Here is a 53,078-nt window from a genome sequence, read left to right on the forward strand (position 1 = left end):
CCGCGATCCGCCGCGCCGATGGCCTCGACTATGTCGCGACCGACCGTACCGTCCTGTTCGGCCATCATTTCGCGGCGATCGCCGGCGCGGGGCCGCTGGTCGGGCCGGTGCTGGCGGCGCAGATGGGCTATCTGCCCGGCACGCTGTGGATCATCGCCGGCGTCGTATTGGCGGGCGCGGTGCAGGATTTCATGGTCCTCTTCATCTCCATGCGCCGCGACGGCAAGTCGCTGGGCGAGCTCATCCGCATGGAAATGGGCCAGGTCGCGGGCACGATCGCGCTGTTCGGCGCCTTCATGATTATGGTGATCATCCTCGCCGTGCTGGCGCTGATCGTGGTGAAGGCACTGGCGGAAAGCCCCTGGGGCATGTTCACCGTCGCCGCCACCGTGCCGCTGGCCATGGCGATGGGCGCCTATACACGCTGGATCCGCCCCGGCCGGATCGGCGAAGTGTCGATCCTGGGGCTGATCGGCCTGCTCGCGGCGATCGTCTATGGCCAGGCGATCGCGCAATCGCCGGTCTGGGGGCCGATCTTCACCTTCACGCCCGTGCAGCTCTGCTGGATATTGATCGGCTATGGCGCGGTCGCGTCGGTACTGCCGGTGTGGCTGCTGCTGGCGCCGCGCGATTATCTGTCGACCTTCCTCAAGATCGGGGCGATCGCCGCGCTGGCGATCGGCATCGTCATCATGGCCCCGCCGCTCAGGATGCACGCCGTCACCCAGTTCGCTGCCGGCGGCGGGCCGGTCTGGTCGGGCGGCCTCTTCCCCTTCCTGTTCATCACCATTGCCTGTGGCGCGGTGTCCGGCTTCCACGCACTGATCGCCAGCGGCACCACGCCCAAGCTGATCGCGACCGAGAGCGACGCGCCGCTGATCGGCTATGGCGCGATGCTGATGGAGGCGTTCGTGGCGATCATGGCGCTGGTCGGCGCGTCGATCCTGGACCCCGGCATCTATTTCACGATGAACAGCCCGGCGGCGGTGATCGGCACCGACCCCGCCAGCGTCTCCGCCGCCGTCACCGCCATGGGCTTCCCGATCAGCGCCGACCTGATCGTCCAGACGGCGAAGGATGTCGGCGAACATACGATCATCAGCCGCGCGGGCGGCGCACCGACGCTGGCCGTGGCGATGGCAGAAATCTTCAGCCATGTGTTCGGCGGCCCGGCGATGAAGGCCTTCTGGTATCATTTCGCCATATTGTTCGAGGCACTGTTCATCCTGACCGCCGTGGATGCCGGCACCCGCGCCGGCCGCTTCATGCTGCAGGATCTGATCGCGCTGGCGGTGCCCAGCTTCAAGGACAGCAAGAGCCAGTTGCCTGGCTTCATCGCCACCGGCCTGTGCGTCGCGGCCTGGGGCTTTTTCCTCTATCAGGGCGTCACCGATCCGTTGGGCGGGGTGAACACGCTGTGGCCGGTGTTCGGCATTTCCAACCAGATGCTGGCGGCAATCGCGCTGATGCTGGGGACCGCCGTGCTGTTCCGCATGAAGCGCGACCGCTTCGCCTGGGTGACGATGGTGCCGGCGGCCTGGCTGCTGATCTGCACCTTGTCGGCCGGCTTCCTGAAACTGTTCTCGACCGATGCGAAGGTCGGCTTCCTGGCCCATGCCGCCAAATATAGCGCGGCGCTGGACAAGGGCGAGGTGCTGGCGCCGGCCAAGTCGGTGGCGGAAATGCGCCAGATCCTGTTCAACGATTATGTCGACGCCGGGCTGGTCGCGATCTTCCTGGCGGTGGTGCTGGCATTGCTGGTCTTCACCATCCGCACCTGTCTCGCTGCCCGGCGCTTTGGCGCGCCGACCGCGCGCGAGATTCCGGCGCAACTGGTCACGACACCATGAGTCCGTTCTTCCAGACGTTGCGGCGCATGGCGCATCTGATGGTCGGCCAGCCCGACTATGACGCCTATCTGCGCCATATGCGCGACCATCATCCCGGCCATGCGCCGATGGATCGCACCGCCTTTTTCCGGAATCGGCAGGAGGCGCGCTATGGCGGGAAAAATGGCGGGAAATGCTGCTGAGCGATTGCGCCTGATCAGCGACGGGCGTTGAAGCCGGCGACCATGCCGGCGGTGATCGACAGGGCGATTTCCGCCGCACCGATCGCGCCGATGTCCAGCCCCGCCGGCCCGTCGATCCGGACGAGGTCGTCCGTGCCGAAGCCCTGCGCCGCCAGCCGCTCGAGCCGTGCGGCATGGCTGCGCCGCGATCCCAGCGCCGCGACATAGCCGGTCGGCGCGGCGAGCGCCGCGATCAGCGCGGGGTCATCGATCTTGATGTCATGGCTCAAGGTCACGACGGCGGTGGATTCGCCGGGATGGCGTGCAGCGATCGCTGCATCGGGCCAACGATCGTCCAGTTCGATGCCGGGGAAACGCTCCGCCGTCAGGAAACGGCCGCGCGGGTCGATCACCACCGGGGTGACGTCGATCGCCTGTGCCAGCGCGGCCAGCGACTGGGCGATCTGCACCGCGCCGACGATCAGCAACCGGCGAGGCGGATCATAGCGGTTGAGGAACTGTCCCTCGACCACGCCCTCGCGGGTGACGCCGCTGTCCAGATCGGTCGATAAAGTGAGCGCCCGGCCGCGCGCGCTGTCCGACGCGATCCGGTCGAACAGGTCGGGGGCAAAGCCACCCTGGCCCACCGGCTGCACCAGTACGCTGATCTCCCCGCCACAGGGCAGGCCGACCTCCCATGCATCGCCATCGGCCACGCCATAGCGCGCAACATGGCCGGGCCGGCCGGCGATCACTTCGGCAGCGCGCTGCAATACATCGGTTTCGACGCAACCGCCCGATATGCTGCCCTCCAGCCGGCCATCCTGATGCACGATCATGTGGCTGCCTCGCGGACGCGGCGCCGATCCCCAGGTGGACACGACGGTTGCCAGCGCCATCGGTGCGCCACGCCACTCGATCGCCTTGCGGATCACCGCGCCATTATCGTTCATGATCCAGCCTTCCCCTGTTTTCCTGGACATAGGAAAGGCACGGCGCCTTTCAAAGACGGATCAGGCTTCTCAGACCAGCCGCCTGCCTGTCCAGACGACCCGGCCGACGATCGCCACCATCGCCGGATCGATATCGGTCCAGTCGGGATAATGGGGATTGTCGCTCAAGACGCTGAACCGGCCGCGCAACGGCCCCATCGCCACCCGCTTGACCATCAGCACGCCGTCGAGCCGCAGCACATAGACGCCATCACGCAGGCGATCGGCGTCATCCTCATGATCGACCATGATGTCGTCGCCATCGTTGAGCGTGGGCGCCATCGATTCGCCATCGACCCGGATGATCGACACGCGCTGCGGCCGCACGCCCAGATGCCGCAGCCATTGCGCATCGAACGCCATCACGCCGGCCGTGCGCTCATCCTCATCCAGCGAGCCCGCGCCAGCGGAGGCGCCAAGCGACAGGCGCGGCACCACCACCACCGCCGGCAGGCCGCGCACACGCGGGATCGGTGCGCCGGCCTGCACAGGACTGCCCAGCATCGTTTCCGCCACGCCGAAATAGCGCGCCAGGATACGGCGATCCGCCTCGTCCAGCTTGCGCGGCGTGCCGCGCTTGATGAACTGCTGGATATAGGCGGGATTGCGCCCGATCAGCCGCGACAGATCGGCATAATTTTCCCCGCGTTCGACGATCAGCCGATCGAGGGCAGTCCGGGCGTCCTGCGCTTCATCCATGTTGCATCCATAATGATAGGAATTTTCCTAGACAAGTAGGAAAATGAATATGAGATAGGAAATTGCCTATCGATTCGCAGGGGGCGAATCGGCTCGAAAGAGGAGAGTTCCGTCCATGCTGTTGCGCACGATCGAGAAATTCCTGCGGGATCATCAGATAGCGCCGACCAGATTTGGCCGCGATGCCGTGCGCGATCCGCGCCTGGTCTTCGACCTGCGCATGGGGCGCGATCCGGGCGATCGGGTAAAGAGACGAATAGAACATTTCATGAACGAATATCGCAGGAGCGTGAGCCAATGACAAGCGCCGACATGCTGCGCACGAGCGCGAATCTGGTCCGTAATCGAGCAGGAGAACGGCGCGAGGCCGATCCACTGGCGCAGTTGCTGGTTGTAGCGCGAAAAAAAGGCGCGAAAAAAAGTCCGCGAAAAAAAGTCGGCGTAGCGCGTCAGAAATTCGCGCAAATAATTACCCGGAAGCGGGGTCGTTGAAGAGGGTTTGCACAGGCGCTTCAGGCGCCTTTTTTAGTGCCTTGTCGGAAGATGCCAGAAAGGCTTCCATCTGTGCTCGGCCGACGCCGGCAGTAGAGAGCGCGCCGTTCTCCAGAGCTTCCATGACCGCCTCCCGGACAGCGTCATCTTGCGACTGACGCGCGACGGGTTGACCAGTCGGTTCAGCCTTCGCGCGAGGCCGCGTCAGTCGATCTACCACGGCCTGAGCAGCGGCGGCGAGGATGACGTTGCCGACCCATTTCGCGATTGGCCCCAAGGGAAGTTTGATACGCATCATTTGCTCCTGCGATGCTTGCGCCGCGTGCGACGGCTGATGTGGTTGCGGTTGACTTTCTTCGGCCGACTGGCCTGAGGCCGCTTCGATCGCACCGGGCGGTTGGCGTAGCCGGCGCGAACGGAGAAGATCGGCATCGACGCTATGGCGTCGAAGACAGGGCCCAGCCCAACGAAGGCCATCGCCGCCGCTATGCGTACACCAAGTCCGATCTGACGCCGCTTCACTGGCAGCGCTCCAACGGTACATTGCCGATGCGGTTGATCACCCATCCGGGCATGAAGGTTTCGAGGCTGCCGTTGCCGTCAGTGAGCTTGAGGTAATAGGACGCCTGCTGGGCATCCATCAGCTTGATCAGCATCCGGCACGCCTCGGGCTTGCCACGCAGTTTCTGCAGACTGGCATAAGCCGCCATCGTCTTGGCGCCAGCCTTTCCGTCCACGACCAGTTCGGGGTAGTCCTTGCCCTGCCGATTGAGGCTGTTCAGCGCGATCTGGAGCCAGCGCGACGGCTGAGCCGGCCCGGTATTGACGCCGCTGTCTACAGCCTCCTCACCGACCGGCGCCGATAGCTCGATCAGCTTATCGAAGCCGGGTGCCTGGACGTAATCGACGAAGACGACGCTCTGCGCGAATTCCTTCGGCAGGTCCTTCATGGCGCCCTTGTAGCCATGCTCCCGAGCGACCCGCTCAGTGATCCCATGATTGGTAGCGCCGCCCGGATCGGCGGGGTTGTTGACGTACCCACCCTCGACATTGAGAATGGACGCGATGATCGCGAGAACCGCTGCGGTCAGACCGCCGCCGACGAGACGGGTAGATAGCTGTGCCATGCCACCGGCATGACCGAGGAGGATATCAAGGCCGGGTATCCGGCGCGGGACACCCGCCCTGCTATTTAGCCTTTAACGATGACAGCGAAGGGATCGGATGCATCCAGAAACAGTATCTGCCCGCCCGCGATCTGAGCGCCTATGATGCAAGACTTGTCATTCCAACTCAGGTCCGTGACCTCGAATTTCTGGCCTTGCACGACAAACACGGCGCTGCCTGATTCCCCAATGCTCTTTTCGGCCCGCTGGACCAGCTTCACCTTTTCGTATGTCATGTCCATCGCCCTTCTCCTTCGCTGCCACGCTATCGCGTCCGCAGTAGCGTCGTCAAAGGCATGTCCAACAATGAGAAAGAGCCAGCCTCTTGGCGCTGGCGGTCCCTGTGCTATCAGCCGGTCAGCCCAAGCGTGACGACGCGCGGGTTGCTGGCTGCTCAGCGGTTGCCAGCGATCCCGGCGCCTGCCCTCACTTGCAACCAGGCGCCGGGATCATTGGGTCAGGCGAATGCGCCTCGCGCCATCACCCGCTCATAGTCAGCATTCAGCGCGGGGATCGGGTCGCGGCCCGCCTTGAGATGGGGGCATGTTAAATGCCCATATGGGTTTTCCACGCCGCGATCAGCGCCGCGAACTTTGCATCACTCGTCCCGCCCGCACCGTAGGCGGTGTTGAAGATCGCCCAGCCCGAATGCTTGACCTTTGCCATGTTTGCTCCGCTCGTAAATGCGAACGGCCGAAAGCGGTCAGTCGGGAGAAGCTCTTTTCTCGTCGCCACCCCAGCGAGGGTGCCCGCGGCAGTCGCACTGTTGATGCCGTAGCGCCACGTTTTGCTTGGCGAATCGTAGCTGATCCAAAAGATTGCCTTGGTATTGAGCGCCAGACCGGGGTTAGGCCAATTGCCGTCGGCCGTGTTCCAGTTCGCCGACACGACCAGACGCGCGAAACTCGTCTCGCCATCGACGTATGCAACCACGCCGCCGGATGATCCAAACAGGTTCGAGCTTGTCCCCGCAGCCGTGTAGCCCACTGGAAGGATTGGCGTCACAAAGGTAAAACTGGCGGACTCGGCAATATCCGGGACTTGGGGGCTGGTGGCCGCCGCTAGATTGAGCGAATTTTTGTCATTCATCGCTGGATCAGCCGCCGTGAACGCAGCCCCCGCGCCGGCGCTCACCGACACACCCACCCTGTCCTTGAAGGCGACGTTAGCCGCCGAAAGGCGCTTGCCACGCACATACGAAAGTAGCGTCGCCTGCATGTTATAGATGGCCATGTCCACCGCATCGACATTGAGAGCGGGGTTTCCAGCGGGAGCGGTGATACCGGGCTGGATCGTGGCAAGAGGAATGGTGACCATAAGTGACTCCTTAGATTACTGGATTTGGAATTGCTGAACCGATGCCCAATTAAAGAGGGGGGCACCGTCCGAACCAACATCGGTCGAGCTGTCCCGGAAGCAGGATCGCGGCCCTGTCGTCGGACCAGCCTTGGCGCCCACTGCCCCCTTGTCGGCTACGCCGAGCCAATAACTGACGCCTGCCGTCAGCGGCGATGCCAGCGTTGCTGCGATCTGTGACGAGCCAGAGATGGCGATGGCGGACAACGTGATCTCGTTGCCCGACGCATCAAAAACACGCGGACCGTATTGGCCGGGATCGGCGACCGCAGTGGTGTCGATTACCAGCTGTGATGCGGCGGATGTCGAGATCGTAAGAGCGGCCCCTTCGGCGACTACTCCGGTGACAATGAGCGCGCCACCAGTGATTGCTGTGAGCGGCGTAGCAGCCTGTTGGGCAGCCCGAATTTTGCCCAGCGCACGTCCCTCATACTCGCCGCGCTTACGGATCGAAACGTTATCTGTGTGAATACCATCAGTGCGGTAGCTCAAGATATACTGTGGCATCACAACCTGAAATTTGGTCGGATTGGCGATGGCTTCCGCCAATTGGGCCGCTGGCAGATCACCGGTTGCCCGGCTCTGTGTCCAAGAGGCGTTCTGATCGAACACGATCACCACTTCACCGACCCCGCCGGTGATTGCGTTGATGTCCGTGGTCAGCGCAGCCTGAAGCGCGCGCCAGTTAGTGCGATAAGTCTCCGTGTTACCATTGCGGTCTGCCTCGCCTTGGTTCCAGAGGACCGCAGGGACTTCAAGGACGATACCCGCCATATCGCACAGCGCTTTGGCTCGCTCGACGGCACGAATGACGTTCTTGTACATCGCGCTGCCGGGCATCTGTTGAGACAGCGATGCGCCGCCGATGGCGAAGGTAGCCATCAGCAGCCCGATGTTCGACGCCAGTGTTGGCGTCATCGACCATGCAGCGCCAGACAATGACGTTTCGCCATACCAATTGCTCTGTGCGCTGACCAACACGTCAGCCTCAAAGAGATCGGTGAGCGTCAGAATTTGACGGTCAAGGATACTGCGCAACTGACCATTATTGTTGGCCGAACCTTGCTCCCAGTTGTTGAGCGTAGCATCGCCTTGCACGACCCGCGCGCCGCCATTGAACATGAAGGCGCGGCCGGGGCGCACCGGCGTGCGTGTTACGCTAGGGCAGCCGCCCGATCCGATCCCATTCGACTGGCCCATCTGGGGGATCATGACCAATCGGGTGATGGCGGACGGCACCGAGGCGAATCCGGAAACATTGAACTTGCGCAACTCTGGCCGCGCGCCGCCTTGATCGTCCGCCCAAGAAACGATGCCACCGGCTGAAATGGCGGCGGCGGAACGCAACGTGCCTTGAGGCTTCGCCACGCGAACCGACCTCGTTTCACTGAGAACTGCCACATTACCGGCCGCGTCAATGTAAGGCATCCAGACTTGTTCGGGGATAGCGGCCCGAGGATAGGGCGTGCCGTCCTTCATGACGCCGGAGATAACACCCATGGCGGCATCGACATCAGCGACCAGCCACGGCTCGTCCAGAAAGATCGGCGCAATAGTCACGACCGCCAGCTGAGTTATCAGGGTTCCATCGATGGCCACGCCGAAAATCACGCGATAGGTGCCATCGACCTGCTCCGCCGAGAGGACATTTTCGTCAGCGAATACCGGAATCTTTCCAGCAGGCAAATTGATGTTCGGATCGGTGGGAGGGGCAATCAAGTCGCCCTTTAAATCCGAGCCGAGAACAGGTTTCAGCGAAGCATCGACTGCGGCAACAAATGCGAACGGCTCATCCCGGAATACAGGGACGAAGCCTACGTCGGGTCTAACCGCAGAAACTGCTATACCCGCCAAGCTCTCCCGTTCCTCCACCGTCATGCTGACCTTGGTTTCGCCGTCCGCAATCTGGTCGGCGGTGCCGATCGCCGCGACGGTCGGGTCGACCGCAGGGAACGCCCCCAACGTCTTAATCGGACTCGCAATATCAGCCATTATTTGACCTCCACCGGCACGGTGCCGGTCAGCTTGTTGGTGGATCGGATGACGATGTAGTCGGCGGTGTGGCCGGCGGCGGTGGTGACGCTGACCACCGTCTTGACGTAGCTTTCGGCAAAGCCGCCGATCGCGTAGCCGGTCGGATCGCCCAGGCTCGCGAGATAGGCGAAATAGACATATTGGTCCGCCGCCGTGACGCTGAACGTCTTGCCCCGAGGAGCCGAAAGCTCGCTGCCCGCCAGCGCAATCACCTGTGCCCCGGTCAGCGCGGCATTGGCACTGACACCCCAGAAGCGGCGCGGCAGCTTGGCAAAGGTCAGCTGACGCAACCGCCCATTGGCGTTGAGGGTGATGACCGTCCCGTCCGCGATGCTGGCGGGGGGCGCGGTCTGGCCGGTGCGGAAAGCCTGCGCCAGCGTAGCCCAGATGCCATAGCCGGTAGAATTGAGGTGCAGGTCATCGGCCGCCACGCGCAAGCTGCGCGGGATCACCTCATTGTTGCGGTCAGTCAGATCGTTGCCGCTGCTCCCGCCGCTCGCCAGCAGCGCCTGGCGCAGATCGCGGCCACTGCCGTCGACCGCATAATATTGCGGCCAGGTCGACCGCATCCAGTCGTTCAGCCCCTTGATGGTGGCGAGATTGGCCGATCCGGTCGGCTCATCGGGCGCATTGATGATCCCGAACAGGATAATGCGCTGGCCGCGTGCCATGCGGATCATGGCGGTGATGTCTGTCTTGATCCGCGCCGGATCGGCAACATTGTTCCTACCCACGCAAATCCAAAGCTCATGGGTGCGCGTCGCCGTCGCCCAGTCGGGCACGAACAGCGAGCCTACCGGCACGGTGACCGGCGCGCCGCCCGCCTGCGTCATCTTGTATGCGTTGGGCGCAGTCGCCGGATAATGGGACATAGTCACAGCCGTACCGGCGATCGTGCCGCTGATATGGTGACCCGGCCCCGTGTCGCCCGCAGCCGTAGTCAACAGCGAGGCGGGATTTGAAAGGTCGGGCGCCGCGCCGTTGAGCAGGGTGACGGTCGCCTCGGTCCCCGACGCCGGCAGTGTGTTGCCGGACAGCGTGACATAGAGCGGCTCCGCGCCGACCCGCAGAGCCTGCTTGTAGCTGGTCTGAGCGCCCAGCGCCGTGCGGGTAACGGCCAGTCCGGTCGCCGCCGCCAGCGCATCCGAATAGCCCGGAGAGGACAGGCTGTCGCCGATCACCAGCACCTGCGTTTGCGCAGCCCAGGCGGGCGGCGGGATGGTCAGCGACCGGGCGCCGCCGTCCAGATGGACGATCTGGCTGCCCCAACTGACGGCCTGGGCCAGCGGCGTGCCATCCGCGATCAGGATCGACCAGGCGAGGGCCACAGACGATGTCGTGGCGCCAAGCTCGCCATAGGCCGGCGCGGCGGTCAGCGCCGCGATGTCGGCCGGCTGGATATCGTCTATCAGCCCATAAAGCTCATCATCGCGCGCATGACCGGCGGCCAATTCGCTGTCGAGTTCGGAGCGGCTGATATAGCCCAGCCACGCGTCCTGGCCGGGGCCGTTGCCGTCCTTCGTGTAGACAAACTCCCGCAGCGCCTCGACCACGTACACATGGCGACCATAATAGAGATAGTCGCCGGTCATCGCGCCAAGCTGGGCCATCGTCTCGACCACATGCTGGCGCTTCACTAGCTCGACATTGAAGTTGGCGATATTCGCGTCGATGTCCGCGAAGGCCGCATCCAGTATGGCGTCCTGCTCGGCGTCGGTCTGCTGGCCGACCCATGCATCCGCGCCGCCGGTGCCCGCCCCCTGCGTGTAGACAAAGTCCCGGCTGGGCGGGCCGAACACACCCGGCGCGGTCTCGGTGGCGTTGACGACGCGGCAGCGGTCGCCATAGGCCGGGTCGATCTCGCCGCGCTCGGCATAGCTATCGACACGCCAATAGCCGATGGCCGCGATCTGCGCGTCCAGTGTGGCTTCGAACATGGGATCGAGCACCGCCTTGAGCGCCGCCTTATCCGCCGGTGAGAGGCTCTCTATCGCCTTGCTCATGGGTCAGTCTCCAAGGGTCAGAAATTCGCCGCCCAGCGTCAGCGGCTCGCCGCCAAGCGTGAGGACGGGGATGGTGCGTGATTGATGGACGGGATCAGGCTCGATCGCCCAACCGTCGATCGCCAGCTGCCAGCTGGTCTGAACCGCGTTGCGACGATCATAGGAACGCAGGCCAGTAAGCGTCCCATAATGGATACGGTTGCGCAGCCCCGCCGTGCGATCCGGGTTCTCGACCACCAGCAGCGGCCGGGACTCGCCCACCGCCAGTTGCAGTTCGAAAAGGCGATCCGTCTCTTCCTCGGACAGGTCGCCCAGCGTCCAGCTGTAGCTGGCATAGCGCCCGCCCTCGACCACGGCGACGCCGCCCGAGGCAAGGCGGGTGACGGTGGACATGTCCTTGACGGCCCGGCCCGATCCCCATTCCTTGTTGTACTTGGGCTGAAACCCATCGCCCACGATCAGCGCGCCGATCGCCAGCGGCTCGGCCCCGGCCGGCTGCTCGACGCCGATGCGGATATAGCGCAGCAGCTGCTCGGGGCCGAACCAGAGCGCATGGCTCATGGTGCGGCGGCGCCAGTCGCGTTCAGGCACGCGCAGGGCGCTGGTGTCGAGGATGGTCTGTTCCTCATAGGCGGCGAGGCCACCCTTGATCCACCAGGTGGCCGCGTCGGCCGCGCCGAACAGACAGCCCAGAAAGACGGTGTCGATGATCCGCTCGACGCCAAGATCGATGTCGATCACCGCCACGCTGCCAACCTCGCTGTCGAGCCAGATCTCGCGCGGATCGCCGGTCAGCAGATTGGCGGCGCCGGTGCCGCGCGACGTGGCGATCGCGGCGATCGGCGTCGGCTCCGTGATGAGGATATTGGCCATGGCCTACAGCCTCCTCAGCACGGAAACGCGGCTGGTGCCGGCCGCCAGCGCATCTTCCGCGCCCAGGACGAACACGTCGACGCCCGCCTCATAGCCAAGCTTGCTGCCGGTGATGGTGATGACCTGGCCGCGATATTGCTCCCAGCGGCCCAGCAGCAAATGGCTGTCGATCACCAGCGGCCCGCCCATGAAGGCCAACTGCCGCGCGGCTTCTTCCTCCGCGTCCGCCTTGGTGGCGATCGTGGTCTGCCGTTCCTTGGTCAGCGCGCTCTCGCCCCAGCGCGCATCGAGCACGTCATCCTTGGCGAGGGTCCAGAGGCAATCGGCCATCAGCCACTGCGCATAGACGGGATCGACCATGGTCATGGGGCCACCTCGATCCACGCGTCGCCGCGATATTGTCCGACCAGGGAAATGCGCGCGCGGCCGGCGGGCGCGGCGATGTCGCGGTCCTTGGCGATCGAGCCGTCCGGCAGGGACAGCCAGGCGTCGGCCGGCGCGTCGATCGACACGCGGTCACCGGCAAGCGACGCCGCGATCGGCGCGTCCGCGCGCGGCGCGAAGGACCAGCCATTCCACCAGTGCAGGCCGGGATCGACGCCCACGGGCGCGGGCCGGCGATCGAGATGGGCGGGCGGCATCGATGCCGGCGACGTGGTCACCATGACAAGCGCGCCCGAGGCGGGATGGATGAAAGCCCAGCGCTTCATTTACTGAGCCGCACGGGGATGACGATTCCCCGCTCCCAAGTCGGGTGGCCCACGACATTCTTGGACTGGACGGTGTAGCTGTTGGTCCCGTCGAGCGGCGCGGGATCGAAGAAGGGCACGGTATAGGCGGTGTTGCCGCCGCCCTCGAACAGCAGATAGCCATGCTCGGCCGGCAGCAGCGCGGTGCCGTCGCCGCGCATCATGCGCAGCGAAACACGGTCATTGTCGCCGCCGGTGCGGGTGCCGACCACCGTGACCAGGAAGACGGCCGTGGTATCGGTCGCGCCTTCCGGCCGGGTGAAGGTGGTGGACAGCGAGACGCCCATATAGGCGAAATCGCGCCAGACATTATCGTCGTCGCTGCCGACCGACGCGCCGAACAGGTCGAGCAGCGCGAAGTTGGACTCGGTCACCGCATTGTCCAGGATCGCCGAGGTATTGACCTGATTCTCCGCGACACCGCCGCCGGCATTGATCGTGCTGTCCACGTCATCGGCCGTGATGCTGCCCACCGGCGTGCCGGACGGCGCGCCAAGGGTCGATCCGGCTTCAGCGGGCTGGAGGTCCTGGGCGGGCGTGCCGTCGAGATAGGCGACCTCATTGGCCAGCACGATCGCGGCCAGGTCGCCGCGCGCCATGCGGCTTTCGTTGCGCCGATAGCCCAGCTTGCGGGTGGCGACCGGGCGGATGACCTTGGTGCGCGACACGTCCTCGCTGACCGCGCTGGCGACGCTCGCGCCCCAGGCCCAGGGGCGGATGAGTATCTCGCCGGTCGGCGACAGCAGCCAGAGCAGCGAGACGTTCGCCATGAGCTCGTCGAGCATCGCGGCGACCGTGGTGGTCTCGTCCTTCACTACCCAGCCCACCGGCGCCGGGCGCAGGCTGTCGGCCGAGCCGACGATGCCGGGCGCGAACGCCGGGCCGCCCAGTTCCTGGACCAGACGCTCCGCGATCGCGGCCGTGGTCTCGACATAGCCCGCGCCGATCTCGCCCAGGACATCGGCATGCAAGTCGCCCGAGGGTTCGGTCCACCATTTGATGGAGGCGATCGACGGGCAGACGATGCCGCCGCCCGCTGGCGCGACCGCCGCCTGGAGCGCGGCCAGCGTATCTTCGGCGGTTCCCGCCCAGGCCTGGAAGGTCAGTTCGCCGGCCGGCGATCCACGATCACGCACCGCGCTGATCGCTTGCAGGGGACGGCGCGGATCGGCGAGGCAGTAGATATTGTTGGCCGGGTCCATCGGCTCGGCCTGACGGTTCCACACCCGACCGAACAGCCGGTGCTTGAGCTTGTCTTCCCAGTCTTCTGGGCCTTCCAGGCCGCCGGTGCCGAGGTAGCGGGCCAGCGGGAAAGGCTTCATGATGTCGGCCGCCGGATCGGCCAGCACGATCGACAGCTTGCCGTCCGCAACCGCGATCTCGAGCACCTTGCCCTGGACCAGAACGGAGGGAAGGCTCCCCTCTGGACCGACACGCACGGTGCAGGGCGCATCAGGCCAGAAATGCGCCGCGAGATCGGCCAGCATTGCCTGCGCGCCCGGCGCATAGGTCAGGGTCACCGCCTGCGTAACGCCACCGCCGACAATCTCTTCGTCATAATCGAGCGACGCGATGACAACTGGCAGCGCCTCGATCCCAGCCCGCCAATGTGCATCGGCATAATGATAAGGGCGGGCGCCACCGCCGCCCGCAAGGCGCACGATCTGGTCGGCGCCGTCATCGGGCCGACGAGGCGTCGCCTCGAAAAGGATGAGTTGGGCTGAATTTGCCATGCCTGCATGGCATGGAGCGCGAGATCGCCCGTAATCGCTATCCGGCGGCGGACAACCGCCGGCCTGAAATCAATGATGAGAAAGAGCCGTGGCCCTAGCTCGTCCTCGCCAGCGAGGCGGCGCTAAGGCCGTTGGCGGCAGCGGTCGCAACCTGCTGCCCTTGGGCAATCAGGTCGCCCAGCAACGAGATGACGCGCGCATTCTGCTCGTTATTCTCGTCGAAATACTGATTGGTCGCGGCAAGTGCCGGATCACTGGTCGTGGCCGTCGAAGTGGAAGATGCAGCCTTCGACGCATCCTCGATCCGCTTGTAGGCAGCGTCGATCGCGGCCTGCGACTGCTTGAGCACCATGTCACGGTCGGCGGCATATTGAGCGGTCGACCCGAAGGCGTCTTCCGACACCTCCAGAAATTTCTGGAATAGCGAGGCCAGCGTATCGGCGGCGCCATCCTTGCCGGCGTCTACATCGGCCTGTGCCTGGGCGATCTCCTTCAGCAGGGCGTCGCGCTGCTCGATCGCGGACCCTTCGAACAGGGACCCATAGGTCATTTCCTCGATCAGGCGCTGCAGACTGCCCACCTGCTCTTCCAGCATGCTCTCGATCAGCGCCGCGCGATCCTCGGCATTTTTCTTCTCGATCGCCAGCACGTCGAAGCCATATTGGGTGGCAATGCGAACACGCTCTTTCGCCTGGGCCTCGAACGATTTGAACTGGGCTTCCAGATTATAGCCCAGGCCGCCAAGGATTTCCTCGACCTCTTTAACCTTGAGCGCTTCCTCCAGCGCATCGTCCAGATCGCTGCTGGAGCGCAGGGCCTTCTGGATCGCTGCGCTAATACCGGTGATCCCGCCGTCCGTGATCGCGTCCATCACCGCATAGGCGATGGCGCCGGCTTCATCATCGTCGAAGTCAATGGCCCCGCTCTTCTTCTTCGTCTTGCCGCTGCCCGACGTATCGACGCGATAATCACCATGGCGGATGCCGATCGACACGGCGAACTTGCCGATCTCGCCGCCGAACTGGTCGGCGATCTGCTGGAGCGTCTCCTGCACCGAACTGGCGAGGCCCACCGACGCCTTCTTGAGGCTATCCTTGTTGCCCGACACAGACACATCGTCGTCACTGCCACCAGTAATGGTCGCGCTGGCCTTGGGCGTGGATTTAGTCAGGCCGCCCAGGACGGAACCGAGCGTGCCACCCACCACAGAGCCTAGCGGGCCGGCAATGGCCGTGCCAATGGCGCCGCCCAGCGCGCCGCCGGTGGAACTGCCCTTGATGCCCAGCAGGCCAGTGACCAGGCTACCGGCAGTAGCGCCAGTGCCTGCGCCCGCCGCCAGCCCGCCGAGCGTCTTACCCAGAGACTCGCTGAACACGCCCTTGTCGCCGAAAATATCGGTGAAGATGTCACTGAAGTCCGTCTTGAGGTCTTTGAAGAAGCCCTCAAATCCAGACTGGAAACTCCCCTTGAACATCTTGAGGGGATCGCCGTTGACGACGATGTCACCTTCCTTGGCGGCCTCTTCCTTGATCCCGGACATATCCAGATCGAGACCGGAAGATGCGGCCCCACCGCCCTGCATACGCCCTGCGGCCGTCGCGGCGGCTTTGCCCAGGGTGACAATGTGATCCGCCGCTTCGCCGACAGCTTCGGCCATCTTGTCGCCGGCCTTGCTGACCTTGTCAGCGCCGGTGGCCTGATCCTCCAACTTGCGAAAGAAGCTGCCGAACAGCTTCTCTGTCGCCACTTCCGAAAACAGCCGGTCAAACACATCCACGCTGCGCTTTGCGAAATCGGCGACCGCCTTCGGCCCTTCGCTACGCAAATCCTGCAGGGTCAGGCGGACATTCTCGCGCATGTCGCCGAGCGCCGACAGGAACATTTCCTGCTGCTGTTGCTGGACGCGCATTTCCCGCGTCTGTTCGCGCATCACATCCAGATTGGCGTAGAGCGACCGAACCTGATCTTCCGTCACGCCGCGCTGGGCGAGAGCGGTCGCAAGCTGATCCTCGCTCTCGACACCCATCTTGTCCATAAGGGTGTAGGTCAGTTGCAACGCCTGTGCATCGGCCTGACGGCCAGCAATCTGCAGCTTGCCCAGCGCCACCTGACGCTCCTGCCCTTCGATCATGTCGAGGATCGGGCGAACGAGGCTTTCCTGGATGATCGGCTTGAGGCGCTGGGCTTCAGCCCGGATCTCGATAAACTTATCGCGCTGCTCGGCCGTCAGATTTTTTGCGGTGCCCAACCGCTTGTTGATATCGGCGACCAATGCATCCAGCGAGCGCGTGGCTTCCCCGGCCCGGTCGATGTCGCGCGGCGCCAGATCATATTCGGATCGCAACCGGGCCACCGCCTCGGCAGACCGCTCACCAAAGGCCGCAAGGCGCTCAGCCTCTCTTGCGGCCTTGTCGGCACTGTTGTCCTTCTTGGGTTTACCCGTCTGCCGCAAGCCTGGAGCAAGCTCATTATCTGCAAGCGATTTGTCGATGAGCGCACTGGTCGCCTCCTTCGCGGTCGAAGACGCGAGGTCGACGATATACTGTCGAAATTCGTCAGCTGTCGTGTTGGAACCGGAAAAATCGATCCGTTCGGTTTTCGCGAGTATGTCCATAAGCGCGTCGCTGCGCTTGGACTCATCCGCGTTCCGCATAGCTGCCTGCGCCTGTTTCGCCAGCGCGCTGATCGCACTGCTTTCGAAACTGGCGCCAACCTGACCGCCGCCATAGCCTATGCCCGCGACCGGAGCAGCACGCACAGTCCGGATGTCCCGCGAGGCGACCTCAAGCCCCTGGACCGCCTCCGACCGCTCCTTCTGGGCTTCCGCTCGCAGGTTGATCGCCATAAGGCGTGCATTGATCAGTAGCAGTTCATTCTGCTTTTTGATCTTGCCCGTGGTCAGATCGAACATTTGACCAAGGAGGCCTTGCGCATCCGAGAGGCCATCAGCACCGATCTTGGCGGCGTCAGCTGCATCTGCGGCCTTGCCCAAGACCGACACCAGCGCCGCGACAACAGATACGCCAGCGGTAAGCGCAATGCCCCAGGGGCCGCCGATAAAGCTGGCGAACGCCGCCATTTTGCCTTTGCCGCCTTCGGACGCCTGGCCGATGAGCGTCAGCGCCGATCCGAACTGCCCGATCTGCTGGGCCGCGATAACAGACAGACGTGCGCCGCTTGCATAGCTGGCGAACACGTCCTGCACCTGAAAGCCCAGCTGCTGATAGCCAGCGCGCTGCAGGGCAAGGTTCTTGGTCAACTGGCCAGCCGCTTCGGCTTCACGGCGCGCCGCCCTGGTCTGCGCCTCCGAACGCTCGGACAGGTCGCTAAGCTGGAAGCCGGCCCGGCGAGCTTCGGTCGCCCGAGTGGCAAAGGAAACGGCGGCCTGCTCATTGGCGCTGGTGAGCAAGCGGATGGCTTCCGTCGCTGCTCTGTCCGTTGCCGAAAGACTTGCGGTCGCCGTCGTGACATCACGCGCCGAGGTGGCAGCACTGCGATGCGCGGCGGCGGCGCCAGTTGCGGCCGATGCAGCTTCGCGCGATGAGGTAGCCGCACCCTGTTGGGCGGCAGAGACGCCAGTGGTTGCCTGGGTCAGGTCACGCGCAGACTGGGCGGCATCCTTCTGCGAATTGCGAAGCGCGTCCATCTGCGCCTTCGACAAGCGCAACTGCCCAACCAGCCCCGACCCGTCCGCATTGAGGCGGACGCCAACGACGATATCGCTCATCGACGCGCCGCCTTTGCATATTCACCCAACGCCGCGCCTTCCATGATGCGGATATCGATCAACAGCGAAGGTGTCATGGCAATGTCCATCATTTGGGCGACGGCGGGGATGCGGGAATAGTCGATACCCAGACGCACACCGGTCATCGCGTGCCGGTCCCATTGCGTGTCGAGCGCGACGAAGAGGGAAAAGGCCTTGGCCTCGTCCGGCGCCAGTTCCAGCACCTTGCTGTCGGACTTGATCCGCTCTTCCATCCAGACCGGGTATTGAGCAGATCGGGTCATGGCATCATCAGCTTTAGGCTTCACGCCGCCGCGCCCGCTGGCCCAGGCGCGCGCGGCGGCTTTCAGTTTCCCGCGCGCGCATCCTCACGGCCGGCACGACAAGCGCCATAGGCACCGAGGATGGCGGGAAAGACGTTGGGAACGCGCAGCAGCGCCTGGAAATTCGCTTCGCCAAAGGGCATCGGCTCGCCATTGGCACCGGCGACCAGGCGCCAGTCCCGCACGACCGGCTCAAGCACCCTCTGCATGCGCACGCTGTTCTTCTCGCTGACGCCACCGCCCTTGGCGCCCGCGACCGCCCGCGCAGCAGCGGCGCCGAATTCGTCGATCTCGTCTTCGTCCAGGATACGAAAGCGCAGTTCGATCTTGTTCTCGACGACCGCGCCTTCCTCGGTGACGCCCGCGAAGATCACAGGCCACCAGGCCAGGGTTTCCGAAACAACTTTGAACATGCTCTGATCCTTGGGTTCTGGTTGGGCGGGCGGGTGTCGCGGCCCCGCCCGCCCCATATCCGGCTCCTCCCCTGCCAGCCCGGACGCCGGCAGAGGCATCACAGCCTCTCGGTTGTCAGGTTGCAGTGATGATGAGGTCCGCCGCGCCGTCATCGACCGTGTGCGTCAGGGCGAGGGTCCACATGAGGATATCATCCTCCTCGCTCTCGGTGATGTCGGTAATCTGTGCCTTGGCCGACGCGAAGTTGATGATGCCGCCCGCCTCGACGCCATGAGTCAGGTCGAATGCCAGTAGATCATCCTGGCGCAGGCTGGTGATGAAATCCTTGGTCGCGATATCGGGCGCCTCGATCAGCAGAGTCGAGGTCAGCGCATGATTACCGCGCCGGACATAGCGCGAACCGACGAGGTTGCGCAGCGCGACGGTGACGCCGGCCTGCGCCTGCCACGACCGCACACGCGGCGAATAGCCGTCGAGCGAGAGGGTCGTGTTGTCGATATTGACCTCAAGGGGCTTCTTCCAGCGCGCCAATGTCGTGGCCGGGGCCGGCGACTTGTCAAAGGCGGTTCCGGGCGGGACCAGACCCGTCCAGTTGAAGCTGAAGAAGGGATAGGCGCCCGCCGTCAGGTCGATATTGAAGGTGCCGACACTGCCCACCGTCTTGCGGCGCTGATCCGAGATATAGTCATATTGGGTCAGTGCCGAAGCGTCCGCACCGGGAGGCGCGAACTGCTGAACGGCGCTGACGCCCGCCGTCAGGACGGGCGGCACCATGCCGCAGGCCTCCAGCAATTCCATCCAGGCCGGAGCCGTGCCGGCCGCACCCGATCCGGCAATCTCCACCTCATAGGCGATGGTGCGCCGCTCATTGGACGTGGCCGACGAGGACGCACCAAAGACGCGCTGATCGAGGTTGCGCTCAAGCCGGTCGGTATCGATCGGCTTGGAGCTATAGTTTCTGGTCAAAATGGCATTGGCCGCGCCGGTGGGCGTAGCATCGGTGCCGTAGGTGGTTTCTTTCTTGGCCAGGATGACCTTGATCGCGTCGACCATGATTTACTCCTCTGTGCCCGACGCGGCCGGGTCGGCATCATCCGCCCCGGCGTCGGCGGAGGACCATGCCCCCGGCTCTACATTGGGATCAGGCTTTCCGAGCTCTGCCAGCCGCACGGCGCGCAGCGGGCCGGCAAGTGGCAGCCCCCATGCGTCCATCTCGTTGCCGGTAGCGTCGCGCGCGCGGGGGCGCGTTGGATCGGCCTGAACCGGCCGCGTCTCGGCCGCTGACCTGGCCTCGGGCTTAGACGAACTGACCGTCCGACGGGTCATTGACTTTCCTTCCTGATGTGCCGAGATGTCGTAAATCGGACCATCCACGCGACCCGGTATCCGTCTGCGGACAACAATCTGCCACCGCCATATTCGGTAGGCCGCCCAGCCTCCGGGTGGGTCCAGAGGATCAGCGCGTCCATCACGCGATCGACTTCCACCTTGAGGCGATCGTCGATCATCTCGCTGCCGTGCGCACGCCCCTCTACCACCACGATCACGCCGAACTGTTCGGTGAGCTTTTGGTCCAGGACGCGAGTACCCATGCTGTTGGGCGCCGCGCTATCGGCCTCGGGCGCGACGAAAAAGGCTGGCGAGGCGCGGGGCGCCTCCGTGAGGCCGGCCCATTCGAGTATGCCCTCGACGTTCCGCAGGCCGACGCTTTTCAGCCGGGCCACTATAGGCTTCTGCGAAATCATCCCGCCACCTTCGAGAACAGCCCGGCCAGAAATGCGCGCAGGACCTGAATGACGATGCGCTCCTCATCCGGCCCAAACCCGACATATTGACGCTTGGGCATTACGATCTGCGACACGACCCGATTGCCGAATTTGAGCGCCTTCTTGTTGCGAGGCTTAATGGTGCCGCCCTCGTTGTGAATGCGCGCATATTTGGCTGGCCCGGCCGTCTGCAGCACCCCGATCTGCGCGAAATCCGAACCAAAGTCGGGCACTAACGCGCGCTCCAGCGCACCTTTTTTGTGCAGGACCTTGCGGCTAGCATCCTTGACGTTGATGGGCTGATCAGGATCGATACGGCGCTTCATCCACGGAACCCCGAAAGGGTCGCGTTCTTGCGCAAACCGCCCGCGCGCATGCACCATCCAGTCTTCAGCGATATGGCCCATCGGCTCGCGAAGATTGCTGCCGGCGAGAATGGCGCGCCCCACCGCCTCGTTGAGCATGGCGTCATCCACGCGGATGCTGAGATCAAAGCCCGCGCCCATCAGTAGCCCGCCAATCCATCGGGATAGGCCCGGCGACCAGGCGAGATGAGAATATCGTCCTGGGCGGGCGCGGCCACAGGCGCTGTTGCCGCCGGCACGGGCAGCGCGCCGGACTGGATGCGCTCCAGCATCTTCATCGACACCTTCGCCGCGGCAGCTACCCCATCAGGCGCACCGCGCGGATAAAGATCGGCTCGCGCCAGATCGCCCACGATCTTCTTGATGATGAGCGGCGCTTCCACGAGCGGAACGGTGTAGCGCGCAGCCAGATGCGTATCGGCGACAGCCTGCGCATTGACCAGCGCGCCAACCAGCAGCCCCCGATCGATCCAGCCCTTGCCCGTGTCGGTCATGACCAGCACCTCTTCCAAGGTGAAGCGGTCGATGAATTCAGCAATGGTCAGATAGGGCGCGCCACCATCGGGCATGGACCAGGCCATGTCGATGACCGCGATCTCCAGCTCGGTCTCAGCGCGCTGTCCGTCCGCATCGTCGGCGATCACCGTAACGAGGTAACGCTCGCCATCCGTTCCCCCGGAGATGGCGAGCGTTACAGCGTCGGCGAAAAGCTGGGGCACGACTCCCAGTTCCGCCACGCTCGCGACCAGCCCCCTGGCCGCGACATCCACCGAATGCAGCACAGTCACGGTCGAAATACCATTGAAGGTGACCGGACGGTGCAGCATCTCGGAAGGCTGTTTCAGGATAGTTTCAGGACGCATGGGCCTGCGCAAGCTCGAAAAAGCCGCTGATGCCGCCCACGAACAGGCAGGCCCCACCGATGAACAGCATGACCAGTGCAACCATGAAGGTCAGGCCGGAAACAGGCGCATCCCAATAGTCCAGCGCGAAGGAGACCACAGCCAGCAACATGCTGAGTGCAACCAGCACGAGCGCCATCCAGAGCAGGGCCGTCATGTCGATCAGCCCCTCTTGCGGGGGGGCTTGGCGGCCGAAGGTTCAGCCCCAGCTTCAGACGACGCGGTTTCACTTGCCGGCTCCGTCTCCTCGGCCTGCGCAACACCGCCAACAGGATCGGCACCATCGGTCGCGGCATCGAGGGCTTCGCCGTCCTCGCCCCCGGTCGCGAGCGCCAGCATCTTGGCAACCGACTCCATCACCGCTGGAGCCAGACGGCCTTCGCCGATCCGAACGCTCAGTTCATCCAGCAGCGCATCGTTGGAAAAGTCGGCCAGTACCTGTCCGGCATCATCCGGCAGGCCTTCACCGACAAAAAACACGATGCCACCCAGATCCGCGATAGCATCGACCAGGGCATAGCGATCCGTCACTGCCACGACCGCGATCGGCGAGGACACGGGTACGGGCGCCGTGGTTTCCCAGGACAGCGCGCAGGTGACTTGCGCGCGCGTTTCCTCGACCGCATCAAGGGCAAGCAGTTCGATCGCAAGATCGAACGGCAACGCGATGACCGCGCCGATCTCCACCGGCTTCTTCTGGCCGTCCGCGCGACGCAGACCGCGCAGCGCCGTTTTTACTTCATAATTCCGCATGGGAAACTCCGAGGTCAGGAAGGTTACTGGCGGGGACAGTGCAGCGCCCCCGCCAGCCAGGGCCGCGAAGGATCAGCGCGCGCCCTGGAACAGGAAGCCGGCGTCGGCGCCGACGAGCTCGGCCGAGAATTCGTCGATGACGTCGCTCTGCCAGCTTTGGATACCCGCCTCCCAGCGCGTGGGGGTAACAAGCGGTCGCCCCTTCAGCTGATAGGTGTAGCCGTAGCTGGGAAGCGCCAGATTACGGCCCCGGCCGCTACCGCCAGTCTTGGGAGCGACATAAGCCAGGATGGCTTCAGTGCCCCAGATGTCAGAGGTGGTTCCGTCCGCATTGTCGAAGATGCCGTCGCCCCCCACGAGGTTATCGACCTCGAAATAGGACTTCAGCTTCGCCAGCGAGATCGGCTCATCCGAGGTCTGGGAAAAATGCGCCAGGATCATGGGATGAACGCTGAGGCTGGTGATGAGCGAACCAGTAACCAGCAGCGTGTTCGGCCGCCGGCCGATGCGGCTGCGGATCACCTCTTTGGCGTCCGCGACCTGCACTTTCGGATTGCTGTCCGGACTGGACCATTTGTCGTTGCCGGTTAGCGCCATCTTGTTGGAGGCGGCATAGGAGGCGGCATTACGGGCAACGTCAGCCCGCTGGCACTCCTTTTCCAGGGCAATCACCTCCTGCACGAGATCGACAGCATCGGTCAGCAGATCGATACCGGGAGTCTGCTGCGCATCTTCCTGATGCTCGATCGCAACGACAGCGCCGAGCGCTTCCTGATGCAAGGAAACCGGCCGGCCCTCATGGCCGAACTCCATGGTGCGGATGGGCGTGCCGGGTGCACGGCGGGTCTGGCGGCGGCGGAAACTGTCCCGGCCGAACTCGATACGCTTGAAACCACGGATCGGCACATCAACCGTGGGAAAAAGAGCTTCACCGACATAACCGGCATTGGAATAGCCGCGCGCGTGGTCGGTAAGAATGGGATCGACGACGCGCACCTGCGAGGCATTCATGGACATAAACAGGCCTTTCAGCGTGGAAACAGGGTGGAAGGCCGTTGCGCCGCCTGGGACATGATCAGGCCGCCTTCCTGGGCAGTATCCGGGCGGCCGTCAGCGCCGCCCGACCTCTAGAGCTTGAGCAGAACTTCGATTTTCTGCCCCGCAGCAGACGCGCCAGTGACAGCCCAGCCATTGATTTCGCCCGTCGTCCGGGTGATGGCGCGCGCCTGGGCGTCGGCTTCCACTGCGGCACCGGCGGCGACAGCGCCACCAGCCTCGACGATCGTGGTGCCCAGGACATCGACCGCGAAGGCCTCCCCGGTGCTGGCTGCATACTGAGATACGCCCTGAGCCTTCGCGCCGGCCGCACAATGCGCGCCCGTCAACATGCCTACAAAGCGCGCGGCCGACACGGCGGCAGCGGCAATGACGCTCATGGGAAAGAGGGAAGTTTTCTGCATGTGTCGCTCCTGTTGGACTTTACTGGGAGGAAAGGATCAGCCCGCGCCCTGGGCGCGCTTGACCGCATCGGCCCAACCAAGGCCGGGATTTTCCTGCCGAATGATGGAAGCGCGGCGATGCAGATCAGCCTTTTCGGGGTCGACATCGTAGCCCTCGGGCGCGGCGAAGCTGGTGTAGGACTTATCGTTCTTCGGCTTTTTGCCGTGCTCGCCGAACGAGACGAGCGGCACAGCACTGTCAAAAAGCTTCTTCAGCGCATCGGCGGGCGCCATATCGCCGGCCTCGCCGAAGCTGACGACCGCCGTGGTGTCGAGATGATCGAGCACGCCGATGAGCAGCCCCTTGCCCACCGGGGCCAGCTTGCCTGCCTGCATCAACCCTTCGGCGAAGCTGACATTGCCGTCATGGATCGCCTTCATGGCGGCGGTCTTTGCCGCTTTCTCCTGCTCGGCCACAGCAGCTTCGCGCTGGGCAAGCGACTGTTCACGCGTGGTGAGCGCGGTTTCGCGCTCGGCAAAACTTGCCTCTTTCGACATGTCGTCCTCTTTGGTGGATGGGAAATCGATGGTGGCGACGCCCTGGTCATCGCCTTCGGAAAACTGGACCGTGCCCAACCCCTTGATGCCGGGCGCATGGGCGCCCAGAAATCCGATATGCTTGAGGTACCAGCTACCCGGCTTGGGATTTGCCGGATGCTCGGGCGGATAGAAACGCGCCGAAACCTTGGGGAAGCGCCGCGCCCTGACCATCTCAGCAAAGGCCGGCTCGATGTCGGCACCGGGACGCGCCAGCAACTCACCACCCTCGACGGCCAGACTATCGACCCAGCCATAGGCGGGATCGTCCAGGCGGGGATGGCCGACGACCAGCGGCGCGGGATCGGCCGCCGGATCATAGGCGTCGGCGATCTGCGCCAACATCTCTTCGCTGAACGAAACCTCAACACCTTCGTTCGAGGTGAACTTGCCGACACGGGCAAGGCGGATAGTGGGGGGCGTCTGATCCATGACCCATGGGATAGGCGAGTCGGACCAGGAGAGTGGTTATCCGCTGTCGGATACCAGCCCGATCAATGCCGGACAGCAATCAAATTGCAGCAGCAGACTGAGATTGCAAGGGGATAGGCGAGGCTCAATCTCAAATAGCCTCTATTTGCCCGTGGGCATCATGCCCATGGGGGTTGAGGGGCGTTTTGGTAGTCAGGTAGCCAAAACACACCCTCAACGTTCTACGGGGCTTAAATCGGCTCGCCGTCCGCCACCAGCATATGGGGAGACGGGATAGACGCAATAACGTCATCGCGCTGGACGCCCCAAACCGATGCCAGCGCGATTATTTCATCGCACGAAACCGGCTGGCCACCCGACAAACCGTGCAGCCGCTGGACGACTATGCCGGACTGCTTAGCCAGCTGGTCATAGCTGCGACCATATTGCGCGTGCCACGCGTCAAACCATCGCGATCCGGTGGCGATCGAGCGCGCCACCGGATGCGTTTCATCATAGGGCCGGTAAAACTGCGACATGTCTACCTGCCTCTCTCCTTTCCGTCGCCTGGACATCAGTAAGCAAGCCATTCAAGTTCGGCGTCATCCAGAGCGCAGTGCATGTCCGGATCGGCGTCGAGCTTGTTAAGGCGGCTGGCGACATCCTTGACCGCGCCATTGATAGGGAATTTCGGATCGCGGCGAGCGGCTTTCGCAAGCTCTCCAATAGCATCTTCGCGTTTCATCTGGCTCAGCAACCAGCGACCAAATTCGGGGCGGGAAGACGCTTCGGGGACAAAATGCTTCATGATGTTCCTCCATCGACTCGGTGGAGGAACATCATAGAACAAAAGGGGAACAAAAAGGAGGCTCTTATGGATTTGCGTTTTCTATTACAGTGCCTGAACTGTACGCGTCGCTTGCGGAAAGTGGGACATCCTTATGATATTGGTTGTAAATCGCGAGCGCAGCAAACACGCATAACACGCCTCCCACAGTGAGATAAAACCAACGGTTATCAGCCGGCTCGCCCTGGAATTCATTCAGATCGACGGTCGGCCTATAATTTCCTTCTTGCTCTGCGGCGGGCAAGGCCGCCTCTCGTCCAGGCAAAAAGTAAATCGCACGAATGATCCATCCCGCGATAAAGAGAAAAAAAGAGACCGTTAAAGTGGCCCCTCCTAAATAAATCGCGCACCATTTTGCAGCCAGATCGTCCAAGTTCAAAGAGGGATAGGTTCGCACGTCCCAAAATACGCCAACCATGAAGACCACTATTCCAGCAGCCAACATTACGCGCCCGCCCTTAATTTGTGCGGAACCATCTGGCCTTAAATCCTGCATCAAGCCCTCCCAGTTACATAGATCTACCGGCCCAAACGACCCGCCCGATCAGATGCAATCCATCTTCACGTTCAAGATCGACTAAACGGTCAAATCTATCGTAATCCCTGTTGTCGCTCGTTACCAAAACTCTGCGAGCCGACGGGAAAAGTACGCGCTTCACCATAAGTTGATCATCCAGACGGAGGACAAAAATTCCGTCAACAGGATCACGTCGGTCAGTATTAATCATTACCAGGTCGCCATCGCCTAGTGTTGGCGCCATGCTGTCGCCTCTGACATGCACGATACGCAGTTTGGCCGGATCGCCGAATTGCCTTCTCAACCACCCAGTTGGAAATCCCAAGCTTTCAGCGGACTCCCCCGCTTCTACCGCCGACGCCCCATGGCCTGCCGATACTACAACATCGTGCAATGGCACGAAGGCCATATCCCCCGGCTCACCAGGACTAGGGACGCGAGTATAAAGTGGACCCTCGGTGGCCGTGTAGCCACCAGCAATTTCTGACGCCCCCACGCCGAGCACCCTGCATAAATTCGCAAACGTGCCGTTCGTAGGCGTAGCCCTTCCCGCCAAAATTTCCACCAGGGATGGCCTGGATATGCCGGCATTTTCCGCCGCCTTACCCTGGCTTCCGTAGCGTTTCACCGCCGCCTTCAGACGAGCAGCAGCCTCAGGTGACCATCCAATCACCCTAGACCTATCATTTTTTTCTTGACCTGTCATTTTACCTGTCATTATGCATGTCAACAGACAGGCAAGGAAAGATTTGACGTGCAACCAGACGACATGCATCCGGAAGACATCAAGGCTGCTGTGCGTAAAGCAGGCTCCACTCTGTCGGCGCTTGCGCGGCAGAATGGGCTTTCTCGCCAACAGATGTCTCTAACCCTGCATGCCCGTGTTTCGGCGAAAGCTGAAAAGATCATTGCGGACTTCCTCGGCCTGCATCCCAAGAAAATATGGCCGTCGCGCTATGACAAGACAGGCAATCGCCTGTCACTGACAGCTGCGCGGAGCGACGCTGCATGAACGCCGCCTATCACAAACAATCAGGGGAGTCTTGTTTACTCTCCGTTCACCCCCAAGAAAATGAGACGAAGCGCGCTTCGGTGTCTGGACGGGGGGCATATTGCACCTCCCATCTGAGCGCCCAGGAGATCGCCGAGCTTCGTCTCGCAGGCCTGCCGACCACGAAAACCGGCGTCCGTGTTCGCGCCAGCACCGAGGGCTGGCCGTTCGAGGCCCGCACCGTGCGCGGTGGCGAAGCCCGGTTCTATGATGTCATGGGCTTGCCCGAGGCTGCTCGCCAAGATTTGCTCTCTCGCCAGTCAGATGCCAGCGCAGGCCCGCGCACGATGGGCCGCCCTAAAGGTTCCGACTTCTTCACCCGAAATCCCGCCATCGCCGCCGCCGTCCTCGTCATTCTGGCCGACCAGAAGGTTTCGGCCAACAACGTCAGAAAGATGCTGGCCGCAGAGTTCAACGAGCTCCCGTCCCTGCGAGTACTGCAATTCTTCATCCGCAAGGTCGAAGACGAACAGCGTGTCCTCCTGACATCGATGCGCGATCCCGACACTTTCAAGTCCAAGTACCGAATGGCACTGGGCCGAATGGATGCGACGGTCTCCTACGCTCACGAGATGTGGGAGATCGACACGACCAAGGCGGACGTGATGTGCAGGGATGGTCGCAAGAACATCCTGGGCATCATTGATCGCTGGTCGCGACGCGCCCGGTTTCTGGTTGTCGAGAGCGAGAGCGCCCAGTCGGTGCGCCGGATGCTGGTCAGCACCATCATGGCTTGGGGCGTCATGCCGGCAATCCTGAAGGTGGATAACGGCTCCGGCTTTATCAACGCATCCATTACGACCGCCCTTGAGACACTGGGCATAACGCTGGACGTCTGCCTTCCGGGTCACCCGGAAGACAAGCCGCACGTCGAGCGCCTGTTTGGCACCTTCAACCGCGAACGCGCCTCCCTGCTCAAGGGCTTCCTCGGACACAATGTCGCGCAGGCACAGAAGCTGCGCGCCCGTGCGAAGAAGGAAAAGGGGCGCGCCGTCATAGAGGCGGCAATCGACAGCGCCGAACTGCAGCGCATTCTCGATGCATGGGTCGACGGCGAATATCACCAGCGCGTTCATAGCTCGCTGGGCATATCGCCCATGGCGAAGTGGCAGCGCTCGCCGCAGCCCGCTTGCGCGGCCCCCAGCGAAAGCCTGCTGAAGATTGCGCTCAGCGCCTACGTCGGGACCGCCACGATCGGCAAGCGGGGCATCCGTTGGAAGAAGGGCCGTTACTGGTCACCTTCGCTGGTCGCCCTGATGGACCGACAGGTCACCCTTCGCCGCGATGAAGATGATCTGGGCGCCCTCTTCGTCTTTGATGAGGCGGGCAATTATGTAGACACGGCGGTCAATGCCGAACGGTCGGGCATGAGCGAGCAGCAATATGCACTCGCAGCGCGGCGCCAGTTCAACGCCTGGATGAACGAGCAGAAGGCAGACCTGCGCAAAAAGCAGGGTGGCTTCTCGATCGAGAAGGCGAAGCACTCCCTTCTCCGCGACGAAGCCGAGCGCGCTGGCAAGCTGACGCACTTCCCGCGCCCGACCGAGGCGCGCACGACTCCGGCGATGGACAGCATCACCAACGCCCCGGCTCCGCCGGTGCCCGATACGTCCATGCTGGAGGAACTGGTCGCCAGGGCGCCCGCGCCACGACAGGCCGCCCGGTCGGCGGCCGACAAAATGGCCGAAGCCGACGCGATCATCGCGGCGGCAGCACGGGGCGAAACGGTCGATGCCGACGCCCTGCGCCGCGCCCAGCTCTACGCCACCACTACCGAATATCGCGCCGAGAAAATGATGGTGGTCGCCTTCGGCGCGGCCGTCCCGGCCGAACGGCGCCAGGGCGCCGCATGACATCCCCCCTTCAACTCCATTGCACGACCGGAGAAGAACCGATGAACAGCCTAGCTTCCCAACCGCGCCTCGATCTGGGCGACGGCCCGCGCGGTAACGCGCCCTTGTCCAATATGAGCCTTGCCCTGCAGACCATCATGGAATGCGAACAGGCAGGCCCTGAAAGCTCCACCCGCATCGGCCTGCTCTATGGCTTCTCGGGCTACGGCAAGACGGTTTCCGCCGGCTTCGTCGCCGCCCGCACCGGCGCGGCCTACATCGCGGCCCGCTCCGTCTGGTCGCAGCGCTCGCTGCTGGAAGCCATCGCCGAGGAACTGGGCATCACGCGCCCCGGCCGCACCGCACCGGTGCTGATGGGCCAGATCATCGACCAGCTGAACCACGAGCCGCGCCACCTGATCATCGACGAAACCGACCATCTGGTGAACAAGAAGTCGGTCGAGATCATCCGCGACATTCATGACAGCGCGCCGATTGCCATCATGCTGATCGGCGAAGAGGCGCTGCCCTCCAAGCTCAAGGAATGGGAGCGGTTCGACAATCGCATCCTGATCGCCACGCCCGCCCAGCCCGCGTCGATTGCCGACGCCTATAAGCTGCGCGACCATTATTGCACGCGGGTCCATGTCGCCGACGACCTGGCCGAACTGTTCCAGCACCGCTGCAAGGGCATCACCCGCCGTATCGTGACCAACCTGCGCGCTGCCCAGCGCGCGGCGGCCGAAGAAGGCGTCGGCGAGATCAACGCCGGTTGGTGGGGCAGTCGCCCAATCCTCAACGGCGATGTGCCCGTCCGTCGGAAGGAGTTGGTGTGATGCGCAGCTTCCCCAACCCTTATAGGCCGCAGATCAAGAGCAAGGCCGAACGCCGCGCCAGCCGCGTGACCCGCGTGATCGTGCCGTCGGCCCGCTTCGAGGCAGACCTGTGCCCTGACACCCACGCGCCGCGCCTGCGCTTCAACTTCGCCAATGGCTGGACCGCTTCGCTGGTGCTGCGCATGGGCCGGCCCAATGGCTGCGACTTCATGATGGCTACGGTCGCGGCCTGGCCCACCGGCATGCACGGTCAGGGGCTATCGGATCTCGGTCCTACCGAGGCATGCGCCGACGAAGCCCTGCTGTTTCTGGATGAAGTCCAGCGCCGGGAGGCAAGGTGATGAAGCCAGCGCCGACGCCGCAGGGCTGCGCCTTCCACCCGGTCATGTTCCTGATCGCCTGCCTTGGCTGCGCCATGGTCTGGACGCTCAGCTTCGAAACGCTGGTCTGGCTGGTGCTGGTCATCACCGAGGTCGCGGGAGACCTGTTCGCATGAGCCGCGATGCCCGCCCTCTTTGCGAGACGCGGCCATGATCACCGGCGTCATCCTCCTTTCTGTCGGCAGCTTCGCCCTGGGCTTTGGCCTTGGCGGCGGCCTGCGCATCCCTGGAGCACGTAAATGACCTTCGTTGCAGCGGCGCGCATGCGCGATCCCGCACTGGCGGCCTGGACGGTCCTGCGCTTCGCCCAGAAGCCAGTGAGTCTGGCGGACATTCTCTTTGCCAATGACGATGTGGCCCAAAGCGCCCGTCCGACACTGGCCGATACCATTCATCTGCTCGATCGCTGGCGCGGGGCCGGTCTGATCCAGCGGATCGAAAAGCCGGAGTGCTACATCATGCAAGCAGAGGCGCGGGCGTTCCGCGACCCGCCCGCCGTTGGGGAGACGGCGCGCGAACCCAAGCCGCGATCGACGCGCCAGCGCATCTGGTCGGCGGTGCGGGTCATGCGGTCGTTTGACCTGGTCGAAATCTGTTTCGCCGCCACCGTCGAGGCGCGCGCGGCGCGGCGCATCCTCAACGAGCTTACCCGCGCCGGCTTCCTGACCCGGACAGATCGCGCCGGTGACGACCATCCGCGCTGGCGACTGACGCGCCCGTCCGGGCCGCTACATCCGCGTATCGAATATGCGGGGCGCACCATGGTCGCGATGGTCGACCGCAACAGCGGTGCGCGCTTCCCCCTGGCTCCGAGCCAAAAAATTTTAGCCGGGGAAATTAACCATGTCTCTTAACCCCTCCAGTACAAATGTGGAACGCGCGACGGCGGCGTGGGGCGACGAGATGCCCGCATGGGTCCGCCTGCTGGCCGGCGCGTGCGACACCGACAATCAGCGCATCGTCGGCGACAGGCTCGGCAAATCGAGCGGCTACATCAGCCGCCTGATCAACCGCAGCTATGCCGGTAGCTATGCCGAGGCCGAGCGCCTGGTGCGCGCTGCCTATGGCGGTGAAGATGTCAGTTGCCCGCTGTTCGGGCCGATCCCGCTCGCCAGTTGCATGCGCGCGCGGAGGCGCAAGGGACCGCCGCGCAATCAGCTGCACCATCAATATGCCGCCGCATGCCCGGCTTGCCCGAACAATAGCGATGGAGAGGCCGCATGATCGCGCGCCTCTTCGCCGCCGCCCACCGGCTGCTGTCCGACAGCGATGTCCGCGAAGGCCATGTGGAAGTGCGCATCGCCCTTGCTCAGGCCTTACTGATCGCCGTGCCGCTGATCCTCATTGCCTTGGGCTTCATGGCGGCGATGCCATGAGAGCGCCCAGGACCGACTACGCAGCGTTCGCCGCCGGACGCGGGCACGTGGTGCTCTATCGCCCCGGCCAGCCCAACCACTGCCCTGGCTGTGGCGCCAGCCAATGGCTGGTCGGCCGCGCGACGGCCGAATGCGGCCGCTGCGCCACCGCCATTCCCATCATTTCGCCGGCAGTTCCCGGCATCTTCACGGAAGGACAGAATTGATGTCACGACGCAAGGCACCCAAGCAGGAGGCGCCACAGACGATCGAAACGGCGATCGCGTTGATCGCGGAATATCGCGATCTGCTCGACAAGAGCGACGAGCTCAAGCTCGACGCCGACAGTTCGATCGCCAAGATACAGGCGGCGCGTGACGAATTTGTCGCGCCGCTCGACCAGCGGGCCAAGGACATCTTCCGGCAGCTTAGGGCCTGGTGGGCCGTCTCGGCTCCCTCGCTCACCGAAGGCAAGCGTAAGTCCGTCATACTGGCCGGCTGCAAGATCGGCGAGCGCACCACCACGCCCGCGCTCAAGCATGACGGTCTCAAGGTCGATACGCTGATCGACCAACTGGCCGACCTTGGCCTGTCCGAACTGCTGCGCATCACCACCAAGCTGGACAAGCAGGCCTGCATTGCCGCGATCACCGACAATACGGAATTGGGGCAGGTGCTCTTGTGGCTGGGCGCCCGCAATCACCAGGCGGACGAATTCTTCATCGACCGGGCCGAGCGGAAGGAAACCACGCCGCAGCCTGTCGAGGTCCAGGAGGAAGCCGCATGACGCCGGTTATGCTCGCCCGTCTGTGCGCGGCCTCGGACTTTGTCCTGGACGAGATCAGGAAGGCCACGCCGGCCGAGGAGATCATCGCCGCCCTCGTCGCAGACCACCGCGCCACTTTCCGGCGCGGTGACCCGACCGTCCTGCGCGTCGCCGGCGTAAGCGCCAGCTGCACCCACGATGCCGGCAGCTACCTGCTCGATCGCTGGCGCGCCAACGCCGTCAACAAGATCGTGATGGAGAAGGCCAATGGCTAGGCTCAACCGTTGCACATGCGGCCGTATGCCGCACCTGCGCGCACGCAAGACGCGCGAGGGCATGGTGATCACCAGTGCGGCCTGCCCCAATCTGCGCTGTGGCGCACAGGGCCTGCCTGTCGAGGATTTCGAGCGGAACGACGCCGCAGCAGCGGCCAAGTGGAACCGCCATGGCGGGAGGAAGGCCGCATGAGTCTGCGCACCGAAATCCAGAACTTCCTTCGCCGGTCGGGCATGTCCCCGACCGCCTTCGGGCAGGCGGCGCTGGGAGACCCATGCTTCCTGGGTAAGCTTAGTCGTGGAGAAATCCGCGTAGGGCCGGCCAGGCGCGCCACCATCCGCATCTGGCTCAACAATAACCGCGACCTCAAGGTGGCGAACCCCCAGCGCAGCTTTGAGCCGTCGGGCACTGGCCTCAACGTGGCGCTGAACGGTGACCTTTGGGACCGGGACGCAATGATCGCGTCGGCCATGCTGCTGGACGCGCTGAAGCTCCACCATCCCGAAAGGTGCGCGGCATGAGCTTCTTCTACGACATCGCGACCGGCACGATCGTCGATGCGCAGGACGGTGGGCTGATCGCCGACCTGGTCGAAACTGTCGACCCCGAAGACGGATTGAAGATGGCAGGGGCGATCGACCTCTACGACGCCCTGTGCGCGATCATCTACGCGCATGAGATTGGCGAACTGCCCCTGCCGACTGCCCTAGCCGATGCCGGACGAGAAGCGCTGGTGCGCTCGTCAGTCCCGGAGCGCGGGCCGCGATGATCCGCGTCTACATCATCGTGGCCAACAGCCCCGAGCGCCTGAGCTTCGCCCTAGAGCGCAGGCGCGGTGGACGCACCCATTCCGTCGAGGCGCTGCAGGAAGTCGTCGAAATTCCCGACCTCGCCGACCCGGCCCGCATGCGCGCCCTGGCAACCCAATTTCACCAGCACTTCAAGGAGAAGAGCCGTGGCTGATATCGTCCATCATGCTGCACATGCTGCTGTCGCCACCAATTTCGCCAACGATGGTGAGGGCATCTATTTCACCGCGCAGAACGGCACTCTTTACATTTCACTCGCCCCACATGGCGGCGGCGATGGCCTTACCGTGATCTTGCGCGGCGACGACATCGACCATGTCGCTGGCCTCTTTGCCGACACGGTATCGGAAGCCACTCGCCAATCCCACCCGAGCATGGGGGGCATGCAGTGAGCGATTATTGCCACATCTTGTTCGAACGGAAGGCCGGGAAGGTCAAATCATTCTCCACTGCCTCAGGACCCAAGTCGACGCGCCTGACGATCGTGCTGGAGATCACTGACTCCTATGCCCTCAGCCATCTGCTGCGCGAGCTTCACGAAGCCCAGCATCCGCCCAAGGAAGAGCCTGCGACCGCGCCTGCCGCAAAGCCGAAGGCAAAGACGAGGCGCCCGGCGCTGCCTGCGCCGCCGCTGCAACTGCCCTATTTCGGAGATGACGCATGACACAGGAACAGCGTCGCACGCTCATCAATATCCATGATCATCATGCACGCTACGGCGTGGTGCCCACCATCCGCGAACTGGCCGCGATGGAGAACCTCAAATCCACCTCGGCAGTCTGGCGCCGTGTCCAGGCACTGCTGGAGATGGGCGAACTGGTCAGTGATCACCGGCCTGGCCATCGCTCCTACCGGATCGCCGGACAGGTTGATCTCGCCAAGGTTTCGACTGACCGGCTGCGCGCCGAACTGGACCGCAGGGAGGCTCATAATGGCTGAAACACGTCGTAGCGTCTCCATATCGGGCCGGAGGAGCGGCAAGACCGAATATGGCCGCACTCGCCTGATCATCGCGATCCGCGCCGCCTGCAAGCGGCAGGCTATCGACGATGACATGCGCAAGTCCATCCAGGGCGATCTGGTCGGCAAGGCCAGCATGTCGGATATGAGCATCGGTGAGCTCGGCCGCCTGCTCGACCATTTCAACAAGGGCTGGAAAGGGCCGATGGGCCATCGTGCCCATATCGGCAAGATCAAGGCGCTATGGTGGTCGCTCTACTGGCTGGGCGCCATCAATGAGCCGGATGACCGCGCGATTTCCGCCTTCGTCGAACGGCAGACCGGCGTGTCGGCACTCAAATTCCTCGACCACCGCAAGGCGGCCAAGGTGATTGAAGGGCTCAAGGGCTGGCTGGAACGGGTCGGCGTCAACTGGCCCGACCCCGATCAGGTGGCGGACCTTGCAGAGCGGTCGCCAGTCTATTCCGACCAGCATGCTGATCGCCATGCCATATTGGGCGCGATCGGGGCCAAGCTGCAGGCCGCCGGTGCGCTTCGCCACCATTATCTCGCCTATCTGGAAAGCGCGCTCAATCTGTGCGCCAACCACCATGTCTGGTCCACCGCCGAACTGGATGCAGGCATCCGCCTGCTCGGCCGCAAACTGCGCCGCCTTGAGGGCAAGGAGGTCCTCGACTGATGGCCGCCACAGACAGTCCCCAGCCGTTGCCGCGACTAGACGACATCCCTATTCCTGAGGACATCCAGCCCTCGAAAGGTTGGACAGAACAGATGGTCGAGATGGCCGACCATATTGGCGCTTACGCAACGATGCAGATCGTCGCGAACTTCGGCGGCCAGTTGAAGTACATCCCGATCGACGCCAGCCGCAATCCGTTTCGAGAGGTCATCGGCCCTGCCAAAGCAGAGATTGTCAGCCACGTTTATGGCCCAACCAAATTTCAGGTACCGACTGCGCGGTACGCGTTGCGAGTTGCCCGTCGTGGTGGGGTATTGCGTCTTGTGAGGAGAAGAGAGATGACAGCCCGCGATGCTGCTATTATCCTAGGCACATCGCGCACATACCTGACCTATCTGCTCAACCATGCAGATGAGGATGCCGAGCCTCCCGCGATCCTGCCGCGACGCGTGCCCAAAATCGATCCCAGGCAAATCGATATCTTCACCATTTTGAACGATAGTCCGCCAGTGGATATCAGCTGACGGACTACGCTTCACCCCCAATGCCAAAGGCATTGTGAACCGGCTTTTCAACGCCGTTTCAATCAGGGGGCATCGTGTCCATTCGACATATCCACCAGTCGGAGGCCTTCGGTGCCTGACTGGGTTTCTCTCATCATCAAGCTGTGGCCGATCGCTTCCACGATCACGCCCATCATCCTTCTCGCGGGCTTCCTGTGGCTGCGCCAGAAATTCCCGTCGAAGGAAGACTTCGACTCGCTCAAGAGGACTGTCGATGCACTCCAGATCGATCAGGTCGCTACCAAGAACTCTTTGGAGGCGACCAATAGCGCCATAAAGGAGCTAAAGGCCGACCGGGACGATCCGCCGACGCGGGTGCAGCTAATGGCTGAAATGGCAGTCCTGGCCGGCCGCGTCAGCGGCATCGAGGCCGAAGTGAAGGGCGTTGGCAAGCAGGTCGAAACGTCCAACGACTATCTGCAAATTCTGATCGAACGCGGGGTGAGTAAATGATCCCCGACGCGATCCTTCCGCTTATCCGCCGCGCGATCCTCGACCTCATCCATGATGTAGGCGGCGAGGAAAACGACGACGTGCTGACCATCATGCTGACCGGCCTCGGGCATCGCTTTCCGCGCCCGGCCGTGACCGAGCAGATGCGCTGGCTCGCCGACCATAATATGCGCCTGCTCGAAATCACCGAATGCGGCCCGTACACCGTCGCCTCGATCCTGCCCAACGGGATCGAAGTGGCTGATGGTCGCCTCAAGCTGGACGGCATCTGGCGCCACAAGACGGGCAAGCGCTGATATGGGGCGCAAGTCGTCTATCAAGACCCTGCCGCCGCAGGTGCAGGCCGCTGTCGTCCAGGCGCTCGAAAGCAGCGCCACCATTGACGATATCGTCGCCAAGCTCGCCGAGCTCGGGCATACGCGCTCCCGCTCGGCAGTAGGCCGGTACGCCAAGGACTATGCCGAGGTGGCCAAGCACCAGCGCGATATCCGCGTGGTGGCCGAAGCCTTCGCGTCCGAATTCGGCAGCGCCGACAATGCCGAGGGCAAGTTCATGGTGCAGATGCTCACCAGCATCGGTGCCCGCATGATCCTGCCCATGGCAACGGGCGATGGCGAGGAACTGGGCTCGCTCGATTTCCAGCGCCTGGCGAAGGCCACCAAGGATTTGCTGTCATCGGCAAAGCTTGACGCGGAACGCGACGCGCGCCTTCGCGACGAGGCGAAGCGGGAAGCCCAGGAAGAAATGCGCCGGAAACTCGATGTGGCGGGTAAGGAAGGCCGTATCGATCCCGGAGCGCTGCAGGAGGCTCGCCGCTATCTGGGCTTCGGCGACTAATGGCCGACCGCGCCTTCGGAGATGAGCTTGAGCGGCTCATCCACTTCCATTCCTATCAGCGCGCCTGGCTGGAGGATAAAAGCCGGTTCAAGGCGGGGATGTTCTCGCGTCAGACCGGCAAGACCTTCACCACCTGCGCCGAATTGGTCGATGACTGCATTGAAGCAGAACTGACCGGCAAGCGCACGCGCTGGGTCATCCTGTCGCGCGGTGAGCGGCAGGCGATGGAGGCGATGACGGAGAACGTCAAGCCGATGACGCGGGCCTTCTGGGCGCTCTACAATGGCCTCAAAGGGGCGCCCCCGGAAATCACCCAGGGTGAGTTTCGCGGCGAGACCACAGAAGCCACCTATCGCACTTATGAGGTGACGTTTCCCGGCGGCTCGCGCATCACGGCGCTGCCCGCCAACCCCGATACCGCGCGCGGCTTCTCAGCCAACGCCGTGCTCGACGAGTTCGCCTTCCATCAGAACAGCAAGGCTATCTGGGGCGCACTCTTCCCGGTCATATCCAAGGGCTGGAAGCTGCGCGTCATTTCGACGCCAAACGGGAAGAGCAACAAGTTCTACGAGATCATGACCGCGACCAACTCGATCTGGTCGCGGCATACGGTCGATATCTATCAGGCCGTTGCGGCGGGGCTGGAACGCAATATCGACGAACTGCGTGCCGGTATGAGCGACCCGGACCTGTGGGCGCAGGAATTCGAGCTCAAATGGCTCGACGAGGCTTCGGCCTGGCTGGACTTCGACCTCATCAACAAGGCCGAAACGCCCGGCTATGGTCGTGTGCGCGTCATCGAATACACCGATGGCATCAAGACCAGGGACGATATCACCGGCGAGCCGATCGGGCCGACCAACGCCGAAGTCTTCGTCGGCATGGATATTGCCCGCAAGAAGGACCTTACCTGCATCTGGGTCGCCGAAAAGCTGGGCGACACCCTGTATCCGCGCGAGATCATCACGATGCGGCGCGCGCCGTTCCAGGCGCAGATGCAGATGCTGGCGGATGTCGTGCAGCGTGACCGCGTCTCGCGCGCGGCGATCGACGAGACCGGCATGGGGGGGCCGTTCGTCGAACAGGCCAAGGGATTGCTGGGCAAGTTCCGCATCGAAGGCGTCACCTTCACCTTGCCGGCAAAATTTGCCCTGGCGACCATGCTCAAGGATCGGATGGAGGATCGCAAGTTCCGCATTCCCGCAGGGGACATCTATTTGCGGGACGATCTGCACTCCATCACCAAGGCCGTTACCTCCACCGGCGCCGTCCGCCTTGTCCACGACGGCGAGAGCGACGGCCATGGCGACCGTTTCTGGGCAGCAGCGCTGTGCGTCAATGCCGCAGGCGAATTCGCCGGCCCGATCGAAGTCCAGCCCCTCCACCAAATCCGCAGCACTGCTGACGAGACGATGATCACCTCCACCGGCTTCGGCACCGTCCGTCGCCGGCCCAGCGGACTTTACTTCTGATGGCCCAGCGACCCGCCCCCTATCGTTCCCCTGGCCGCGTGGCATCCGTCCCGCGTCCGACGCCTGAACTCTTCACCGAGATCGCGACCACGCGCGATGGCCGCGACATCACCCAGCCATGGGTTCGCGGTCTGCGCGAAGCGAAGGACCCCAAGCTATCCACCGCCGTCGATTGGGGCGCCTATGACATCGTCTTCAACGACGATCAGGTCAAATCGACGATGCAACAGCGCATCGGCGCCGTCGTCTCGCGAGACTGGAACGTCCTGGCGGGCGACGATGAAGACCCGCGTGCGGCAAAGGCCGCGGAGGCCTTTGACCGAACCATGAAGCGCCTGGCGTGGGACCGGGTGACGCGGATGATGCTGATGGCCAGCTTTTACGGCTATAGCGTTGGCGAATTGATGTGGGGCTATCGTGATGGCCTGCTCGACATCACCGGCATCAAAGTGCGCCATGCGCGGCGTTTCCGCTATGATGACGAAGACCGCCTGCGCATGCTCACGCCCACGAACATGCAGGGCGAAATCCTGCCCGAGCGTAAGTTCTGGGTCCATTCGGTCGGCGCGGCCGATGATGATCAACCTTATGGGCAGGGCCTGGCCCACTGGCTCTACTGGCCCACGTTGTTCAAGCGGAATGGTATCCGCTTCTGGAACATCTTCCTCGACAAATTCGGCACGCCCACGGCCATCGGCAAATATCCTCGTGGGGCAACGCGCGAAGAGCAGGTCAAGCTGCTGTCCGCCCTCCAGGCCATCGCAACGGACAGCGGCTTCATTGTCCCGGACGATGTAACCGTTGAACTGCTCAAGGGCGCGCAGTCGGGCATCACCGATTTTCACACGCTGTGCCTCTACATGGACGGCGCGATCAGCAAGATCGTGCTGTCCCAGACCATGACCACGGACAATGGCTCTTCGCGCTCCCAGGGCGAGGTCCATGCAGATGTAAAATTGGAAGTGGTCAAAACCGACGCCGACGATCTGACCGACAGCTTCACCCAGCAGGCGGCGCGCTGGTGGACCGATTGGAACTTCGGATCGGATGTCGCCGCGCCGATCGTTCGCCGCATTGTCGAGGAGCCGCAGGACACCAAGGCCCAGGCGGAAACCGACAAGATGCTTGCCGATCTGGGCTGGGTCCGCACGAAGGATAGCTACGAAGATACCTATGGCGAAGGCTTTGTGCGTCGCGATGATCCCGATGCGCCGTCCGGTTCGCAGCCGAAACCCAATCCTCCCGAGCAATTGGGCCATAATGGTGGCACGCCGCTTGATGATGCCGATGTGGCACCACAGCCCGCAAAGATAGTCAGTTTTGCGGCCGACGATCCGCGCCCGCTCTACGTGTATCGGCAGTTGCTCAATACTAGCGAGGTGCTGGACCATTTCCGCGCCCAGGGGTTCCGTACGACGCTGCCGGCAGAAGAACTGCACGTCACGGTGACCTATTCCAAGCGACCGGTGAACTGGTTCGGCATGGGGCAATTTGGCTCCAATACCGGAGAGGTGATCGTTGGTCCTGGCGGGCCGCGTTTGGTCGAGCCTATGGGCGATGGCAGCGCCGTTGCATTGCTGTTTCAGTCGCCCGATTTGCAATGGCGCCATCGCGAAATGCGCGATGCGGGGGCGAGTTGGGATTACCCCTCTTATCTCCCGCACGTCACCCTGACATACGAGGCCGGCGACATCGATCTGTCCAGGGTCGAGCCCTATCAGGGCCGCCTCGTTTTCGGGCCGGAACGCTTCGAGGCGATCCAGGACGACTGGCATGAGTTGGTGGACGAAGAGCCGGCCGCCAGCTTTGCGGAGGTATCCGCCAGCGATCATGATGACACCGAAAGCGTCGTCGATCGCATGATCGCCGAGGACGGCTATCGCGTCGCCAACAGCATCACCGGCACGCTGGTCGATCGTCTCATGGCGTCGGACAGCGCGACGGAAGCCCGAGCGATCCTGGCCGATGCGCTTGGCCTGATGGAAGATACGCCGCTCATCCAGGCGTTGGAGCGCGCCGGCTTTGCTGCCCAAATTGATGCCGCCACCCAGCCGGCCACCGAGGTGACGGCATGACATGGCTGTCCAACGCCGGCCAAGCGCCAGTCTTTTATCCGAGCTTCCACGAGGAGGAATGCCCGCCGCACCTCTTCGCGGAAAGCGAAGCCGCAGGGGCACGGGTCCGCGTACGCCTGCGCAATGGGCGTGAGCCAGACGACAGTTGGCCCGTCATCGGCCGCCCCGTGCCGACACGGTGGACGCTGACCGGCGGTGAATTCGACATCATCGCATGGAGGCGTGCATGAATACCGCGAAGGACGCGTTACTGGCCAAAATCAGGAAATGCCTCGCCCTGGCGAAGTCATCCAATGAGCATGAGGCCGCCGCCGCTCTGGCGAAGGCAAGCGCGCTTATGGATGAGCATGGTGTTTCCATGGACGATATCGCCATGTCGGAAATCGGCGAGGCCACAGCAAAGGGCTCCACCACGCAGCGCCCGCCCCTGTGGGAAGAAGCATTGTGCATGACAGTGCGCCACGCCTTTGGCTGCAAGGTAGCGATCGGTGCCAATCTGCATCGGATCTACATCGGCCCCGGCCCGACGCCGGAAATCGCTAGCTATGCGTTCTTGGTCCTGTTCCGCCAACTGAAGGCGGCAAGGCAAGAATATATCTGCACACATCTCAAGCGCTGCCGCCCTGGCCGTAAGCGCCAGCGGGCGGACATCTTTTGCGAAGCATGGGCGTCCGCCGTGTATAGCAAGGTCAAGGCGCTGATGCCGGCTGTCCCGCCGCATGCAGCAACGGATCGCTATATCGAGCGCCGGTTTAGCAACTTGGTCGAAATCGGCAGCCGCCACGCCTCGGAAAAAGGTGGTCGCCTGGCGGCCGACTATTGGCGCGGTTATGATGCCGGCCACGCTGCCAATCTGTCTCAGGGCGTCGGCGCCAGCGCTGACCGCGTGCGGATCGCATAATGGCCGACAGCCTGGGCTATTCCATTTTCCTGAAACCGGATGATGTGGTCCGCGCGTTCGAAGCGCGCGGTACGCTCCAGCCGACTGTGCGCTGGTCGGAGATGATGCATGAAAATCATGCTGTCGCTTTCACTGTGGCCAAGATCACGAAGCTCGACCTCCTGCGGTCGGTGCAAATATCGATCGACGATATCTTGCGCAACGGCGGCACCTTTGAGGACTGGAAGGGCGCGATCCTCCCGGAGATGAAAAAAGCAGGCTGGTGGGGCGCGGTCGCGAATGCCGACCTCACGGGCACGCCGGACACCATCATCGTCAATGATCGGCGGCTGCGCACCATCTACAATACCAACGTCGCGATGAGCATGGCGTCAGGGCATTGGGCGCGCATCCAGCGGCAGAAGGATGTCTATCCATATCTGCGCTATTTGCCGTCGACCTCGGAACATAAGCGCCCGCTCCACAAGACATGGTACGGCATCCTGCTGCCGGTCGACCATCCCTTCTGGCAGACGCATTTCCCGCCCAACGGTTGGGGCTGCAAGTGTCACTTCGAGCAGGTCAGCGAGCGCAAGATGAAGCGCATGGGCTGGACCATCACACCCGACAGTGAATTGCCTCAAAACTCTCGCACTTTCACGGATGCCACGGGGCGCCAGTTTGCTGTGCCGGATGGTATCGACCCCGGCTTCAGCTACAATCCGGGCACCGCCCATCTCCGCGCAGTCGCAGCCAAGGCCGTCGCCTCACTGCGCGCGGCGACCGATGCCGGCATGGACGCGTCAGCCGACAGAACGCTGCGGGAGATCATCGCTGATGCCGCCTTTGACCAGTTCCTTGGCGCCCCGCACGGGGCGTTCCCCGTGGCCATCCTCGATCCCGCCCAGCAAGAGGCGATGCAGGCTCGCAGCCGTGTCATAATCATGCCCGATGGCGTCTACCGCAAACAGCGCGGCGACATGCAGGACATCTCCGCCGGTCATCCAGAACTGACGACAGCGGACTATCGCCTGCTACCTGACATTGTGTCCCGCGCCCTCGTCATCGCACAGCAGGGCGACAATAAGCTCATCTTCTTTGCCGACGAGGCCGGGAATATCTGGAAGGCCGTGGTCCGTCAGGATGCGGGCGACGAGTTGCCCGTGCTGGTCAGCTTCCATCGAAGTCGGCCGCGCAACATTGCCGCCGAAACCCGCAACCTCACCATCCTCATGGATCGCCGCCAATGATGGAGAGGACGATGCGCGGCAGGGACTTCCTGTCCCCTGCAAAGCAGTCAACGGCCGGTAGCCTCGCGCTACGGAGGGAAGAATTCACCGCGTCGCGCGCATCGCAGGCTGAAGATAGTCCGAGCCGCACCGGTTTTCAATTCACCGCCTTTGGGCGGGGGATGGGGCGCACCAACGCCCCAAACCGACGGAAGAGACCCGTCACGATCCGGCTGGCCAAAGCCGAAACCATCCCGCCATCCAACGCTGGACGGCGCGATCAAATAGAGAACATCGTGAAAGAGTCGAGTCCATTTTCAGCGTCGCTGCACGCGACCTGCAATCACCCTGCATACCCACTTCAGGCCGTCGCGCCTGTTCGGCCGGTCGCCCCCTATATCGGCGGCAAACGCAATCTGGCAAAGCGGGTCATAACCCGCATCAACGACGTGCCTCACGACACCTACGCAGAGGTGTTTGTCGGCATGGGCGGCATTTTCCTCCGCCGCGATCTGCGCCCCGCCGCCGAGGTCATCAATGACTGGTCGGAAGATGTTTCCACCTTCTTCCGCATTCTCCAGCACCACTACGTCGCCTTCCTCGACATGATCCGTTTCCAGATCGCCTCGCGAGCCGGCTTCGAGAAACTGCTAGCAACGGACCCGCGTTCGCTTACCGATCTGCAACGGGCCGCCCGCTTCCTCTATCTTCAGCGTCTCGCGTTCGGCGGCAAAGTGGATAGCCGCACGTTCGGCGTCGCACCGACACGGCCGAGCCGGTTCGATGTGACCAAGTTGGCGCCCATGCTCGAGGCGCTTCATGAACGGCTGGCCGGCGTCACCATTGAGCGGCTGCGCTGGCAGGATTTCGTGGCGCGCTACGACCGTCCAGGCACGCTCTTCTATCTCGACCCTCCCTATTTCGATTGTGAGGGAGACTATGGTGCGGGGATGTTCGGCCAAGCCGAGTTCGCCGAGATGGCAGAGCAGCTGGCTAGGTTGAAAGGGCAGTTCATGCTCAGCCTGAATGACCATCCAACGGTGCGCGAGTTGTTCGGCCGCTTCACCCTGGAAGAGGTCCAGACGACCTATCAGGTAAGCGGCAATGGCAAGGCTCAGCCCGCTCGCGAATTGATCATCACCGGCCCAGCCAGATGACCGATTTCACTTCCCACTTCGCTTTCCACTTAGGTCTCCGCGCACGGATCACCGAATGCGGCCAAAAGCCCGAGAAAATGGGGCCTATCGCGAAGTGGGAAGTGATTTTTCCAATAAGTGGGAAGTGGCCGCGGATTTCCGCCGAGTATCAGCGATCAGGAAAGCCCGCTTGCCGACGAAACCGCCAAACGCGCCAAAAACTATCCACTTGCCTTCAAAGCGGCGCGCGACCCGCGAAAAGCCCATTTTTCCGGGTATCTCATCCCGTTATCGTCCGAAAAAGTTCCTCAATATCCCGCTTCCCCGAGGTGGGTAATTATTGGCGCGGCACACTGGTCCAGCTGATCGCCCGAATCGGCGAGCCGGCGACGGTCGAGCGCGCGGTCAGCCGCCCCTGGGCCAGCGCCCTGTTCGAGGGACGCCGCCATGTCATCCTGTTGCGGGTGGCGGGCGGCAGCCTGCGCGCCCGCCGCGAGGCGCTGGCCAGCGAATTGCAGGATGCGGAATGGACTTTGCCGGGCCATTTCGTCGCCGACATGGTGATCGACGACCTGCGCGGCGACGCGGAAGGCGAATGGATCGAGCTGTCCGCCCTCACCATCCGCGACTGGTAGCCTGATCGTTTAGCGCGGGCGCCCGGTCATGGTGCGCAGCGTGCCGAGCGCGGCACGCAGCGCATCCTCGACATCCTCCGACACCGCCTCGCGCACCGGCACCGCCGAAGCGATCGGCATGTCGGCGATGACGCGCGGCGCGGTTGCCGGCCGGCCACGCTGGACCAGCGCCCGCTCCAGCCGCTCCGTCAGTTCGGTGATCGACAGGCTGTCGATGCTGCGCGGGGTCGGAGCGGACGATGCCTCCGCCCTCGGAACAAAAGGTGCGGGTTCGGGCGCTGGATCGAACGCCTGGATCGGTTCTTCGATCACCGGTTCCGGGACGAAGGCAGGGGCCTGCTCAACAATCGGCTCCGGTGCGATATCGGTCGGCTCTTCATCGAAGGCGGCAAATTCCGCCGCTGCCTCTTCTTCCCAGGGCTCGAATATAGCGTCTTCCGGCGGCGCGAACGGTGCGCGGCCGAGCGGGATCGGATTGGCCGACAGGGTCGGCATGGCATCGAACGGACGCGAGAAGGCGGGCGCCGGTGCGATGGCCATATCCTCGACCGGTGCCTCTTCATGCGGGGTCGGCATGGCAAAGGCGGCTGGCGTCTCCATGCGCACCACCGTCGCCGTCGCCGGCTCTACCGGATCGCTATCGACCACCAGACGACGACGCCCCGATTCCGGGCGCGCGAAGATATCGGCGCCGCCAAAGTCGCGGCTGGCAAAGATCGGAGGACGGGGCGGCGCATCGGGATGCGCGTCGGCACGGCGCTGGCTAGGCGCAGCCTCTTCGGCAGCGGGCACATTGCGTCCGCGGGCAAGCGCGGTCAGCTTTGCAAATGCGAAACCCATTTTTCTTGCTCCTTGGGCGTCTGGATGACGCCTTCCGCTTATTCTCAAGCGCCTGTGCGGCGCATCCGATCCATCTCGCCGCACCGCGGCCACAATTCCTACACTCATCAGCGCGGCAAAACCGGCCAGCAGCAATCTTGCCTTCATGCCCAGCGGCGGACCGGCCGCCGGGATCGTCTCGCTCAGGCCGCTCGACGCGACCAGCATTTCCATCCAGCCGACCGGCAGGGTCAGCACCACCAGGGCGCCGCCGCCTGCCGCGGCCAATGCCATGATGGCCAGCCCCCGCATGGACGGTGTGAACTTTGGCATCGCCGCCGTTCCTCAGGCCGCCTTTGCGGTCGAGTCGCGTCCCAGAAGTCGCTGGTAAACAGGCTCATAACGCAAAATGTTTGACGACCAGTTACGCTCCCTCTCGACGAAATCGCGCGCCACGATGCGGCGTTCATCCCAGAATCCGCGATCCGCGAACATGCCTGCCAGCGCCTGCGCGATCGCGGCCGGATCGTCCGGCGCGAACAGGGTGCCGGTCACGCCATCCTCGATCAGTTCGCGATGACCGCCGACGCTCGACGCAGCGACGAGTCGGCCCTGCGCCATCGCCTCCAGCGGCTTCAATGGCGTCACCAGATCGGTGAGGCGCATCGCCTTGCGCGGATAGGCGAGGACATCGACCTGGGCATAATAATGTTCGACCTGATCGTGCGACACCCGGCCGACAAAGACGATATGGTCGGTGAAGGGTGATGCCAGCGCCTGATCGCGCAGCGCCTGTTCCATCGGCCCGCCGCCGACCAGCAGCAGTTTCGCCCTGGGCCGCGCCCGCACGAGTCGCGGCATGGCGGCGATCAGATCGTCCAGCCCCTCATAATCATAGAAGCTGCCGATGAAGCCGACGACATCGGCGCCTTCCAGCCCCAGCTTCGCGGTCAGGGCCGGATCACGCGGCACCGGTGCACCGAACTGATCGAGATCGACGCCATTGGGCGAGACGGTGATCTTGTTCGAATCGATTCCGCGCGCGACCAGGTCGGACCGCAGCCCTTCACAGATGACGGCAACCGCGTCGGCGGCACGGACAGCATGGGTTTCGAGCTGGCGGGTCAGCCAGTAGCGCGGGCTGCCTTCGGTCCCGGTGCCGTTGCCGACCGCCGCATCCTCCCAGAAGGCGCGTATCTCGTAGATCAGCGGAATGCCGTGCCGGCGCGCGACTCGCTGCGCGGCCATGGCATTGAGCACCGGCGAATGGGCATGGATGATGTCGGGCCGCCACTGGCGCACCAGCGACTCGATCGCATCGGCATGGGCGGATATGTCGCGCCACTCGCGCAGCAGCGCATTGCCGCCGGCCGCTTCGCCCGGTGTGCGGTGGAAATGCAGGCCGTCGACCAGTTCCTCCTGCGGCCCCGCCGCGACGTGACGCCGGCCGGTCAGCCCGCGCACATCCCAGCCCTTGGCCAGCTGCGCCCGCAGGATAGCCCGCGTGCGGAACGTGTAGCCGCTGTGCATCGGCAGGCTGTGATCGAGAACATGAAGGATACGAGTCATAGCGGTAACTTTTTGCCGAAAAAGGTTTAACGCCCCGTCAACTCTGTCACGCTAGGGATTTTACGGGGCAAGAGTCCAGAACCGGCAGATCAAAACACGCAATGATTGATACCCTATCCCTGCTGATCAGCCATGGCGTCATCCTGCTGGCCGCCTGGCGGCTGCTGTCGCGCCCGGACCTGGATCGCGACATCGACACCCCGCCGGCATCGCCGGACGGAGACGCCGCCGATGCGTGACCTTTTCTTCATCGCCTTCCTGGGCGCCTTCTTCCTGATGGGATTCAAGCGGCCGTTCCTGCTGGTCATCATCTACGCCTATATCGACATCGTTTCGCCCCAGCGGCTCTGCTATTATCTGCTCAATTCGATCCCGATCTCGCTGATCGCCTTCGTCTGTGCGGTCGGGGCGTGGATAGTGGTGGACGACAAGAAGGATTGCCGCTTTTCCGCGCGGCAGGTGCTGCTGCTGATCCTGCTTGCCTGGTGCGGCTATACCACCGCCACCGCCGATTTCCCGATCAACGCCGCGACCAAATGGGCCTGGGTGTGGAAGGCGATCGTCTTTGCCGTGTTCCTGCCGCTGGTGCTGCGCACGCGGCTGCGGATCGAGGCGCTGGCGCTGTTCATGGTGCTGTGCGCGAGCACGATCATCATCAATGGCGGCATGAAGACCGCGCTGTCGGGCGGCGGCTATGGCGTGCTCAATCTGATGGTCGACAATAATAGCGGCCTGTATGAGGGCAGCATCATTTCCTGCGTGGCGATCGCGCTGATCCCGATCATCCTGTGGCTGACGCAGCATGGCACCATCTTTCCGCCCGACTGGAAGGTGAAGGCCTTTGCCTATGCCTTGTGCCTGGCCTGCATGCTGATGCCGGTCGGCACGGAGGCGCGCACGGGCCTGGTCTGTCTGGTCATCTTGGCCGGCATGATGCTGATGCGGTCGAAGCGCAAATTCGTCTATGGCCCGCTGCTGGCCTTTGCCGCGCTGGCCGCCATCCCCTTCCTGCCCGCCAGCTTCACCAACCGGATGCAGACGATCGAGAATCACCAGGGCGACGAAAGCGCCTCCACCCGCGTTGCCGTGTGGATGTGGACGCTCGACTATGTGAAGACCCATCCGGGCGGCGGCGGCTTCGACAATTATCTCCAGAACAGCTTCACCTATTTCGCCCAGAGCGAGGTCGGCGACGGCGACGAGAAGCGGATCGAGCGCCGCCTGGTCACCGACAAGGGCCGCGCCTATCACAGTGCCTATTTCGAGATGCTGGGCGAACAGGGCTATTTCGGCTTCTTCCTGTGGGCGCTGCTGCACCTGAGCTGCTTCATCCGCACCGAATCGATCCGCCGCATGTATCGCAAGCGCGACGGACCGGACGAGGCCTGGATCGCGCCCTTCGCCGTGGCGCTGCAGCAGGGCCATGTCGTCTACATGATCGGATCGCTGTTCGTGGGCATCGCCTATCAGCCTTTCATCTTCATGATGCTCTCGCTTCAGATCGGCCTCGACACTTATTTGACCCGCAAGCGCAAGGACGCCGGCCGCGTGCCGTTCTTCGAACAGCCTGGCGCGCAGGCGGGAGTGACGGCATGACCATGGAATTGCGGATTTTGGGCTGGCTTCAGGGACTGATGCTGGGATTGATCCTGGCCGCCCCGTTGCTGTCCCCCGCCTATATGCCATGGGGCGTGCAGATGCTGTTTGCCCTGTCCGCCTTCCAGTTGCGGCAGGCCGACCGACGCTGGGCATTGCGGCCGGGCATGACCGGCTGGATCAGCCATATCCGCATGGCGCCGTCGCGGATGCTGCCCTGGGCGGCGAGTGCCGTCGTCGCCTTGATCGCGGACGGCGCAGGCGCGGCGGCCTCCGGCGCGATCCTGCTGGCGGCGCTGACCTGCGAATTGCTGCTCTATCCGCTGCTCACCCGCCTGATCGGCGGCTGGCAATGGCGCCGCGCCGCGCTGGCGATGATCGGGCTGATCGCCGCCTGTGCGATCGTGCCGGCCGGCGCGATGCAGAATATCGCCATGTTCGCGCTGGGCGTCACGGGCTGTCTGTTCTGGCTGCGCGGCCCCGACGGCGACCTGCGGGCGACGCTGGCGGCCTTTGGCGGCGGGCTTTCGGCGATCACCCTCGCCTTTGCCATGCCCGCCACCATGATGCTGGCTTTCCCGCTGGCGGTCATCAGCCTGATCGTCGGCTGCGCCCAGGCGACGACGGTGCGCCGCCAGTTGCTGCCCTGGACCGGCCATTATGGTGCCGACGCCGGCTGGTTGCAGCGGTTGCGATCGCGCCCGTCCTGACGGCGCCGGGCAGGCTGCACGCGGAACGAAGCGGATCATCACGGGTTGGACCGGGAGAAAGAAGGTCGCCCGGTCCCCATGTCGTCCCCCGCCATCATCCACAGCCATGACGGCATGCCCGGCATCAGCCGGCGTGCGCTGAAGCAGGGATGGGCCTATCGCGCGGCGGACGGCGGCCGCATCACCGACCGGGACGAGATCGACCGGCTGAACGCGATCGCCATGCCGCCGGCCTATCGCGACTGCTGGTTCTGCCCCTCCCCCCACGGCCATATCCAGGCGACCGGCTATGACGAGCGGGGACGCAAGCAATATCGCTATCACCCCGATTTCCGGGCCGCGCGCGAGGCAGAGAAATATGCCGGCTGCCCCGCCTTCGGCCGTGCCCTGCCGCAACTGCGGGCGCAGATGGAGGAGGATCTGTCGCGGCGCGGCCTGCGCAAGGCCCGGACGATCGCGGCGGTGGTGCGGCTGCTGGACCTCGCCAAGCTGCGGGTCGGCAACGAACATTATGCCACCACCAACAAGAGCTTCGGCGCGACGACGCTGCGGCGGCGGCATGTCGACCTGAATGGCCGCAGCCTGACCCTGCGCTACCGCGCCAAGTCCGGCAAGGAGCAGCAGCTGAGCATCACCGACAGCCGCCTGCTGCGATTCGTGCGGGCGGTGCAGGATCTGCCGGGCCAGCATCTGTTCCAATATCTGGACGAGGATGGCGAGGCGCGGCCGATCAGTTCGAGCGACGTCAACGCCTATATCGCGCAGGCCATGGGCGGCGACTTCACCGCCAAGCATTTCCGCACCTGGGGCGCATCGACCATCGCCTTCGAGACGCTGGCAGCGGGCCATGTCTCGCTCAAGGAGATGATCGCCCCGGTCGCCGCGGCACTGGGCAACACGCCGGCGATCAGCCGCAAATCCTATATCCACCCCGCCCTGATCGACCTGTGCAAGGACGGACAGGATGAATGGCGGCAGGGGCTTCGCCTGCCGCGCCGGACGCGCTATCTGTCGCGTCACGAACGCGGGCTGATCGCGTTCCTCGACGATCTGGCCAACGCGCCCCCGCTGGCAGCGGCGGCCTGATCGAGCCCACGGACCATCAATCAAGGATCAGCATGGCCAACAAGAACGACCCCGGCATCGACATCAATGTCCGTGCGCCCAACCTCACGGAAATGTGGCATTCGACCATCGCCTGGTTCCAGCTTCATTATATCCAGATCCTGATCGCCGTCGGCGCGGCCACGATCATCTATCTGGCGCTCGCCACATTGCGCCGGATCGGCACCAAGCATCGCGGCCGGCGTGGCGACCCGCTGGGCCTTGGCAATGTGCTGAGCCGCGCGGCGGCGCGCACGACGCAATATTTCATGATCATGGTCGCGGCGCGGCTGGTCGTGGTGTTCGCCGATGCGCCGGCGTCGCTGAGCAAGACCGTCACCTTCTTCTTCACCATCGCCACCGTATTGCAGGCCGCGATCTGGGCACGGGAGATCATCCTGGGCCTGATCGAGCGCAAGACGCTGGCCGACGATGGCCAGGGCGAGACGCTGGCCAATGCGATGGGCCTGATCCGTATCCTGGTGACCTTTGCCCTGTTCGCGATCGCCGCGATCGTGGTGCTCGACAATCTGGGCGTCAACGTGACCGGTCTGGTCGCGGGTCTGGGCATCGGCGGCATCGCGATCGGCCTTGCCGCGCAGGGCATCTTCTCCGACCTGTTCGCGGCGCTGTCGATCATCTTCGACAAGCCGTTCCGCCAGGGCGAGATCATCACCTATGACCAGACCACGGCGCGGGTCGAGAAGATCGGCCTGAAATCCACCCGGCTGCGGGCGATGAGCGGCGAGAAGAAGGTGATGTCCAACGCCAATCTGCTGCAGAAGGAAATCACCAGCCTGCAGACGCTGATCCAGCGCCGCGTCACCTATGCCATCGGCATCATCTACCAGACGTCGGAGGAACAGGCCGAAGCGATCCCCACCATATTGAAGGAGATCGTCGAGGCGGAAGGCATGATCTTCGTCAATGCCGGTATCATTGCCTTTGGCGCCAGCAGCCTGGACTATCAGCTCAATTTCGATGTGCCCGATCCCGACCATCATGACTATTTCCAGATGCGCCATCGCATCGGCCTGGCCATCTGGAAGCGGTTCAATGCCGAGGGTATCGAGTTCGCCTATCCAACCCAGACCAGCTTCACTGCGGCCCCCGACGGCAAGGCGATCATGCCCTATGCCGAGGTGCAGCCAGTGCGCCGCGTCGACGGATAGAATGAAACGCCTCGCTTCACCGCAGGACGGATTCGGCTGGTCCCCTTTCCGCTTGCCGGCGGGGACCGGCCGCGCCCTTACCGACCCATCACCAATGAACGATATGGATTTGCCATGAAAATGAACCGGATGGCGGCCCTTGGCCTGCTGATCGCTGCCCCCCTTATGGCGCCTGCCGCCCATGCCGAGGGACTGGGCGCCGAAGTCAATTATGGCCGCGCCGACGGCCATTGGGGCACCGAGATCGGCGCCGGCTATGCGCTGGACATGGCGGGTTTCAGCCTGACGCCGGGCGGCGGCGTCTATCTGCGCGATGGCGACACCAAGCTCTATGGCCGGGTCGAGGCGGCCTATACGATCCCCATGTCGGTCTCGATTGGCGCGGGCGTGCGCTTCAGCGGCGACAATACCCGCCCCTATGCAACGCTGGCGATGCCACTGATCCCCAAGCTGCGCGCCAAGGCCAATGTCGGCCCGAAATATTATAGCGTCGGCCTGACACTGGGTTACTGAGCCGAGACAATCTGTCGCGATCGGCGGGCCTGGCAGGATCACGCCGACGCGACAGCCCCGAAGTTCACAGTGTCGTCGGGCAAATCGGGCCGTTTGCGCCGGATATGCACCACCCGCGCCCCTGTCACGCGACAGCGGCGCGACACCTGGGTCATAGGCACGCGACAGTCGGGTCACGACCAGGCAACGGTGACGCGCCATCGAGGCGACACTTGGGTCACGCCTCCCATGGGCGACGGGCAATGACGCGGATTGCATCGCCGAGGATAGACCAGAGAATGGCCGAGTAGGAAAGCGGTGGCCGGTTGGGGACCGGCTTCAGGCGGCCTGCCCCCCTCCACCATCCTGCGGATGGTCCCCCTCCCCGCACGCGGGGAGGAATGGTTTTAGCCCTGGCCCCAAAGGGTGCCGGGGTGGAGCAGGCCATCGCGCAGCGGCAAGGCGCCGTCGCGATCCTTCGCCAGCAGCAGCGCGCCATCGAGATCGATCCAGTCGGCGCCCTGTGCCACCAAGGCGGCAGGCGCGATGCCGAGCGAGGTGCCGAGCATGCAGCCGACCATGATGCGAAAGCCGCGCGCGCGTGCTGCCTGCGCCAATGCCAGCGCTTCGGTCAGGCCACCGGCCTTGTCGAGCTTGATATTCACCGCGTCGAAATCGCCCAGCCGGTCGAGATCGGCGCGGGTGTGGCAGCTTTCATCGGCGCAGAGCGGCAACGGCGCCCGCAGGCCCGCCAGCCTGTCCTCCCGCCCGTGCAGGATCGGCTGCTCCACCATTTCCACGCCCAGTTCGGCGAGCGCCGCCGCCTCCGCCACGATGTCGCGGTCATGCCAGCTTTCATTGGCGTCGACGATCAGCCGGACCCCGGGTGCGCCGGCGCGCACGGCGGCGATGCGGGCATGATCGCCCTCCCCCGTCAGCTTGCATTTGAGCAGGCCAAAGCCGCGCGCGACGGCGGCGCGGGCATCGGCCTCCATCCGCTCCGGCTCGCCCAGGCTGATGGTGAAGGCGGTGGGCAACGGGGCAGGCGCGGCAAGGCCCGCCAGTTGCCAGACCGGGACGCCCGCCCGTTTCGCCTCCAGATCCCACAGCGCGCAGTCGAGCGCGTTGCGCGCGGCGCCGCGCGGCATCGCCTGCAACAGCGCGTCGCGATCGAGCGGCCCGGCATAGGCGTTGATCGCCGCCGCGCAGCCCTGTGCGGTCTC

The 53,078-nt window shown here is 63.7% G+C and carries 72 protein-coding genes (1 of these 72 running past the window's edge); 39 read left to right on the forward strand and 33 right to left on the reverse strand.

Annotated elements, in window-relative coordinates; all coding sequences use genetic code 11:
- Together CG471_RS11630 and CG471_RS11635 are read left to right on the forward strand one after the other, a co-directional pair.
- The coding region (locus tag CG471_RS11630; RefSeq protein ID WP_099231953.1) for a carbon starvation CstA family protein at window positions 1-1,850 on the forward strand (1,850 nt) is incomplete at its 5' end.
- A complete protein-coding gene (locus tag CG471_RS11635; protein ID WP_004210018.1) occupies window positions 1,847-2,032 on the forward strand; it encodes a YbdD/YjiX family protein in 186 nt (61 codons plus the stop codon). The genes CG471_RS11630 and CG471_RS11635, both read left to right, overlap by 4 nt.
- Window positions 2,033-2,046: 14 nt before the next feature.
- Here the strand turns inward: CG471_RS11635 and CG471_RS11640 are convergent, their stop codons facing one another.
- Window positions 2,047-2,964: an XdhC family protein gene (locus CG471_RS11640; RefSeq protein WP_099231954.1), complete on the reverse strand. Its 918-nt coding sequence runs from the start codon at window positions 2,962-2,964 to the stop codon at window positions 2,047-2,049.
- 69 nt (window positions 2,965-3,033) lie between these two features.
- Window positions 3,034-3,702, reverse strand: coding sequence for a S24 family peptidase (locus CG471_RS11645; RefSeq protein ID WP_099231955.1), 669 nt, complete (start codon window positions 3,700-3,702; stop codon window positions 3,034-3,036).
- Window positions 3,703-3,817: 115 nt separating this feature from the next.
- Between CG471_RS11645 and CG471_RS11650 the strand changes: the two genes are divergently transcribed.
- Window positions 3,818-4,003 carry a hypothetical protein gene (locus CG471_RS11650; protein WP_099231956.1) on the forward strand — a complete coding sequence of 62 codons (186 nt, stop codon included), beginning with the start codon at window positions 3,818-3,820 and terminating at the stop codon, window positions 4,001-4,003.
- Window positions 4,000-4,194, forward strand: a complete 195-nt coding sequence (locus tag CG471_RS11655; protein WP_099231957.1) for a hypothetical protein — start codon at window positions 4,000-4,002, stop codon at window positions 4,192-4,194. Before CG471_RS11650 ends, CG471_RS11655 begins: the two co-directional genes overlap by 4 nt.
- On the opposite strand, the gene CG471_RS11660 is transcribed toward CG471_RS11655, so the two are convergent.
- The 28 genes from CG471_RS11660 to CG471_RS11790 form a co-directional block, all read right to left on the reverse strand.
- A complete protein-coding gene (locus tag CG471_RS11660) occupies window positions 4,172-4,492 on the reverse strand; it encodes a hypothetical protein (protein WP_143560185.1) in 321 nt (106 codons plus the stop codon). The two genes, CG471_RS11655 and CG471_RS11660, sit on opposite strands and share 23 nt — an antisense overlap.
- Window positions 4,489-4,716: a hypothetical protein gene (locus tag CG471_RS11665; protein ID WP_143560186.1), complete on the reverse strand. Its 228-nt coding sequence runs from the start codon at window positions 4,714-4,716 to the stop codon at window positions 4,489-4,491. The genes CG471_RS11660 and CG471_RS11665 overlap by 4 nt, the downstream gene beginning before the upstream one ends.
- Window positions 4,713-5,321: a glycoside hydrolase family 108 protein gene (locus CG471_RS11670; protein ID WP_099231960.1), complete on the reverse strand. Its 609-nt coding sequence runs from the start codon at window positions 5,319-5,321 to the stop codon at window positions 4,713-4,715. The genes CG471_RS11665 and CG471_RS11670 overlap by 4 nt, the downstream gene beginning before the upstream one ends.
- A gap of 65 nt (window positions 5,322-5,386) precedes the next feature.
- Window positions 5,387-5,602: a hypothetical protein gene (locus CG471_RS11675; protein WP_099231961.1), complete on the reverse strand. Its 216-nt coding sequence runs from the start codon at window positions 5,600-5,602 to the stop codon at window positions 5,387-5,389.
- Window positions 5,603-5,906: 304 nt separating this feature from the next.
- Window positions 5,907-6,677 carry a hypothetical protein gene (locus tag CG471_RS11680; RefSeq protein WP_099231962.1) on the reverse strand — a complete coding sequence of 257 codons (771 nt, stop codon included), beginning with the start codon at window positions 6,675-6,677 and terminating at the stop codon, window positions 5,907-5,909.
- A 15-nt stretch (window positions 6,678-6,692) separates the two neighbouring features.
- Window positions 6,693-8,708 carry a sialate O-acetylesterase gene (locus CG471_RS11685; RefSeq protein WP_099231963.1) on the reverse strand — a complete coding sequence of 672 codons (2,016 nt, stop codon included), beginning with the start codon at window positions 8,706-8,708 and terminating at the stop codon, window positions 6,693-6,695.
- The gene (locus CG471_RS11690) at window positions 8,708-10,753 is read right to left on the reverse strand and encodes a hypothetical protein (protein WP_099231964.1); all 2,046 of its coding nucleotides are present in this window, start codon (window positions 10,751-10,753) and stop codon (window positions 8,708-8,710) included. The genes CG471_RS11685 and CG471_RS11690 overlap by 1 nt, the downstream gene beginning before the upstream one ends.
- Window positions 10,754-10,756: 3 nt before the next feature.
- Window positions 10,757-11,626, reverse strand: coding sequence for a hypothetical protein (locus tag CG471_RS11695; protein WP_099231965.1), 870 nt, complete (start codon window positions 11,624-11,626; stop codon window positions 10,757-10,759).
- A gap of 3 nt (window positions 11,627-11,629) precedes the next feature.
- A complete protein-coding gene (locus CG471_RS11700) occupies window positions 11,630-11,992 on the reverse strand; it encodes a hypothetical protein (RefSeq protein ID WP_143560187.1) in 363 nt (120 codons plus the stop codon).
- Window positions 11,989-12,336, reverse strand: a complete 348-nt coding sequence (locus CG471_RS11705) for a hypothetical protein (RefSeq protein WP_099231967.1) — start codon at window positions 12,334-12,336, stop codon at window positions 11,989-11,991. Before CG471_RS11705 ends, CG471_RS11700 begins: the two co-directional genes overlap by 4 nt.
- Window positions 12,333-14,108 (reverse strand): hypothetical protein, encoded by a 1,776-nt coding sequence (locus CG471_RS11710; RefSeq protein ID WP_099231968.1) that lies wholly within the window; start codon window positions 14,106-14,108, stop codon window positions 12,333-12,335. Before CG471_RS11710 ends, CG471_RS11705 begins: the two co-directional genes overlap by 4 nt.
- 94 nt (window positions 14,109-14,202) lie before the next feature.
- Window positions 14,203-17,835 carry a hypothetical protein gene (locus CG471_RS11715; RefSeq protein WP_099231969.1) on the reverse strand — a complete coding sequence of 1,211 codons (3,633 nt, stop codon included), beginning with the start codon at window positions 17,833-17,835 and terminating at the stop codon, window positions 14,203-14,205.
- The gene (locus tag CG471_RS11720) at window positions 17,832-18,119 is read right to left on the reverse strand and encodes a DUF1799 domain-containing protein (RefSeq protein ID WP_257211508.1); all 288 of its coding nucleotides are present in this window, start codon (window positions 18,117-18,119) and stop codon (window positions 17,832-17,834) included. Before CG471_RS11720 ends, CG471_RS11715 begins: the two co-directional genes overlap by 4 nt.
- A gap of 62 nt (window positions 18,120-18,181) precedes the next feature.
- The gene (locus CG471_RS11725) at window positions 18,182-18,571 is read right to left on the reverse strand and encodes a hypothetical protein (RefSeq protein WP_099231971.1); all 390 of its coding nucleotides are present in this window, start codon (window positions 18,569-18,571) and stop codon (window positions 18,182-18,184) included.
- Between the two features lie 115 nt (window positions 18,572-18,686).
- The gene (locus CG471_RS11730; protein ID WP_099231972.1) at window positions 18,687-19,625 is read right to left on the reverse strand and encodes a hypothetical protein; all 939 of its coding nucleotides are present in this window, start codon (window positions 19,623-19,625) and stop codon (window positions 18,687-18,689) included.
- Window positions 19,626-19,628: 3 nt separating this feature from the next.
- Complete coding sequence (locus CG471_RS11735; RefSeq protein ID WP_180275679.1) at window positions 19,629-19,898, reverse strand: hypothetical protein; 270 nt, start codon at window positions 19,896-19,898, stop codon at window positions 19,629-19,631.
- Complete coding sequence (locus CG471_RS11740; RefSeq protein WP_099231973.1) at window positions 19,895-20,317, reverse strand: hypothetical protein; 423 nt, start codon at window positions 20,315-20,317, stop codon at window positions 19,895-19,897. Before CG471_RS11740 ends, CG471_RS11735 begins: the two co-directional genes overlap by 4 nt.
- Window positions 20,314-20,844, reverse strand: coding sequence for a phage virion morphogenesis protein (locus tag CG471_RS11745; RefSeq protein WP_099231974.1), 531 nt, complete (start codon window positions 20,842-20,844; stop codon window positions 20,314-20,316). The genes CG471_RS11740 and CG471_RS11745 overlap by 4 nt, the downstream gene beginning before the upstream one ends.
- Window positions 20,844-21,566 carry a phage protein Gp36 family protein gene (locus CG471_RS11750; protein WP_099231975.1) on the reverse strand — a complete coding sequence of 241 codons (723 nt, stop codon included), beginning with the start codon at window positions 21,564-21,566 and terminating at the stop codon, window positions 20,844-20,846. The genes CG471_RS11745 and CG471_RS11750 overlap by 1 nt, the downstream gene beginning before the upstream one ends.
- Window positions 21,556-21,762 carry a hypothetical protein gene (locus tag CG471_RS11755; RefSeq protein WP_099231976.1) on the reverse strand — a complete coding sequence of 69 codons (207 nt, stop codon included), beginning with the start codon at window positions 21,760-21,762 and terminating at the stop codon, window positions 21,556-21,558. Before CG471_RS11755 ends, CG471_RS11750 begins: the two co-directional genes overlap by 11 nt.
- 5 nt (window positions 21,763-21,767) lie before the next feature.
- Window positions 21,768-22,358, reverse strand: a complete 591-nt coding sequence (locus tag CG471_RS11760; protein ID WP_099231977.1) for a hypothetical protein — start codon at window positions 22,356-22,358, stop codon at window positions 21,768-21,770.
- Window positions 22,359-22,430: 72 nt separating this feature from the next.
- Window positions 22,431-23,375, reverse strand: a complete 945-nt coding sequence (locus CG471_RS11765) for a hypothetical protein (protein WP_099231978.1) — start codon at window positions 23,373-23,375, stop codon at window positions 22,431-22,433.
- A gap of 110 nt (window positions 23,376-23,485) precedes the next feature.
- Window positions 23,486-23,818, reverse strand: coding sequence for a capsid cement protein (locus CG471_RS11770; RefSeq protein ID WP_143560188.1), 333 nt, complete (start codon window positions 23,816-23,818; stop codon window positions 23,486-23,488).
- A 36-nt stretch (window positions 23,819-23,854) separates the two neighbouring features.
- Window positions 23,855-24,826: a hypothetical protein gene (locus CG471_RS11775; RefSeq protein WP_099231980.1), complete on the reverse strand. Its 972-nt coding sequence runs from the start codon at window positions 24,824-24,826 to the stop codon at window positions 23,855-23,857.
- A 230-nt stretch (window positions 24,827-25,056) separates the two neighbouring features.
- Window positions 25,057-25,344: a hypothetical protein gene (locus tag CG471_RS11780; RefSeq protein WP_099231981.1), complete on the reverse strand. Its 288-nt coding sequence runs from the start codon at window positions 25,342-25,344 to the stop codon at window positions 25,057-25,059.
- A gap of 35 nt (window positions 25,345-25,379) precedes the next feature.
- Window positions 25,380-25,613 carry a hypothetical protein gene (locus CG471_RS11785; RefSeq protein WP_099231982.1) on the reverse strand — a complete coding sequence of 78 codons (234 nt, stop codon included), beginning with the start codon at window positions 25,611-25,613 and terminating at the stop codon, window positions 25,380-25,382.
- Window positions 25,614-25,677: 64 nt separating this feature from the next.
- Complete coding sequence (locus tag CG471_RS30145; protein ID WP_143560189.1) at window positions 25,678-26,148, reverse strand: hypothetical protein; 471 nt, start codon at window positions 26,146-26,148, stop codon at window positions 25,678-25,680.
- 13 nt (window positions 26,149-26,161) lie between these two features.
- Window positions 26,162-26,875, reverse strand: a complete 714-nt coding sequence (locus CG471_RS11790) for a helix-turn-helix transcriptional regulator (RefSeq protein WP_180275680.1) — start codon at window positions 26,873-26,875, stop codon at window positions 26,162-26,164.
- A 48-nt stretch (window positions 26,876-26,923) separates the two neighbouring features.
- Here CG471_RS11790 and CG471_RS11795 point away from each other — a divergent pair, with 48 nt between their 5' ends.
- The 29 genes from CG471_RS11795 to CG471_RS11915 all read left to right on the forward strand — a co-directional run bounded on the left by CG471_RS11795 (window position 26,924) and on the right by CG471_RS11915 (window position 44,393).
- On the forward strand, window positions 26,924-27,181 hold the full coding sequence (locus tag CG471_RS11795) for a helix-turn-helix transcriptional regulator (RefSeq protein ID WP_218964248.1): 258 nt from the start codon (window positions 26,924-26,926) through the stop codon (window positions 27,179-27,181).
- A complete protein-coding gene (locus CG471_RS11800) occupies window positions 27,178-29,073 on the forward strand; it encodes a DDE-type integrase/transposase/recombinase (protein ID WP_099231985.1) in 1,896 nt (631 codons plus the stop codon). The genes CG471_RS11795 and CG471_RS11800 overlap by 4 nt, the downstream gene beginning before the upstream one ends.
- A gap of 41 nt (window positions 29,074-29,114) precedes the next feature.
- Window positions 29,115-29,888 carry an AAA family ATPase gene (locus tag CG471_RS11805; RefSeq protein WP_099231986.1) on the forward strand — a complete coding sequence of 258 codons (774 nt, stop codon included), beginning with the start codon at window positions 29,115-29,117 and terminating at the stop codon, window positions 29,886-29,888.
- Window positions 29,888-30,229: a hypothetical protein gene (locus CG471_RS11810; protein WP_099231987.1), complete on the forward strand. Its 342-nt coding sequence runs from the start codon at window positions 29,888-29,890 to the stop codon at window positions 30,227-30,229. Before CG471_RS11805 ends, CG471_RS11810 begins: the two co-directional genes overlap by 1 nt.
- Entirely contained in the window at window positions 30,229-30,384 is a 156-nt protein-coding gene (locus CG471_RS30615) for a hypothetical protein (RefSeq protein ID WP_180275681.1), read from the forward strand. The genes CG471_RS11810 and CG471_RS30615 overlap by 1 nt, the downstream gene beginning before the upstream one ends.
- A gap of 147 nt (window positions 30,385-30,531) precedes the next feature.
- A complete protein-coding gene (locus tag CG471_RS11815; protein WP_143560190.1) occupies window positions 30,532-31,122 on the forward strand; it encodes a hypothetical protein in 591 nt (196 codons plus the stop codon).
- A 49-nt stretch (window positions 31,123-31,171) separates the two neighbouring features.
- Window positions 31,172-31,492 carry a hypothetical protein gene (locus CG471_RS11820; RefSeq protein ID WP_257211509.1) on the forward strand — a complete coding sequence of 107 codons (321 nt, stop codon included), beginning with the start codon at window positions 31,172-31,174 and terminating at the stop codon, window positions 31,490-31,492.
- Window positions 31,489-31,644: a hypothetical protein gene (locus CG471_RS30620; RefSeq protein ID WP_180275682.1), complete on the forward strand. Its 156-nt coding sequence runs from the start codon at window positions 31,489-31,491 to the stop codon at window positions 31,642-31,644. Before CG471_RS11820 ends, CG471_RS30620 begins: the two co-directional genes overlap by 4 nt.
- Window positions 31,641-31,850 (forward strand): hypothetical protein, encoded by a 210-nt coding sequence (locus CG471_RS11825; protein WP_099231990.1) that lies wholly within the window; start codon window positions 31,641-31,643, stop codon window positions 31,848-31,850. The genes CG471_RS30620 and CG471_RS11825 overlap by 4 nt, the downstream gene beginning before the upstream one ends.
- Entirely contained in the window at window positions 31,850-32,410 is a 561-nt protein-coding gene (locus CG471_RS11830) for a host-nuclease inhibitor Gam family protein (RefSeq protein ID WP_180275683.1), read from the forward strand. Before CG471_RS11825 ends, CG471_RS11830 begins: the two co-directional genes overlap by 1 nt.
- Complete coding sequence (locus CG471_RS11835) at window positions 32,407-32,664, forward strand: hypothetical protein (RefSeq protein ID WP_143560191.1); 258 nt, start codon at window positions 32,407-32,409, stop codon at window positions 32,662-32,664. Before CG471_RS11830 ends, CG471_RS11835 begins: the two co-directional genes overlap by 4 nt.
- Window positions 32,657-32,857 carry a hypothetical protein gene (locus tag CG471_RS30150; protein WP_143560192.1) on the forward strand — a complete coding sequence of 67 codons (201 nt, stop codon included), beginning with the start codon at window positions 32,657-32,659 and terminating at the stop codon, window positions 32,855-32,857. Before CG471_RS11835 ends, CG471_RS30150 begins: the two co-directional genes overlap by 8 nt.
- A complete protein-coding gene (locus CG471_RS11840) occupies window positions 32,854-33,186 on the forward strand; it encodes a hypothetical protein (protein WP_099231993.1) in 333 nt (110 codons plus the stop codon). The genes CG471_RS30150 and CG471_RS11840 overlap by 4 nt, the downstream gene beginning before the upstream one ends.
- Window positions 33,183-33,434, forward strand: coding sequence for a hypothetical protein (locus tag CG471_RS11845; protein WP_099231994.1), 252 nt, complete (start codon window positions 33,183-33,185; stop codon window positions 33,432-33,434). The genes CG471_RS11840 and CG471_RS11845 overlap by 4 nt, the downstream gene beginning before the upstream one ends.
- Window positions 33,431-33,628 (forward strand): hypothetical protein, encoded by a 198-nt coding sequence (locus tag CG471_RS11850; RefSeq protein WP_099231995.1) that lies wholly within the window; start codon window positions 33,431-33,433, stop codon window positions 33,626-33,628. The genes CG471_RS11845 and CG471_RS11850 overlap by 4 nt, the downstream gene beginning before the upstream one ends.
- Window positions 33,621-33,866 (forward strand): hypothetical protein, encoded by a 246-nt coding sequence (locus CG471_RS11855; RefSeq protein WP_099231996.1) that lies wholly within the window; start codon window positions 33,621-33,623, stop codon window positions 33,864-33,866. Before CG471_RS11850 ends, CG471_RS11855 begins: the two co-directional genes overlap by 8 nt.
- Window positions 33,863-34,138, forward strand: coding sequence for a hypothetical protein (locus CG471_RS11860; protein WP_099231997.1), 276 nt, complete (start codon window positions 33,863-33,865; stop codon window positions 34,136-34,138). Before CG471_RS11855 ends, CG471_RS11860 begins: the two co-directional genes overlap by 4 nt.
- On the forward strand, window positions 34,135-34,413 hold the full coding sequence (locus tag CG471_RS30625) for a winged helix-turn-helix domain-containing protein (protein ID WP_180275684.1): 279 nt from the start codon (window positions 34,135-34,137) through the stop codon (window positions 34,411-34,413). The genes CG471_RS11860 and CG471_RS30625 overlap by 4 nt, the downstream gene beginning before the upstream one ends.
- The gene (locus CG471_RS11865) at window positions 34,406-35,113 is read left to right on the forward strand and encodes a regulatory protein GemA (protein ID WP_180275685.1); all 708 of its coding nucleotides are present in this window, start codon (window positions 34,406-34,408) and stop codon (window positions 35,111-35,113) included. Before CG471_RS30625 ends, CG471_RS11865 begins: the two co-directional genes overlap by 8 nt.
- Entirely contained in the window at window positions 35,113-35,637 is a 525-nt protein-coding gene (locus CG471_RS11870; protein WP_099231999.1) for a hypothetical protein, read from the forward strand. Before CG471_RS11865 ends, CG471_RS11870 begins: the two co-directional genes overlap by 1 nt.
- Window positions 35,638-35,748: 111 nt before the next feature.
- A complete protein-coding gene (locus tag CG471_RS11875; protein ID WP_099232000.1) occupies window positions 35,749-36,129 on the forward strand; it encodes a hypothetical protein in 381 nt (126 codons plus the stop codon).
- A complete protein-coding gene (locus CG471_RS11880; RefSeq protein ID WP_099232001.1) occupies window positions 36,126-36,425 on the forward strand; it encodes a hypothetical protein in 300 nt (99 codons plus the stop codon). Before CG471_RS11875 ends, CG471_RS11880 begins: the two co-directional genes overlap by 4 nt.
- A 1-nt stretch (window position 36,426) precedes the next feature.
- On the forward strand, window positions 36,427-36,966 hold the full coding sequence (locus CG471_RS11885; protein ID WP_180275686.1) for a phage protein Gp27 family protein: 540 nt from the start codon (window positions 36,427-36,429) through the stop codon (window positions 36,964-36,966).
- Window positions 36,966-38,438, forward strand: a complete 1,473-nt coding sequence (locus tag CG471_RS11890; RefSeq protein WP_099232003.1) for a terminase large subunit domain-containing protein — start codon at window positions 36,966-36,968, stop codon at window positions 38,436-38,438. The genes CG471_RS11885 and CG471_RS11890 overlap by 1 nt, the downstream gene beginning before the upstream one ends.
- Window positions 38,438-40,513: a DUF935 family protein gene (locus CG471_RS11895; RefSeq protein ID WP_099232004.1), complete on the forward strand. Its 2,076-nt coding sequence runs from the start codon at window positions 38,438-38,440 to the stop codon at window positions 40,511-40,513. The genes CG471_RS11890 and CG471_RS11895 overlap by 1 nt, the downstream gene beginning before the upstream one ends.
- Window positions 40,514-40,739: 226 nt before the next feature.
- Window positions 40,740-41,414, forward strand: a complete 675-nt coding sequence (locus CG471_RS11900; protein ID WP_180275687.1) for a DUF2786 domain-containing protein — start codon at window positions 40,740-40,742, stop codon at window positions 41,412-41,414.
- Window positions 41,414-42,643 carry a phage minor head protein gene (locus CG471_RS11905; protein ID WP_099232006.1) on the forward strand — a complete coding sequence of 410 codons (1,230 nt, stop codon included), beginning with the start codon at window positions 41,414-41,416 and terminating at the stop codon, window positions 42,641-42,643. Before CG471_RS11900 ends, CG471_RS11905 begins: the two co-directional genes overlap by 1 nt.
- On the forward strand, window positions 42,640-43,779 hold the full coding sequence (locus CG471_RS11910; RefSeq protein ID WP_306552741.1) for a DNA adenine methylase: 1,140 nt from the start codon (window positions 42,640-42,642) through the stop codon (window positions 43,777-43,779). Before CG471_RS11905 ends, CG471_RS11910 begins: the two co-directional genes overlap by 4 nt.
- 308 nt (window positions 43,780-44,087) lie before the next feature.
- The gene (locus tag CG471_RS11915; RefSeq protein WP_257211510.1) at window positions 44,088-44,393 is read left to right on the forward strand and encodes a hypothetical protein; all 306 of its coding nucleotides are present in this window, start codon (window positions 44,088-44,090) and stop codon (window positions 44,391-44,393) included.
- Between the two features lie 9 nt (window positions 44,394-44,402).
- On the opposite strand, the gene CG471_RS11920 is transcribed toward CG471_RS11915, so the two are convergent.
- Both CG471_RS11920 and CG471_RS11925 read right to left on the reverse strand, forming a co-directional pair.
- A complete protein-coding gene (locus tag CG471_RS11920; protein ID WP_257211511.1) occupies window positions 44,403-45,545 on the reverse strand; it encodes a hypothetical protein in 1,143 nt (380 codons plus the stop codon).
- Window positions 45,546-45,557: 12 nt separating this feature from the next.
- Window positions 45,558-46,781: a TIGR04063 family PEP-CTERM/XrtA system glycosyltransferase gene (locus CG471_RS11925; protein ID WP_099232007.1), complete on the reverse strand. Its 1,224-nt coding sequence runs from the start codon at window positions 46,779-46,781 to the stop codon at window positions 45,558-45,560.
- Window positions 46,782-46,882: 101 nt separating this feature from the next.
- On the opposite strand from CG471_RS11925, the gene CG471_RS30630 reads away from it, so the two are divergent.
- The 6 genes from CG471_RS30630 (at window position 46,883) to CG471_RS11950 (ending at window position 51,876) form a co-directional block, all read left to right on the forward strand.
- Window positions 46,883-47,020 carry a hypothetical protein gene (locus tag CG471_RS30630; RefSeq protein WP_004210005.1) on the forward strand — a complete coding sequence of 46 codons (138 nt, stop codon included), beginning with the start codon at window positions 46,883-46,885 and terminating at the stop codon, window positions 47,018-47,020.
- Window positions 47,013-48,377, forward strand: a complete 1,365-nt coding sequence (locus CG471_RS11930; RefSeq protein ID WP_099232008.1) for a putative O-glycosylation ligase, exosortase A system-associated — start codon at window positions 47,013-47,015, stop codon at window positions 48,375-48,377. The genes CG471_RS30630 and CG471_RS11930 overlap by 8 nt, the downstream gene beginning before the upstream one ends.
- Window positions 48,374-49,087, forward strand: a complete 714-nt coding sequence (locus tag CG471_RS11935) for a hypothetical protein (RefSeq protein ID WP_099232009.1) — start codon at window positions 48,374-48,376, stop codon at window positions 49,085-49,087. Before CG471_RS11930 ends, CG471_RS11935 begins: the two co-directional genes overlap by 4 nt.
- Before the next feature lie 78 nt (window positions 49,088-49,165).
- On the forward strand, window positions 49,166-50,173 hold the full coding sequence (locus CG471_RS11940) for a DNA topoisomerase IB (RefSeq protein ID WP_099232010.1): 1,008 nt from the start codon (window positions 49,166-49,168) through the stop codon (window positions 50,171-50,173).
- 32 nt (window positions 50,174-50,205) lie between these two features.
- Window positions 50,206-51,363 (forward strand): mechanosensitive ion channel family protein, encoded by a 1,158-nt coding sequence (locus CG471_RS11945; RefSeq protein ID WP_099232011.1) that lies wholly within the window; start codon window positions 50,206-50,208, stop codon window positions 51,361-51,363.
- Between the two features lie 114 nt (window positions 51,364-51,477).
- A complete protein-coding gene (locus CG471_RS11950; protein ID WP_010336879.1) occupies window positions 51,478-51,876 on the forward strand; it encodes a hypothetical protein in 399 nt (132 codons plus the stop codon).
- Window positions 51,877-52,262: 386 nt separating this feature from the next.
- Here CG471_RS11950 and dgcA read toward each other — a convergent pair whose 3' ends face one another.
- On the reverse strand, window positions 52,263-53,078 hold the 3' portion of the coding sequence (gene dgcA, locus CG471_RS11955) for an N-acetyl-D-Glu racemase DgcA (RefSeq protein ID WP_099232016.1). Its footprint extends 159 nt past the window's final position; only the last 816 of its 975 coding nucleotides appear in the window; its start codon lies off the right edge, out of view; the stop codon is at window positions 52,263-52,265.

It is taken from the genome of Sphingobium sp. IP1 (assembly GCF_002708645.1).
GTDB lineage: Bacteria > Pseudomonadota > Alphaproteobacteria > Sphingomonadales > Sphingomonadaceae > Sphingobium > Sphingobium yanoikuyae.

Bases quoted from the DNA above. Each gene is read 5' to 3' on its own strand.
- CG471_RS11710 (WP_099231968.1), bottom strand. From the start codon at position 14,108: ATGGCAAATTCAGCCCAACTCATCCTTTTCGAGGCGACGCCTCGTCGG.
- CG471_RS11820 (WP_257211509.1), top strand. From the start codon at position 31,172: ATGCCCGCATGGGTCCGCCTGCTGGCCGGCGCGTGCGACACCGACAAT.
- CG471_RS11660 (WP_143560185.1), bottom strand. From the start codon at position 4,492: ATGATGCGTATCAAACTTCCCTTGGGGCCAATCGCGAAATGGGTCGGC.
- CG471_RS30615 (WP_180275681.1), top strand. From the start codon at position 30,229: ATGAAGCCAGCGCCGACGCCGCAGGGCTGCGCCTTCCACCCGGTCATG.
- CG471_RS11770 (WP_143560188.1), bottom strand. From the start codon at position 23,818: ATGCAGAAAACTTCCCTCTTTCCCATGAGCGTCATTGCCGCTGCCGCC.
- CG471_RS11780 (WP_099231981.1), bottom strand. From the start codon at position 25,344: ATGTCGCAGTTTTACCGGCCCTATGATGAAACGCATCCGGTGGCGCGC.
- CG471_RS11800 (WP_099231985.1), top strand. From the start codon at position 27,178: ATGAACGCCGCCTATCACAAACAATCAGGGGAGTCTTGTTTACTCTCC.
- CG471_RS11890 (WP_099232003.1), top strand. From the start codon at position 36,966: ATGGCCGACCGCGCCTTCGGAGATGAGCTTGAGCGGCTCATCCACTTC.
- CG471_RS11675 (WP_099231961.1), bottom strand. From the start codon at position 5,602: ATGGACATGACATACGAAAAGGTGAAGCTGGTCCAGCGGGCCGAAAAG.
- CG471_RS30150 (WP_143560192.1), top strand. From the start codon at position 32,657: ATGGCTAGGCTCAACCGTTGCACATGCGGCCGTATGCCGCACCTGCGC.
- CG471_RS11715 (WP_099231969.1), bottom strand. From the start codon at position 17,835: ATGAGCGATATCGTCGTTGGCGTCCGCCTCAATGCGGACGGGTCGGGG.
- CG471_RS11910 (WP_306552741.1), top strand. From the start codon at position 42,640: ATGATGGAGAGGACGATGCGCGGCAGGGACTTCCTGTCCCCTGCAAAG.
- CG471_RS30625 (WP_180275684.1), top strand. From the start codon at position 34,135: ATGACACAGGAACAGCGTCGCACGCTCATCAATATCCATGATCATCAT.
- CG471_RS30145 (WP_143560189.1), bottom strand. From the start codon at position 26,148: ATGCAGGATTTAAGGCCAGATGGTTCCGCACAAATTAAGGGCGGGCGC.
- CG471_RS11655 (WP_099231957.1), top strand. From the start codon at position 4,000: ATGACAAGCGCCGACATGCTGCGCACGAGCGCGAATCTGGTCCGTAAT.
- CG471_RS11775 (WP_099231980.1), bottom strand. From the start codon at position 24,826: ATGGATCAGACGCCCCCCACTATCCGCCTTGCCCGTGTCGGCAAGTTC.
- CG471_RS11870 (WP_099231999.1), top strand. From the start codon at position 35,113: ATGGCCGCCACAGACAGTCCCCAGCCGTTGCCGCGACTAGACGACATC.
- CG471_RS30630 (WP_004210005.1), top strand. From the start codon at position 46,883: ATGATTGATACCCTATCCCTGCTGATCAGCCATGGCGTCATCCTGCTG.
- CG471_RS11840 (WP_099231993.1), top strand. From the start codon at position 32,854: ATGAGTCTGCGCACCGAAATCCAGAACTTCCTTCGCCGGTCGGGCATG.
- CG471_RS11920 (WP_257211511.1), bottom strand. From the start codon at position 45,545: ATGCCAAAGTTCACACCGTCCATGCGGGGGCTGGCCATCATGGCATTG.
- CG471_RS11685 (WP_099231963.1), bottom strand. From the start codon at position 8,708: ATGGCTGATATTGCGAGTCCGATTAAGACGTTGGGGGCGTTCCCTGCG.
- CG471_RS11735 (WP_180275679.1), bottom strand. From the start codon at position 19,898: ATGACCCGTCGGACGGTCAGTTCGTCTAAGCCCGAGGCCAGGTCAGCG.
- CG471_RS11930 (WP_099232008.1), top strand. From the start codon at position 47,013: ATGCGTGACCTTTTCTTCATCGCCTTCCTGGGCGCCTTCTTCCTGATG.
- CG471_RS11785 (WP_099231982.1), bottom strand. From the start codon at position 25,613: ATGAAGCATTTTGTCCCCGAAGCGTCTTCCCGCCCCGAATTTGGTCGC.
- CG471_RS11640 (WP_099231954.1), bottom strand. From the start codon at position 2,964: ATGAACGATAATGGCGCGGTGATCCGCAAGGCGATCGAGTGGCGTGGC.
- CG471_RS11725 (WP_099231971.1), bottom strand. From the start codon at position 18,571: ATGTTCAAAGTTGTTTCGGAAACCCTGGCCTGGTGGCCTGTGATCTTC.
- CG471_RS11745 (WP_099231974.1), bottom strand. From the start codon at position 20,844: ATGGGCGCGGGCTTTGATCTCAGCATCCGCGTGGATGACGCCATGCTC.
- CG471_RS11755 (WP_099231976.1), bottom strand. From the start codon at position 21,762: ATGACGGCCCTGCTCTGGATGGCGCTCGTGCTGGTTGCACTCAGCATG.
- CG471_RS11830 (WP_180275683.1), top strand. From the start codon at position 31,850: ATGTCACGACGCAAGGCACCCAAGCAGGAGGCGCCACAGACGATCGAA.
- CG471_RS11720 (WP_257211508.1), bottom strand. From the start codon at position 18,119: ATGACCCGATCTGCTCAATACCCGGTCTGGATGGAAGAGCGGATCAAG.
- CG471_RS11810 (WP_099231987.1), top strand. From the start codon at position 29,888: ATGCGCAGCTTCCCCAACCCTTATAGGCCGCAGATCAAGAGCAAGGCC.
- CG471_RS11705 (WP_099231967.1), bottom strand. From the start codon at position 12,336: ATGAAGCGCTGGGCTTTCATCCATCCCGCCTCGGGCGCGCTTGTCATG.
- CG471_RS11885 (WP_180275686.1), top strand. From the start codon at position 36,427: ATGGGGCGCAAGTCGTCTATCAAGACCCTGCCGCCGCAGGTGCAGGCC.
- CG471_RS11815 (WP_143560190.1), top strand. From the start codon at position 30,532: ATGCGCGATCCCGCACTGGCGGCCTGGACGGTCCTGCGCTTCGCCCAG.
- CG471_RS11925 (WP_099232007.1), bottom strand. From the start codon at position 46,781: ATGACTCGTATCCTTCATGTTCTCGATCACAGCCTGCCGATGCACAGC.
- CG471_RS11650 (WP_099231956.1), top strand. From the start codon at position 3,818: ATGCTGTTGCGCACGATCGAGAAATTCCTGCGGGATCATCAGATAGCG.
- CG471_RS11790 (WP_180275680.1), bottom strand. From the start codon at position 26,875: ATGACAGGTCAAGAAAAAAATGATAGGTCTAGGGTGATTGGATGGTCA.
- CG471_RS11935 (WP_099232009.1), top strand. From the start codon at position 48,374: ATGACCATGGAATTGCGGATTTTGGGCTGGCTTCAGGGACTGATGCTG.
- CG471_RS11900 (WP_180275687.1), top strand. From the start codon at position 40,740: ATGAATACCGCGAAGGACGCGTTACTGGCCAAAATCAGGAAATGCCTC.
- CG471_RS11760 (WP_099231977.1), bottom strand. From the start codon at position 22,358: ATGCGGAATTATGAAGTAAAAACGGCGCTGCGCGGTCTGCGTCGCGCG.
- CG471_RS11730 (WP_099231972.1), bottom strand. From the start codon at position 19,625: ATGGTCGACGCGATCAAGGTCATCCTGGCCAAGAAAGAAACCACCTAC.
- CG471_RS11945 (WP_099232011.1), top strand. From the start codon at position 50,206: ATGGCCAACAAGAACGACCCCGGCATCGACATCAATGTCCGTGCGCCC.
- CG471_RS11905 (WP_099232006.1), top strand. From the start codon at position 41,414: ATGGCCGACAGCCTGGGCTATTCCATTTTCCTGAAACCGGATGATGTG.
- CG471_RS11850 (WP_099231995.1), top strand. From the start codon at position 33,431: ATGATCCGCGTCTACATCATCGTGGCCAACAGCCCCGAGCGCCTGAGC.
- CG471_RS11845 (WP_099231994.1), top strand. From the start codon at position 33,183: ATGAGCTTCTTCTACGACATCGCGACCGGCACGATCGTCGATGCGCAG.
- CG471_RS11895 (WP_099232004.1), top strand. From the start codon at position 38,438: ATGGCCCAGCGACCCGCCCCCTATCGTTCCCCTGGCCGCGTGGCATCC.
- CG471_RS11765 (WP_099231978.1), bottom strand. From the start codon at position 23,375: ATGTCCATGAATGCCTCGCAGGTGCGCGTCGTCGATCCCATTCTTACC.
- CG471_RS11695 (WP_099231965.1), bottom strand. From the start codon at position 11,626: ATGGCCAATATCCTCATCACGGAGCCGACGCCGATCGCCGCGATCGCC.
- CG471_RS11670 (WP_099231960.1), bottom strand. From the start codon at position 5,321: ATGGCACAGCTATCTACCCGTCTCGTCGGCGGCGGTCTGACCGCAGCG.
- CG471_RS11645 (WP_099231955.1), bottom strand. From the start codon at position 3,702: ATGGATGAAGCGCAGGACGCCCGGACTGCCCTCGATCGGCTGATCGTC.
- CG471_RS11635 (WP_004210018.1), top strand. From the start codon at position 1,847: ATGAGTCCGTTCTTCCAGACGTTGCGGCGCATGGCGCATCTGATGGTC.
- CG471_RS11680 (WP_099231962.1), bottom strand. From the start codon at position 6,677: ATGGTCACCATTCCTCTTGCCACGATCCAGCCCGGTATCACCGCTCCC.
- CG471_RS11865 (WP_180275685.1), top strand. From the start codon at position 34,406: ATGGCTGAAACACGTCGTAGCGTCTCCATATCGGGCCGGAGGAGCGGC.
- CG471_RS11700 (WP_143560187.1), bottom strand. From the start codon at position 11,992: ATGACCATGGTCGATCCCGTCTATGCGCAGTGGCTGATGGCCGATTGC.
- CG471_RS30620 (WP_180275682.1), top strand. From the start codon at position 31,489: ATGATCGCGCGCCTCTTCGCCGCCGCCCACCGGCTGCTGTCCGACAGC.
- CG471_RS11950 (WP_010336879.1), top strand. From the start codon at position 51,478: ATGAAAATGAACCGGATGGCGGCCCTTGGCCTGCTGATCGCTGCCCCC.
- CG471_RS11750 (WP_099231975.1), bottom strand. From the start codon at position 21,566: ATGCGTCCTGAAACTATCCTGAAACAGCCTTCCGAGATGCTGCACCGT.
- CG471_RS11740 (WP_099231973.1), bottom strand. From the start codon at position 20,317: ATGATTTCGCAGAAGCCTATAGTGGCCCGGCTGAAAAGCGTCGGCCTG.
- CG471_RS11825 (WP_099231990.1), top strand. From the start codon at position 31,641: ATGAGAGCGCCCAGGACCGACTACGCAGCGTTCGCCGCCGGACGCGGG.
- CG471_RS11690 (WP_099231964.1), bottom strand. From the start codon at position 10,753: ATGAGCAAGGCGATAGAGAGCCTCTCACCGGCGGATAAGGCGGCGCTC.
- CG471_RS11835 (WP_143560191.1), top strand. From the start codon at position 32,407: ATGACGCCGGTTATGCTCGCCCGTCTGTGCGCGGCCTCGGACTTTGTC.
- CG471_RS11880 (WP_099232001.1), top strand. From the start codon at position 36,126: ATGATCCCCGACGCGATCCTTCCGCTTATCCGCCGCGCGATCCTCGAC.
- CG471_RS11805 (WP_099231986.1), top strand. From the start codon at position 29,115: ATGAACAGCCTAGCTTCCCAACCGCGCCTCGATCTGGGCGACGGCCCG.
- CG471_RS11940 (WP_099232010.1), top strand. From the start codon at position 49,166: ATGTCGTCCCCCGCCATCATCCACAGCCATGACGGCATGCCCGGCATC.